Origin of the sequence: Pseudoclavibacter sp. VKM Ac-2867 (assembly GCF_015351275.1) — a bacterium.
Classification (GTDB): Bacteria; Actinomycetota; Actinomycetes; order Actinomycetales; family Microbacteriaceae; genus Pseudoclavibacter.
Genome location: NZ_JADKSL010000001.1, coordinates 226,852 through 272,996, shown reverse-complemented (window position 1 = coordinate 272,996; position 46,145 = coordinate 226,852). Strand labels below are relative to the sequence as shown.

The window sequence follows — 46,145 nt, the reverse complement described above, 5'->3', positions numbered from 1 at the left end:
ACACCATTCTTGCCGCGACGGCTCCGTGCGCCAGTCAGCCGTCGGTGTGCGCTCCGGCGGCGACATCCGGCACCCCTGACCAACTTCAGTGCAAACCTCGCCGCTGACACGGTTCCCGCAGCTGATGTCGCCGTTTCTGCACTGATGCTGGACACCATTCTTGCCGCGACGGCTCCGTGCGCCAGTCAGCCGTCGGTGCGCGCTCCGGCGGCGACATCCGGCACCCCTGACCAACTTCAGTGCTCAAATGGCCGTCTCGTGGCGGTCAGTGCCGAAACCGTCCGAATCATCACTGAAGTTGGTCAGAGGCAGTGGTGGAGGGGCGGCGGAGGTGGCGGAGAGGCACCGGCAAAAGGGGCCCGAGGCGTCACATCGACGCCGCGGGCCCCTGCCGGTTTCCGGTCAGCCGCGGGCGTTCGGCTCGCTGGAGGATTCCCTGCGGTCCAAGGAACCCTCAGCCGGGTCCGCAGCCGGCCCGCCGACCGCGAACGCCGTCTTGCGGTCGATGCTGTCGGATGCCAGCTCAAGGTTGCTCTCACCCTCGGCGCGCGCTTCAGCTTCCTCCTCGCCGTCGAGGCTCATGAGGTGCTCGACGTCGACGTCGTTGGGGTTGTCGAGCACTTCCTGCAGTCGGTCGCGGTCGAGCGCTTTCGTCCAGCGGGCGATGACGAGTGTGCCGATGCCGTTGCCCGTGAGGTTCGTGAGGGCGCGGCCTTCCGACATGAAGCGGTCGATGCCGACGATAAGAGCGAGCCCGACCATGGGGATGATGTGGTCGAACGCTGCGATGGATGCGGCGAGGGTCACGAGTCCCGCGCCGGAGACGCCCGCAGCTCCGTTCGAGGAGATGAGCATGAACGCGAGGAGCGCGATCTGGGTGCCGATGGGCACATCCACCCCGAACGCCTGCGCGATGAAGATGGCGCCCATGGACATGTAGATGGCGGTGCCGTCGAGGTTGAACGAGTAGCCGGTCGGGATGGTGAGGCCGACCACGTGCTTGGGCACGCCGGCCGCTTCGAGCTTCGTCATCATGCGGGGCAGCACCGTCTCGGAAGAGGAGGTGCCGAGCACGATGAGCAGCTCGTCCTTGATGTAGCGGATGTACTTGAAGATGCTGAAGCCCGCCCAGTGGCAGATGGGGCCGAGCACCAGGAACACGAAGATGAGGCAGGTGAGCCAGAACGACCCCATGAAGAAGGCGAGGTTGCCGAGGATCTCGGCGCCGTGCTTGCCGATCGTGAAGGCGATGCCGCCGAAGGCGCCGATGGGGGCGACCCACATGACGATCTTGATGATGCCGAACATGACCTTCGCGAGCGAGTCCATGGCGCGCACGACCTTCTCGCCGCGCTTGCCGAGCATCGCGATCGCGATGGCGGTCAGGATGGCGAGCAGCAGCACCTGGAGGAGCTGGCCGTCGACGAACGCCGACATGAACGAGGTGGGGATGAGGCCGAGGATGAAACCAGGCAGGCCTTCTCCCCCGGCGTCGCCCGCGTCGGCGATGGTCGCGTCGGCTGCCGATCCGTCGAAGCTCGCGACGTCGTAGTTCAGGCCGGCGCCCGGCTGGAACACGTTGATGGCGATGAGGCCGAGGCCGAGGGCGACGACGGTGGTGATGTTGAAGTAGACGGCGGTGCGCAGGGCGAGGCCACCCGCTTTCGCGAGGTTGCCGAGGCCAGCGATGCCCACGACGACGGTCGCGAAGATGGTCGGCGCGATGACGACCTTGACCAGGTTGATGAAGAGCGTCGCGAGCCAGCGCAGCTCGGAGGCGAAGGCCGGGAAGATCAGGCCGACGGCGATGCCGAGCGCGATGCCGACCAGCACCCACACGTAGAGGTGGTGCCAGAACGGCTTCTTCTTCTTGGCGGGAGGGGTCTTGCTGATTGCCCGACCTGGTGAGCTCGGGGTGGTCTTGACCGCTTTGCCCTTGTCGGGGCTCGAGTCGTGTGTCACGGTGTTCTCCTTTGAACTCCAGCGTGTGCGTCATCGGTGACGGCTCGTCGTCCAAGGGTGGGCGCCCAGAGGCCGTGAGCCCAGGGGTGCTGCGCATCCTTAAGGTGTTCTTGACATTCGGTCGCGGATGCCCGCTTGTTAGGCTCGAACCGTGGCGTTTGCACCGTGGATGTCGTCGGTTGAGCCGCCAGCAGGCGGCTTCACGCGGCGAGCCTTCCTCGGAGGTGCGGCGGCAACGATGTCCTCGCTTGCGCTCGCGGCGTGCGCCTCGCCGAAGCCGTCCGGGCAGGTGCTGACGCTCGCGACCGGCCCAGAGGGGGCGGTGTTCCGAGAGATCGGGGCGGCCTACGCCGACGCGGTGAACGCCTCATGGCCGGCCGGCGAGATGCTGGTGCGCGATACCGCGTCATCGCTCGAGAACGCGCAGCTGCTGAGCGCGGGCGAGGTGGATGCGGCACTCATCAACGTCGACGTCGCCGCTGGTTTCGAGGGCGAGATCGTGGCGCTCGCACGTGTCTTCGATTCGGTGCTGCACCTCGTGGTTCCGGAGGACTCGGACATCACGGATCTGCGCGGTCTGCAGGGCAAGACCATCGCGGGAGGACTCGAGCTGTCTGGCACCCGCTTCACGACGTCGGCGATCCTGACTGAATTGGGCGTCGAGGCGAACTACGTGAGCCTCTCGCAGGCCGACTCCGTGGCGGCGCTCGCGGGCGGCGCGGTCGAGGCTGCGGCAAGTCTCACGGGCATGCCGACTCCGGCGATCAGCGAGATCGGTGCTGGGCAGCGGGTGCGCTTCATCGACCTCGGCGCGAACGCGGAGCGCCTCATCGACCGCTTCTCGCTGGTGTACTTCCCGGTCACGATCCCGTCGACGATGTACGAGGGCTTGCAGGCGGCGACGACGCTCGCGGTGCCGACGGTGCTCGCGGTGAGGCCCGGCATGGCGGATTCGATGGCCGATTTCCTCACCGCTTGTCTGTTCGACAACGCGGATGCGCTGTCGCACGTGCGCCCTGAGGCTGGACAGATCAACCCGCGAACGGGGGCGGGGACGACTCCCATCGCGCTACATCCCGGGGCCGCCGGCTGGTTCCGCGCGAACAAGCCGTAGGGGCCACTCGCCAGGAAACAGTGACAACTGTGTACACAACGTCTACTCTTGACACATGGACTCTGTAACGCGTGAGATCAGCACCCGAGAACTTCGCGAGCAGCTCTCCGACGTGCTCGGTCGGGCCATGTATGCCGGTGAACGCGTGGGAGTGACTCGGAACGGCAAGCTCGCCGCAGTCGTCGTCAGCGTCGCGGACCTCGAAGCTCTGGAGTCGTTCGAGATGCATCGCGATGTTGAGTCTTATCGCCATGCGAAAGCGGCAGATGATGGCGACCGGGTTTCCCTCGATGAGCTTCGCGGTGAGCTCGGCGCGTGACCTACCGCGTCGAGTTCACCTCGGCCGCCGCGAAGCAGGTCCGCAAGCTGGCTCGCCCAGTCCAACTGCGCGTGCTGGATGCGATCCAGTCGCTGTCGGAAACACCACGCCCGCAGGGGGCTCGCAAGCTGGTGGGCGAGGAGACCGCGTGGAGAGTTCGCATCGGCGACTACCTCGTCATCTACGACATCTACGACGAGGAACTCGTCATCACGATCGTGCGTGCCGCGCACCGTCGCGAGGTCTATCGCTAGCAGATGCTCCGCTCAGCTAGGACTGGGATTCCGCCAGGGGCATCGCAGCTTCGACGCGGAGGCCGCCGCCGGGTGCATCCGCGAGCATCAGCTCGCCCCCGATGTCGCGGAGCGCTTGCGCGACGATGCTCAGGCCGAGGCCGGTGCCCGGCAGGTTGCTGGTGCGGGGCGAGCGCCAGAAGCGCTGCGTCGCGTGCTCACGGTCGTCGGGTGGGAGCCCGATGCCGTTGTCGTCGACCGTGACCACGTAGCGGCGCGAGGCGATGTCCGGCCGGCCAGCGACGCGCACCTCGGTGCCGCCGGAGAGCTTGATGGCGTTGGTGACGAGTTCGCTCACGACGGCGTCGAGGCCGCCGGCCGGCTCCTGCACTTCCAGCGATTCCCCCTGAAGATGCACGGTCTGCACGCCGATGCCGGCTCGCGATCCGGCTTCTGCCCACCGGAACGCCGCCCCGGCGAGCGCGTCGCCGATCGCCGAGATGCGTGGTGGCCGGCTCTGGAACTGGGTGGCGTCGAGCAGGCCCGCGACGGTGCCGGTCATGCGGTCGATGGTCTCGATGGCTTCGGCGTGCACTTCTCGGGCTTCGGCGTCGTCGCGGAGGTACGGCTCGAGGTTCTCGACCGAGATGCGCGTCGAGGCGAGGGGCGTGCGCAGCTGGTGCGACGCATCCGACACGAACTCCTGCTGCCTCGTGACGGTCGCGGACACGGTGCCGACCATGGAGTTGAAGGTGGAGGCGAGGAGCCGCAGTTCGCTTGGGCCCGCGTCGGTGCCGGCTTTCGCGTCGAGGTCGCCGCGCGCGACGGCGTCGACGGAGCGTTCGAGTTCTTGCACGGGGCGGAGGATCCACCGAGACATGGGCCAGAGCAGCCAGAAGGCGACGGCGCCGGGAACGAGCAGCCCTGCGGCGAGGATGAGCCATTCGGTGAGGATCGTGGTGCGAGCCGTGTCGGTGGGCACGTCGAAGACGAGGGCGCCGACGACCTGCGAGTCGCGGCCGACTGGAGCGACGATCGTGAGCCTCTCTGGCCCCCACGGCCAGACGGTGGTGGTGATGTCGGGCGATTGGCCGGAGAGGGCGGCGTCGACGAGCGCGAGGTCAGCGTCGTCGACCGCGTAGGGCAAACCCGCCGAGTGGATGATCTGCCCGTCGCGGTTGAGCAGCCAGGTGGGGGTGTCGAACAGCTCGGCGTAGTCGTCGAGCTCGGCCTGGAGGCGGACGGGGTCGGTGCCGATGGCCGTGTAGGCGGCGGTCGAGAAGCGGGCGGCATCGTTGAGGCGGTCGTTGGTGAGTTCCGCCGAGTGGCGGTCGGCGATCGTGACGGCGGTGGGCACGGCGATCATGATGAGCAGCAGCACGAGCAGCGGGATGGCGCACAGCACGAGTCGCCGGTGCATCAGGTGGGCCCGTTCGGGTTGGCGGGCACCGTCAGGCTGTAGCCGACGCCGCGGAGGGTGGTGATGGTGACGGTGTCGCCGAGCTTGCTGCGCAGGGTGGCCATGTGGGTGTCGAGCGAGCGCGTTCCGGTCTCGACGCTGCTCTCCCAGACGCGGTCGAGGAGGTCCTCGCGCGTCACGGGCTGCCCTGCCCGCGCCGCGAGGAGACGGAGGATCTCGAACTCCTTCTGCGTGAGCGTCTGGGCGGTTGGGGTGGCACCGCCGTCTGCGGTGATGGTCGCGGTGCGCGTCCCGGTGTCGAGGCGCAGCATCCCGACCTCGATGACGGGAGAGCCGGCGGTGCTCGTGTAGCGGCGCATCTCGCGGGTGCGCCGGGCGAGGCCCTCGATGCGGACGAGCAGCTCGGCGACACTGAAGGGCTTGGTGACGTAGTCGTCGGCGCCGGCGCGGAGCCCCGCGATGCGGTCCCGCTCGCGGCCGTGCGCGCTGACGACGATGATGCCGACGGCCGGATGCTGGCGGAGCTTCGCGATGATCTGCGTGCCGAGCCCGTCGGGGAGGGACATGTCGACGAGCGCCAGCTCGGGCACTTCGTCGCGGATGCAGGCGAGGGCTTCGGCGACGTCGGCGGCCCGCGTGACCCGGTGTCCGGCGTGCTTGAGGGCGCGGCTCAGCCCCCTTGCCAACTGGTCGTCGTCTTCGCAGAGCAGCACGCGCATGGGGTCGAGTTTATTTGACGCGTCCCTCGGCGGGCGGTGGCGCGGTCCGGGCCACTGGCCTCGTGAGCCAGAGCCAGCCCGTGAGGGCGAGCCCCCAGATGAGGAAGAGCGGGTCCCAGAGGAGGGCGTGCCCGATCATGGCATCCCGGTCGTAGCCGCCTTCCGGGACGAGAATGCCGAGCAGCACGGCGCCGCTGGCGACGATGTTGACGAGCCCGTAAAGCACGATGCCGGGGCCGCCCACCCAGCAGATGGCGCGCCAGACTCTCGGCCAGGGCATCCGCTGCGCGTCGAGCGCGACCGGGATGAGCGCGGCGAGCAGCTTGACCAGCGCGACGCCTCCGAGCAGGAGGCCAGACTCCAGGGGTTCCCGCCGCGAGAACTCGACGGCGATCGCCCCGATGGTCGACAGCAACCAGGTTCCGCCGAGCGCCCAGTAGGCGCTGAAGGCGGCGTGCACGACGCCGATCGCGGCCGCAGCCAGCACGAGCATTCGCGCGGCGCTGCGCGAGTGGCGAGTGCGGGTGTCTTCGCGCATCCGCGCCCCTACTCCCCCGGTGTCTGGCCGGCCTGGTCCTCTAGGTAGACGAGCCCGTTGCCGTCCGGGTCTTCGAACGAGAACATGGGCGCAACGCTCTCCCAGCGCAGCACTTCGGCGTTGTGGAGCTCGACGCCGCTGGCCTTGATCCGGTCGTGCGCCTCCTGCGCGTCCGTGGTGCCGAGGCGCACGGCGATGGGAATCTCGCTGTCGTGCGGGAGCAGGACGATGCCGACGCTCGAGCCAGGCGGGAGCACCTCGACGTAGCGGGCGCCTGGCCACGCTTCGACGTCCATGACGAGCTCACAGCCGAGCACGTCCGTGTAGAAGGCGAGCGCCGCATCCACATCGGAGACGGGAACCGAGACGCTGAGCACGCGAGTTGTCTTTGCCATGGGTCAAGTCCACCGCGAGGTGGGCGACGACGCCAGTGGTTGGCGCGGATGCGCAGGAAGTTCGATGGGGCGGACGGGGCCCGCCTCGAGGTCGATCAGCGGCAGACGAAGCCCGCAGGTCACCGCCTCCGGCATCTGGTGGATGCTCCGGGCGAGCGGGCCTGCGGGCCTCGTGTTCTCGACGTCTGCTAGCTGTTCGGCTTCGCGGAGCGCTTGCGCACGACGAGTGCGGTCAGGCCGGTCGCGAGCAGCGCGAATGCGGCGAGGATGCCAGCGCCGACGTTCTCGGCGCCGGTTGTTGCGAGCGCGTCCGAGCCGTTGTCGGCGTTCCCGCCGCCGGCGACCGGTGCGGTCGTCGACGTGGCGGATGCGGTGGCGGAGGCAACGGGCGCGGTCGTCGCCGACGCGGTGGGCGCCGCGGTCGCGGACGCGGTGGGCTCCGTGGTGGCGGTGGGCGCCACCGTCGGGGCTGGGGTCACGGTGGGCTCGGCGGTGCCCGGCGTACTGGGCTCGGGCTGCTCGGCTCCGGCGTCGACGAGGCTGATGGTTCCGTCGGCGTTGACCTCGACCTGAGCCGCCATGGCGGCGGCCAGGTTGAGGCGCTGCCAGCTGCCCTCTGCACCCTCATCGAGCGGGTAGCCGGAGTCGAGCGCGGTGAGCTCGAGCACCTGACGCCGCTGCTCGGGCGTGAGGTCGGGGTGGCTCGTGATGAGCAGCGACTCGGCGTTCGCGGGGATCGTCACGGCTTCCCCGGCGGGTGCGATCTGCGGGAAGGCGTAAGACATGCGCTGCTCGTACAGGGCGAGTGCGTCGCCGTCGGAGAGGTACGGGGTGTCGGCTTCGATGCAGTCGGCGAGGGCGGCGCCGCATCCGGCCTCGAGCACGCCGCGCAGTTCGGCCTCGGCCTCGGCGAAGAGCTCACGGAACGCCGGGTCGCTCATGCGGCGCTCGACGATGTGCTGGCCCATCATGCGCCCGCTCATCACGTCGAGCGGGTAGTGCGCCGCCATGACGATGCGGTTGTTCCCGGCTTCGGAGGTGCGTGCGAGGATCTGCGGGGCGAGCTCTGGCAGCATCATCGAGAGCGACGTGCCCTGCCAGTACGCCTGCGAGGTGTGGCCGCTGGGGTAGGCGCCGCTCGTGGAGTCCCAGGCGTCGCCGCCCTCCTTGTCGCGGTATTGGAGCAGCTCGGGGAAGCGGATGTAAGGGCGGTCGTAGTCGAAGTAGTTCTTCGACGGGTTCGACGAGGAGTAGTACCCGACGAGGCCGCCGCTCTTCGCGAGGAGCGCGTCGATCTTCGGCAGCTCGCCCGCGAGGCGCGCCTCGGTGTAGATCGCGCCGAGGTTCTCGCCGAGGCCGTCGGCCATGGAGACCGACATGTCGTCGTACTGGTCGACGATCGCGCGCTCGACCTGCTCGGGGGTGGCCGAGGTGTTGATGTCGACGGTCTGGCTGTCGTTGAGCGCGATGATGTCGGCGCGGTCGGTGACGAGCCAGGAGAACTGGTCCATGATCGGCACGTAGTCGTACTCGGCGTTCGACGGGTAGTCGTAGGCGAGCTGGTCGTCGGTGAACGGCTCGGCGGCGGATGCTGCCCCCGCGCCGAAGCCGGAGAGGAGCACCCCCAGCCCGGTCGTCACAGCGATGGTGGAAGCGAGGCGTCGTCGAGACGTCGTGATGCGCATGCGGGGTTCGGCCTAACGGTCGGGGGATGAACCCGGCGAGCGTAGAGGCCCCGGGAGATCACCCGATGTCCACTAGGTGACCGGCTAGTGAACGAGGGCGCGGAGGTCGGCGAGAAGCAGAACGGGGACCCGGCGCGTCCTGCGCGGGGTCCCCGTCTCGTGATCGTCTCGGCTCAGTCGGCGATCTGCGCCGCGAAGGACTGCAGCCAAGGGCGGAGCTCGGGGCCAAGCTTCGGGTCCTGGCTCGCGAGCTCGACGGTCGCCTTGATGTACTCGAGCTTGTTGCCGGTGTCGTAGCGGCGTCCGCCGTAGACGACGCCCACGACTCCGCCGAACGCCTCGGGGTCGCCGGCGAGCACCTCGAGGGCGTCGGTGAGCTGGATCTCCCCGCCGCGGCCGGGGGCTGTGCGCTCGAGGACCTCGAAGACCTCGGGACGCAGCAGGTAGCGCCCGATGACGGCGAGGTTCGACGGCGCGTCTTCACGGGCTGGCTTCTCGACGAGCCCGGTCAGCTGGATCGTGTCGGGGCCGACGACGCCCTGTTCGCGCGGGATGCTCGTGTCGTAGGCGGCGACTCCATACGCGGAGATCTGGTCGAGGTCGATCTCCTGGAGCGCGACGACGCTGGCGCCGGTCTGCTCGTGCACCTCGATCATGCGCTTGAGCAGGGATCCGCCGGACGACATGATGTCGTCGCCGAGGAGCACGGCGAACGGCTCGTGGCCGATGTGCTGCTTGGCGCGCAGCACGGCGTGGCCGAGGCCGAGCGGGTCGCCCTGACGGAGGTAGTGCACGTCGGCGAGGTTGGTCGCCGCGTTCACGCGGGCGAGCTTCTCGTGCTCACCGCGAGCCGCGAGGAGCGTCTCGAGTTCGGCCACGCGGTCGAAGTGGTTCTCGAGCGACGCCTTGTGTCTGCCGGTGATCATGAGCACGTCGGAGAGGCCGGCCTCGACAGCCTCCTCCACGACGTACTGGATGGCGGGGCGGTCGACGACGGGGAGCATCTCTTTCGGGATGGCCTTCGTGGCAGGCAGGAAGCGAGTCCCGAGGCCTGCCGCGGGGATGACAGCCTTGGTTATTGGTGCGCGCATGAGTCCAGCGTATTGGACCCGGGTATCCAGGAGGTTTCGCTGGCCGTCATGCGACGTCTCGTGTGGGTCAGCAGACGAGCGGGCCAGCAAACGGAGATCCCATCAACGACCGCGAACGGGTACCTGAAGCCGATCGATCGCACTCCCGGTTGCCGATCGAGCCACAACATTCAGTTGAGACGGCAGCACGCCAGAGGTGTTTACCGTCTGCTCGACGGTCGTGGAGCCAGGCTCGAGAGTCGTGCTCGATTCCTGCACGCCTTCCCCTGTGACATCGATGCTGTGAACGCTCTGGTTCGCTTCTGGATCGATTGTCACTCTGAGCGACACTTGCCCGCTCGCACCTGCGAATGCCTCCGCGCCCAAGAGGGTCGTCTGCTCAGCACTGAGGAACGTGATGTCGACCACGAGCTGGCTCGCGAAGAGGATACCTACGCGGTGGATGACTCCACCCGCTGCTCCCACCTCGGACCGGTTGACGTACGTACTATGCAATTCAGGCCCGAATGAGAAAAGCACCCGCTGATCACCGCGAGTCAGTGTGAGGCTCGACGTGTCCGCCCGCACGGATTTGTCCCCAACGGTGAAGCGACGGCCGTCGGAAAATGTCAGCACATCATCCGATTTCAGGACCAGCGGCATCCGGTGCGTGAAGCTCGACTCGGCTTCGGTCCAGAATCGGTAACGGACACCACGATCCCAGTAGTTCCAGGCCGTTGCGTACTCCAGTACGCCCTGTCCATGCGCACGCTGAGTGATGAGATCCGAAAGTTCGGATACTCGGTCGACGGCGATTTCTCTTGACCGCGCCAGGTCAGTGTGGAAGACGCTTGTGGATGAGGACCTTCTGGTACTGAAGCTTCCGTCCGCGGTCCGAGTCTCCCAACCTTCGCCCCCCTCCCGCACGTTGGTGCCCGTCAGTATGGTCCCCGCGTCCGGGTGCCAGAGTGTTCCGAGCTGCCGGGTCGAGAGCTGTCCGGCTTGATGCTCGCCGAAGACTCCTACGAGGTAGTAATCCGGCCGGCGAATGAAGAGGTATTGGTCATTCAGAGAGCCGCTCTCGAGCTTAGTGAAGCGGTCCGCCTGCAACAACGGCAGACGGCCTTCGATTGCGTCACGCTGCGCTGTAGTCGGACCTTCAGGAGCGATCGGCCCATACATCCAGGTGCGTGGCGAAGTATGCGGCTTTTCCAGGGCTATGAGCGGCTGAGAGTCTCGGACGAAAGCGGTGCGAACGTCATCCTTCTCTCCGCGGGTGGGAAGGAAGAGCGCGATGTCCGGCACCTCGTCCAGGAAGAGTTTTGCCAGCGCCGCGCGGTCGAGAAGGTCCTCTGGCGGTCGCGAGACCGGCCCTGCCGGGTTGCGTGTGTGCAAGGCCGGGACGTGCATGAGTTCCCCGCCGCTCGGTTCAGGGATGACGGCGTAGCGCATGAACTCCATATAGCGCTTCACCAGACCCACGATGCTCGCATTCTGAGTGTGGCGATAGAGCCAAGCTAGATCTGGCATTGTCACCGTGAAGTTGTACTCGAAATCCACCCCATAGAGTTCGTTGAGGAACCCCGCGGGGGCCTGGCCTTGTTCGCAGAGGTAGACGAGGCGCTCATCGATGGCAGCCTGAGAAACCATGGACTCCGGAAGCACCTGAAGCGCCCGCTGCGCGCCGACCAAAGCTCCAGAGAGCTGGTTGAACGCCACAATCGGCGTGGACCAGTGTTCTCCATCGGCATCGAGCACCCAGTTGAGTGCCCGCGTCATACTCGTACTGAGGAGATGCAAGCTCTCCTCCGCGCCACCGGCGCTTTCCAGCAACTCGTATGCCTCCGCTTGGGCCACGAGCCCAAATCCAGTAGCAGCAAGTGACGCCGAATCGTCGTACTCCGGGTAACTACCGTCAGGGCGTTGCAATGAGACGTAGTAACCCACTGCCGCGTTCAAGCGAGCGAGCAGCGGCGCGTCCTTGTAGTGAGGGTTCCAATCCCGCTCGCTCGCGTAGAACCAGCTGAGCGTGGAAACGTGCTCCATGACTCGGGCATTTCTCTCACTTTGGACACGCTCAGGACGCCACCATCCACCGTCCATGTAGCCGTAAAGAGCGTCGTCGTAGTCAACGATGTCGTTGGCCATCTCAGCTACGCTCATGAGGTATCGGGCGTAGACCTGCTCATTTGCCGCGAACAGGGAACGCCTTGGCGCTTCGGTCCGAGCGACCCGGAAGAGGCGAGTGGATGCGTACCCGGGAGTGTCCGCTATCGTCGGGAAAGCTATGTGGGACGCCGCAGCGGCGGCGGCGAAGCCCAGCGAGCTCAAGATCAGAGTGCGGCGAGAAAGGCCGGGATTCGAGTTCTCTGGCGCCCCCGACGCTCTAGGTGCATCTTTCAAACGAACGTCCTCAGATATCCTGCATGCTTCGGTTGGCCCCTTCCGCGGTCGCGCGCGGGCTGTAGCTGCGGCCGGGAGACGACCTGTTGATCGCGGGGGGATGCGCTCGAGTTTACGCCGACGTCAGGGCCAAACTGAACGCCCCGCCACCACCGCAGGGCACGCGGACCCGGCTGCTAGTGGCCTGGGCCACCCTCACCTGGGCATGAGCGCAACGGGGTCGTCCGCGAACGAAATCTTCATTAGGCTCGGGGTATGCGAACTCACGCCCGGCGAATTGCAGTTCTCACCATCGCGCTACTGGCTACCGCACTCCTGTCGGTGTTGCCAACCGCTGGGGTGGACTCCGCCGAGGCCGCCAACTCCGGACAGAATCGTTCGACAAGGCTCGAACAGGATGACCCTCGAATCAAGTACTCGGGCCCCTGGGGAAAGCTGACGAGTGCGAGCGATTCCGGTGGCTCAAGCGTCTACCTGACCTCGGCTGGCTCCCTCTCGTTCACGTTCACTGGAACACGTGTGATCTGGCTGGGCCGTGTCACTCCTTCCGGCGGCACTGCGAGTGTGTCGATCGACGGAGGAACCCCGACATCAGTGTCGAGGTACGCCACCGCCACTCAGTACACGCAGACCGCCTTCGACTCCGGCGAGCTCTCTCAGGGGCAGCACACGATCAAGATCTCCTGGACTTCCACGAAGCCCATGGGGTCTACCGGGACGAGCATCCCTGTGGATGCGTTGGAAGTCTCAGCCCCAGGGGTCGGTCTCCATCAGCAAGATGAGCCCGCGATCAGATATTCGGCGGGCTGGACCAGTGCGGCCCATTCGCAAGATTCCGGCGGTTCAGGCACGTACGCATCGAGACCCCGGACTGGCGAAGTCAGCGCCAGCTTCACGTTCATCGGCAACTCAATAAGTTGGATCGGTCGGAAAACCGCAAGCTCAGGCATCGCGAGCGTCAGGATCAATGGCGTGGCAGTGGGCAAAGTTGATCGCTACTCCCCTCAGAACCTCTACCAGCAAAACCTCTTCACGTGGAATGCGCCGGCGAACTCGGGCGATGGCCTCTACACGATCACCATCTCCACGACCTCGAGCAAGAACGCGGCTTCCTCATCGTTCAACATGTTTCTCGACGCATTCGCCGTGTCCAGCACGCAGGCAGCACTGACGGGGATCTCTGCAACAGCTACCGATGCGACATCGAATCCCCTCACGGACGGGAACGGGGCCCGTGTGAGCTGGACGGACCCACTCGGCCAAACGACAACATCCCGGAAATACCAGATCCTGCGTGCCGAGAGCGCTACTGCGGCTTTCGTCCCAGTGGCGATAGTAGGTTCATCTCCCTACGTGGAGCAGGGCCTCACCGAGGGCAACAACTATCGCTACGCAGTCAAACCCGTGTTCGGCCTAAGCAATGGCTCATCAGCTGCAGCCGGCCCGCGATCCGGACCTTCGACCTTTGTACAGCCTTCTCTGTCGTCGCGGGTGCCGTCCGTTAGCGAGTGCTCATCGAGTGCGGCCGCGGCCGCAACTCCAGTGACGACGAGCCTCGAATTTCAAGCAGCAATGGACGCAGCACAGCCCGGGTCGATCATCGTGCTGTCGCCGACGGGCACTTTCGGCGGCTTTCCTAAGGCGAACGTACCCAGCGAGAACAGGGGTTTCGTGATGACGAAGAGCGGCACAGCGCAAGCGCCGATCACCATCTGCGGAAAAGTCGCCTCGAGCGCCGCCCTGCCCCAGGCCGCGCCCGCGTCTGTCGCCTTAGACGCGGAGTCCGCGACACTCGACATGAACGGACCGACGGTAGCGGGCTACACGCTGAAGTCGCCGTCTGGTCTCATCATCAACGCCTCCCACGTCCGATTGGCGCACCTCAACGTCAGGGATGCATTCAGCGGAATCGAGGTAGGCGGCGGCACGAATGTCCGGATCGACAGCGTTCACGTCGCGAACACAGGGCAGGGCGGTGTGTACCTACGTGCGCAGAGCGGCGTCAAGTCGCAGTCGAGCGACGTTTCGGTCGTTCGCTCCTCGATCACGGAAGCAGGACAACGGGCTGGGAGCGAACCCTACGGCGAGGGCATCTACGTCGGGCATTCCCTCGCAGCCGGCTGCAACAATGCCCCCTCAGCACCGGAAGGCGCGAGCTGCTATCCGGACCGGACCAATAGTTTCGTTCTGGCCTACAACCGCATCACGGAAACCACTGCTCAAGCAATAGAGGCCAAGGAACAGACCAGCAATGGCTTGATCTACAAGAACGAACTCGGCACGCCGAAAGATCAGTCGTCGTACGGAACTCAGATCACTGACAGCACCGTCGCGCTCAAGGGCTCGAACATTCTCATCTACGGCAACACCGCGACAGCCCGTCTCGCCTACGGCTTCCAGACCCTCTACGGCAACCAGTATGCAGATACGGAATCCTCTGGCCAGACCTGGGGCGTCGGTCACGTCTACGCAGCCAACTCGGTCTCGTTCGTTGGAGGAACGGCAGCCAATCAGACGGCCTTCGCCGTGGTGAACACGCCAGCTTCGGCATTCCGATGCTCGAACGCCACGAGCGGCACGCCGGTGAGGACTCTGGTGGTGGGCGTGGTGTGCGCGCCTTGATGTCAGCAGCCAAGGGAGTGGGCACTAACTCCTGTTGTGAGCCTCAGACTAAGCGAATGAGCGTCGAAGCAGCCGACCGGGCTTCGTCCTGAATCTCAGACAACCTCCTCCGTGCGTTGACACGCACCAGCGGAGAAATCGTAGGGTGGCTCGAGCATCTCGACTCCTCGTGCGCTCATCATGCTCGATGTCGAGGCGACGCTTCCCTGATCGAGTCGCGTCGCCCAGCTGACCAGGAGCCCGCACCATGAAGATCGATCTTGGCCCTGGGGCGTCACCGCCAGCAGGCGCATGGCGTGAGCGCAGAATCTGGCATCTGGTGCTTCTGGCGCTCGCAACGTTGCTCATGATTCCGGTCGGGCCAGTGCTCTTTCCACCCCAGCGAGCACCAACCACTGTCGACGCTATCTTCGTCCTCGGTCCTGCATCGCAGACTCGAATTGGCCTCGGACAAGACTTGATCGCGGCCGGTTTCAGCAACACTCTGGTCGTCTCGACCACCCCCGGAATGGGCACGTATGGCGCTGACAAGCTTTGGATATGCACCCATGAACAGGCCTATGACGTTCACTGCGTGCAGCCCCAACCTTCTACGACTCAGGGTGAGGTCGCTCTCTTGCAGCGAATGGCGGACGAGCAAGGCTGGGACTCTGTGATGGTCATCACCTTCGCACCGCACGTGCTCAGAACTGAGTTGTACCTCGACCGATGCTTCACGGGAGAATCGACGGTGGTTCAGGACGGAACCTACCTGGGCCCCAAGCGCAACGCCCTCGAATACCTCTACCAGCTGCTGGCCTTCGGCAAAGCGTTCACACTCTCGACTGGATGCGCTTGATCTTGCATCTCAAGCAACCTACGAAGGCCGTGCGGACGGGACCGGTGTTCTCTGGGTGCTCCCTCCGTCGTAGCAAAAGCGCATCGATCCCCAGGAACGGGAACCAGCTGCGCAAGGTCTCGCTCCTTCGCGAGTCGCTCCCTGCTTACCTCGCTCCCGGCTCCCGAAGTTACGGCCGCGACAATCGAGCCGGGCGATCGATCAATGAACACACCTGAATCGAGGGCGACTTCACGGTTGATCACGGTTCCAAGAGCGCCAGTCCGAGCACCAAGAGCCACGACTCGCACGGGGGCCTGGGCTCGAACCTGCCGGGCGACGCGGAGCTCTAGAGCTTCCGGAGTTGAGGCGGCCCGGCATCGGGCTGAGAGGGAAAGGCTCGCAGGGCTCGCCGTTTCAGCGTTCCTGTCGTCGACGCGCCAGCAGTGCGCCGAGACCAAGCGCGATGACCGAAACGCTGGCTATGGCGAGCGTCGCCATGGAAGCGTCTCGTCCGGTGCTGGCCAGTACTGGGTTCTGCTGACTCGACGGTGTGTTGGTCGCAGATCCTGCACCAAACGCGGAAGGTGACTCAGTTGCTTCCGACGGGGCGACCGTTGCTGTAGGGAGAACGGGCAACGAGGGCTCCGATGGCGCGGCCGTCGCCGGCGCGCTGTAATCCGGGCCGGATGATTGCGTCGGCTGAGGGGAAGCAGAAGACGATGGCGAGGGCGCAGCCGTAGGAGAAGCAGTTTCCTCACCAGTAGGGGTGGGGGAAGGGAGAGGCCCCTTATCCACGAAGAATCCTCCTTCTGGGAAAAGCGAATCCCCCGCGCGAATCGAGATCTGGTTCCCCGTTGTGTCGATAACGGAGACGGACCTCAACTCGTACCTGCCCGAGGTCCATCGGAACGGGTCGTCGACAACACTAGAGGTCGTCCCTGTGTGCACTCCATCGACCACGGACGTGATGGTGACATCTCCGAGAAAGTGGCTGTGGCAAGGCTCGAGGACCTCGCATGGAACTGCCGGCCGGACAGAGCGGTACGAAAAACCCACACTCCTGATTCCTCTGTCGTCGAAGGCAGTCCAATCAAAGGAGACACTATCTCCGGGCCGAACGACCTCAGGCGAAGTCATGACGACTGAAATCAACACCGGATCTGTCACATCCAGGTTCGTAGGTCCAACTTCAAACCTAAGCTCTGGGTACCCCGACTCCCCTGATTTCATGGTTGTGAGATTGCCCAATTCGTCTCCAATAGCGAATTCCGTGAGCGAGTAGGCACCCGAGGGCCACTCCTCTCCGTCCACAGCAATGCTCGCGGTCCCCCTCTGAACACCGTCCTCGCCAAGTTCCGAGCTCTCGATGTAGAACCAGAAAGATCTCCCGGAGGGTGAAGTTACGATGAGGCGAAGCACGTTGATTCGGTGCTCGTCCTCAGCCGCCCAGTCGACGATGATGCGGTCATCTGGGGCGAACGGCCCGGGCGTTCGGAGGGAAAACTGTACGTTCTCTGGCCCTTGAAAATCAATCCCAGAATCAGCAACTTCGAAGCCCAGGGGAACAAAGCGGCCGTCTCCCTGCCGCAACGACGTGTGGTTTACAGCCTTATCCCCCAGATTTATGACATCAAGAGTGTACGTACCGGGACGCACCTTCGAACTGTCAACCACGGCGCTGGTGGTCCCGGTTACAAACCCGCCTACGTCAGACGTGATCTCCGTCTCACCGAGCCAGAACGTGCTGCCGCTTGGATGCTTGAAGGTGAGGTGCAAGTGAGCAATCGAGCTCACTTCGGCCACGGTCCAGCGAGCAACGATCTTATCCCCGTCTCCAAACGAATCAACATGTTCGATGCTGAGCGACCGCAGTTCAGGGGGTAATTGATCAAGCGGGGAGGCAATCGCTGCGGGTGCGGAAAAACCTGCGCCGGCGACAACCGCCAAGATCAGAGCGAGACCTGCTGAGAACTTCTTCATTTTTCTCCCGACGCGTTCAAAGCTGCTCGCAGACTCGACGGCCGCCCGAAACAAGAATAGTGGAGAACTCCCAATCCGACCAAGTAAAGAGCAAACCTTTTCGCGACTACGCATCAAAACCAGGCACTGTCTAGCCTCGCTTCATCGCCCGGTTGATCTGTCGACGCCCTAACGCCCTACTCCCCTGATGGTGGTGCTAGCTCCTGTCCCGCGAAGCAATCAGTTTCTCCAAGCCTTCTTCGTAACCTCGGCAGACGGAATCCCAGGAGTAGTGCTCGCCGGCACGAGTCCGAGCGTCTCGGGCGAGGCGTTCACGGATGTCTTCGCTCTCCATCACCGACGTGACGGCCGCGACGATGGACGCGGGCGACGGGTCCGTGAATACCCCGGAATCACCAAGTACTTCGCGGTTGTAGACCGTCTCGCGCGCGACAGTCGGAGCACCGAGCGACATCGCCTGAACCAGAGCAGGGTTCGTCCCCCCGACACTGTGCCCGTGGAAATAGGCCCCCGCATTCGACCACAGCGAGTGCAGGCGTCCATCGTCGTTAATGTGGCCGAACCACTTCACATTCGGGTTGGCGTCGCTCAGCTTCTGGGCTCGATCGTCGAGTTCTCCGCCGTATCCAGTGGATCCCACGAGCACCACTGGCCATCTTTCGGCGAGCTTCTCGGCGGCTTCCAGAAATTCTCCGACAGTGTTCTCAGGCACGAATCTCGCAACGAGTAGAACGTAGCCACCAGGCTTCAGCCCGGGCTCTAGAGGCTGGGTCTCCGAGGCATCACCACCGTATGGGATGAAAAGACCAGAACGACCAAACTCCTCACGCCAGCGTCGCCCGATCTCGTGGGAGTCGTAGACAAGAAGATCGGCGTATCGCTTGGTCGCGAGAGCGCCACTGTAGAACACCTTCTTTGCGAGGTTGCCCCACTTGGCTCGTTCCCATTCCATGCCATCCACGTTGACCATGGTGGGTACGCCGCGCGCACGCAGGAATGGGAGCCAGAAACCGTTCGCAACATTCATGACGATGGCGGCATCCGGCTTCTTGATTGCAGCATCGATGGCGGCTGTAAAGCCGTAGCTGAGTGTGCTGAGCGACTTCGTCTCGAGCCCCCACGTGGTCCTCTGGATCACGCGCTCGTCACGTGCTGGGTCATCGGCTTCAAGTGCGGCCGGACGACCATATGCAGTTACCTCCCACCCTCGCTCACTCAAGTAGGGTGCGAGCTTGCGCACGGCGGTCTCGAAGCCCCCGTAGTAGCTGGGGTAGCCACGGGTGCCGATGATTGCGACTTTTCTAGTCATTTCTGAACCTCTAGTGATGTCCGTCCACCGCTCGTAGCGGTGAACGACTCATGCTCGTATTCAAGACGGGGGGTGGGGATGAAACGAAGGCGGATCTGGCTGCTGGCCACACCGGGTGGTGGTGTGGGCTCCGTGCCGTGGAGGGCTATGACCGGCTCTACGAGGACAAAATACGGTTGGTCAACTGTTGCATCTCGTCCTTCAACAAGCCTCGCAGCTCGCGGACGCTCTGGTTCTGGATCGCCAGTTGCGCCGCAGATCCGCTCAGGAGACGTTCCACGAGGTCGGTGAGCGCTGGAGACTCGATGCGATCAACGCGAACGCACCATTCGTCGGCCCGCACTGAGGCCATGAAGTCCCTGCACTTCGGACGATATTCGAGTGCGACGGTGGGGACGCCCACGGCGACAGCGAGGACGCAGGTGTGCAGTCTCGTGCCGATCACCAGTCGCGCATCTTTCAGGATTGAGACGAGATCCGCGGTCGTGGAAGGCTTGTGGTGCGTGTGCGTACCGCCCAGGGCGCGCGCAGCCTGGTCATTCCAAGCGTAGTCCTCGGGCTCCATGGACACGAAGTCGATTTGCCGTCCTTGTCTCTGCAGGTCCCGGAGGCTCTCCACGACCGATGGAACCCAGTTCAGGTCCGTGCCACCCCACTGATCTTCCCCATGCGTGAGGTTCACGAGGATTGGGCCGCTCTCGTTGAGGTTCTCGTCCAGATTCTGCTCGCCCAGCAGGAGAGCGGGGTCACCCACGATTGAAACCGGGATGCCAACAGAAGCCAGAATCTCCTGAGATCTGGGGCCGCGCACGGTGACATTGCCAAAGTCAGCGACGATACCCTCCCACAGCTTCAACTCCTCCAGTGAGGTGTAGCTCTTGTCACCGACGAACTCCGGGTCCTCTACTCCAGCGCCAAGCAACATGGCAAACTTGGGATTCAGGAGCTTGTTCGTCCGAGCGATGTGATGACGCCAGATCGTCCGCCCCAGAACGGTTCCCCCACCCAACAAGAGCGGCGCCCCTCGCCTGGGCAAGAATTCGCCCTTGAGGACCGACTTCGCGACATCTTTCTTCCGCACCGGGACCGGCCAGAGTTCCCAATCAGGCCACTGCTCTCGATAGACCTCGAGAATCGCATCGTCACCGAGGTTCCCGTGGCCGGCGAAGCCCAGGTAGTTCAAAGTCTGTCGCTTCAACGTCATTCGCTTTCGTTTCGGGGGTGAGGGCGCTGCACGCCAAGCCAGGAGATGAGGTCCGTCCACCCGTCGCGCGCTTCACGGAAATATCTGAGTGCTGAATCAGACGTCTTGGCATCACTGTCTCCGAGGACGGCAACGATAGCCAGTGTCCATTCATCGAGGTCATTGATGTCCGCGACCAACCCAGGATTGTCAGTGCCCAGGAGTTCGTCGAGGAATCCCCCAGCCGCGCCGACCACGGGCACAGAATGCTCCGCGGCCCGGATGGCCAGACCCGACTGCCAGTACTTCGTATACGGCACAAGAACTGCGCCGGCGCTCGCCACGAGTCGGTCAAGTTCTTCCTCGGAGACAAACTCGGATCTGACCGTCCAGTTAGGAATCTGCGGCCATCCTCGTCCGACGATCTCCCCGAGGACTCCGTGCTCTGCGAGCCGCGCACCGAGCCTCCCGAGGAGATCCAGATCGCGTGTGGGCTTGTACTGGCCAAGGACGCGCACAACCCGGCGGCCCTCGGGCTGTCCCACTCGAGGAACCGGCCTGAGCATCGGATGCGGAACGAAGAGCACCTTCTCGTACCCGATCTCGCGAAGACGCGCCTCGGCAGCTCTCGAGTGCGCCACGGCGAAGTGACCCGTTCTGCGGCTCGCGCCCACGCCGAGGCGCATAGATCGTAGGCCGTAGCCCATCGACTGACGGATCGGATCAGGGTCGTGGATCACCACCGCTCCTGGCGCCTTGCGGCTCGCAACGGCGAACTCGAGGTGGCCGAGTGTCGGCCAGACGGAAATGAATGGTGCGCGCTGGTTCCCCATGAACCGTGCATGCTTCGCGGCGCGGAGGAGCTTCTGAGCTTTCCCCGATGAACCCATCTCGGCGGAAGGCGTCGGGACTGCGACCAGGCGCTCGGCCTCAGGGCCAAGCGTAGCCAGAATCTCGTTCTCATAGTGCCGCAGCGCTTTTGGCAGCGTATTGAGCAGATTTACTCTGCGAGCTTGTGAGTTGGATGCAGCAGGTGCCGTTGAGCGAGTCAAGATCAGGCCTTCCGTTGCTTGATGAGAGCTAGGGCGTCACTCAGCGTCGGGCGAAGCACCAACGCGAACAGCGCAGCCGAGAGTCCAAGCACGACGAGGGTCGTCACGACGGTGAAGACGATCGGCATGCCCGAGAGGTCCCAGACCACGGCGAAGAGAGCCCAGCCTGCTGCGGCTGCCAAGCAACACAGCACGAATGGTTTGAGCCATAGTCCGAGGTACTTCTTCCAATCGATCCCGACACCCGAAACCAATGCCGCCAGGCGAACGGGCCACCAGATCAATTGACGCGCCGAAACCGCGATCGCGACTGCGACCACTCCGAACGGCAACGCCACGGCCACGAGGCCGATACCGACTATCGCTTGACCCAGCGTGAGGAGGAATGCGGTTCGGTTGCGTCCGACCGCGAGTAACGCACTCCGATCGAAAACGGCCACCGCGTTGATCGCGCCGAGTACGCACAATATCTGGACCAGAGGCCCGCTCTCTCGCCACTGTTCTCCGAAAACCAGCGGAACAGCTTCCGGTGCGACAGCAGCCAGAACCGCGAAGGCCGGCATCGCGAGGCAGCAACTGATGGAGGTCAACCGGTACAGCCACGCCCGCATCTGCTCGCGATCGTGTTGGAGGCGCGAGAATGTGGTGAGACTGATTGAAGAAAGCACCGCGGAGAAGAGCTCGACCATGATCGAGATGATGCGCATCGCGAAGAAGTAGTAGCCGAGCGCAGTGGCATCCAGGAAGGCTCCGACAAGGAGTTTGTCCGCCTGTGAGTTCGCGAAGCCGACGAGCTCGATCCCCACCACACTGAACCCGACCGGCCACAGCTCACGGAACGCCTTCCAGCTGAAGGTGAAGCTAGGGCGCCAGTCGGCCGTGCTCCAGAGCACAATGACTCCGACGCCTGCCGTGACGAGCGTCTGAACCACGAGGGCCCAAGCTCCCAAACCGAAAGACGCGGCCACGATGGCGCTGATACCACCAAGTAGCGTGCCGAGAACGCGACGTCCTGCGAGCGCCCTGAACTTGAAATCGCGCTCGAGGAGCGCCTGAGGGACTGAGCTCAATGCATAGAGCACAAGCCCGAGCGACATGACCTGGATGATCGGGGCCAAGCCAGGTTCGTCAAAGATCGAGGCCAGCGCCGGAGCGAGCAAAATCAGGAGCCCCGCCAGAGCGACGGAACTGGTTAGCCCGAACCAGAATGCCGTCGAAGCATGCTTCTCGCCGAGGACCTTGCGCTGAACGAGAGCTCGTCCGAACCCCTGATCGACGAATACGTTGAGGAACGTCATGAAGACTGTCCCGAGCGCAACGAGGCCGAAATCAGCCGGGGTCAGCAGCCGACCGAGGACAAGCAGCACAAGCAGCGACACGAGCCGACTCGACCACTTCTCTACCGCGGCCCATCCCATCCCGGTTACGGCCTTCGCAGCGATGTTCATCGCACTTCTCCGGTTCGCGTAAGAGCGCGGCGAGGCTGGCTGGCATTTTTCTTGGCAACAGGCTCGGCAACGCCTCTGGGCTCTGACTGCTCGTGGTCTGGCACCCAGATGAGCATGAGGCCTACACCCAGGATGAGGAAGATGGACGAGTTCGACTCGAGACCGTTGAAACCGAAGATCGCGGTTGAGAAGGCAACCAGCACGCTAAGCCCCGCGTACCTCTGCATGCGGATCGCCTGCACGCAGCTGATACCGAGAATCGTGAGGAATAGCACCAGCGCAGGCAAACCTGCGCTAATAAGGAGCTGCAGGTACCCGTTCTCGACAAGAATTTGGTAGCTGTTGAGGGCTCGAACCGTGTCCGCCGACGTGGCGGGTCCGGAGCCAAGCCAATAAGTGTTGTTCGCCGATTGGTACGCCAGCTCGAAGATCCAGGTCCGAGCGTCCGCCGATGATCCTGCCTCGCTCGAGCTGGACCTCTCGCTGAAGGCATCCGACTGCAGCGCCACAAGCATGCCCACAGCAGTTGCAGCGACTGTGAGGAACTTGACAATCCCCGAAACGCGATCGGATCGGAAAACGACGAGGAGGATGACGACGACTGCCGATGCCGCGACGGCGGCAAGTCCACCTCGAGACACTGTCGTGACCACGCCGATACCTGCGATTGCGGCAACAGCAAAGGGCCAGAAGCGCGGTCGTTCAAGTGCCGTTCCCAAGGCGAGCGCGAAGCCTGCGGCGAGGAAGAAGCTCGCGTAGAGCGGATGACCGAACGTCGAGTGTGCCCGATACACCGACCAGTTCTGCACCTCGGGCTGGCCGAGGAGGGCGTAGATCGGATCGTAGATCGGATTAGCGCTCAGAAGGTACTCCACCAAGGCGTAAATACCCGTAATCGCAACGAGCACGAGCATGGTCGTACGCACAGCGCTGGTCGCACGGGCGTCGGCGAAAAGCGCAGGAAGCAACGCGAGGGTCGCGAACGCGATGACCCAGGAGAGACTGTCACCCCACTTCTGACCGATGACCGTGGAAACGAGGAACCAGACCAGCGCAAGAACGAAGACCGTCGCGAGCGCTGTCTTGGCTGGCAAGCGGGGGCGACTCATCTTCTTTTTCGTGAGCGCTTCACGGAGTCCCCAGACCAGCATCACTACGCATACCGGAAAGACCAATGCCAACGGACCAACGTCCTCGAAGAGGCGCCGAGGGACGAGAACCCACAGAATGAGCGCCAAGGAAGGTAGGAGGTGCTTCGGGACGAGCAAGAGCGCGGTGAGCGCAAGTAGGGCCCCAATTCCGAGGTAAGCGGCATCACCGAGGCCGAGTACGCCAAAGGTCAGTCCGACAGTGATGACCACCGCGATCGGAACCAGCACCCATTTCGAGTTCATGCTGTCAGTTCTGCGGTGCCACGAGCTCGGGGTAACGCTCCCCAGCAGCCTTGACCTCGGCGGCGAGCTTGGTCACGAATGATGCACTTCGCTGCGCCGGCTGAGGCGTGGCCTTGCGGAGGCCGATCCGCGCGAGGCGGTACTTGAGGTTGGCCGACAGGCTCCGCCGATAGGTGTCCCGGAGAGGACCGGTGTAGTGGCGAATGTTGTCCTTGAGGTTCACATCGCTGGTGTTGTTCCACTTGAGATCCAAGGTTTCCACACCGCCAAGGAGTTTCGTGACATAGATGAGGTTGCCGTTCTCGTATTTGAGGTTCTGACGATCCTCTGAAGGAATCTCTTCTTCGAGGCTCGCCATGATGCGTTCGAAGTAAGCGAGGGAAGCCTGATCGCGCTTGGTGAAAATGACGCCGGAGTTCACACGGCCACTCCGCCCGAGGGCCATGCCTACAGACTCCGTCTGGAGTGTCTCGGTCCGGAAATCGGGCGCGTTCTCAGCAACTCGAGCATCCGCGTCAATGAACGCCACGTAGTCGTACCCCGCTCGCAGGGCTCCGAGAATCAGTGGCACCTTAAGCCAGGCACTGAGCGCGATCTCTGCGACCTGCTTGGGCTCCGTGACGGCGGCGTAGTTTGCGCCGAGGCGCGCCGCGTATCGCCGCTGGGAGTCGATGCAGTCCTGGTAGGCCACACCGTAGCCATTCTGGGCGATAGTGAAGATTAGTGTCGACATGATTGACCTCAGAGTCTCGGGGATGCGGTTTCGTGGCGGTCTTCTTTCCAAAGCTCGCCGGGGAAAGCGTTCAGCAATTTTTCTGCAGCCCAGTCCATCGTGGGTGGTTCGAGCTTTGCAGCGAGCTGGAGACCTGCGTCAAGGTTCTCGGCCAGCACGAGGGAATCCGCGGGGCGTCCTGTACCGGAATGGTAGTCGCGGTACTTGAAGTCCGGTTCAACCCGAGAGGCAATCGCTACAGCCGGAATACCGAGTGATTCCGCCACGATAACCCCGTGCAACGATGAGCCGACGACATACTCACTGCTTGCGATGAACTCGATGACAGACGCGAGGGGACCAAGCGGGTCCACTACGTTCTGCACATGTTTGTACGTATCCCATTCATTGAAGTTCGGGACCACGGCATACTTGCGCTTCTTGTTTTGCGCCCACTGCACGGTTTCGGGGTAGAGGTTCGGTAGCAACAGCGCTGGGTCTCCGAACACCTCGGGTACAGCCTGGCCCCGCTCCTCAAGAAAACGTCGGGTCAGAGGACCACGAACGGCTCGAATGTCGAGTCGTTCGAACGCGTGCTGCTCCGGAGTCTTCTTGCCGTTGCGGCCACTTCCCCAGATGACGTCACCATCGTTGGCTTCATGAAGGACCGAGCCAACCGAGAGCAGCTGCTGGCTGCTGAATGCAGGTGCGGGCCGCCCAAGCCCCCGTTGCCATAGCACTGCTTGCACGATCTTCCCGCCGAGAAGGTCACCAAAGTTATTGACTCGACGGCCAAAGCGCGAGTATTTGGAAAGCCTACCGGGGAGGAGTGGCTTGCGTGGGTTCCATGAGTAGACGTGTGGCATATCAACTCACCTGAGTTTCTGAGCGCAGCTTGAGCACTTTGCTATAAATTTCTGTGTAGGCACGACCGATTCTCGTCCATTCGCGCCTCTCTCCGAGATGCTCAGGGATTGAATCGTCAGAGACGATGGTTCCCGACAGGGCGGACGCGACTACAGAACCCGTCAGCTTTCCCTGGAATAGGTGAACGCGATCTCCGCCGAATTCTTGTTGCAACTCACGAGCCGTTGGTGAATCAGGCACCAAGACAGGTCGTCCGAGAGTGAGGGCCATGAAGAGCGCACCAGAATTGTACAGATCCGGGTAGGGCAGAGCAATCAACTGAGCTTCCCGGATTCGAATCGCAAGTTCACGGTCCTGAAGCTCACGAGCTTCGAGCGTGACGCGTTGATCTGCGGAAACCAGGGTCGCCAGACGTTGCAGGAACCCAGGGTCCTGCGCCCTCCCACAGATCTGCAACGAGAGGTTGCTATCGTCGATCTCACTGAACGAATCGATGAGCATCGAGATGCCCTTATTAGCTCGCAAGCCCCCAAAAAGGAGCACACGTCCCGGCGTGGCCGCAATCGCTGATACTTCTGAGCGGAAGGGGGCGATGACACGGCCGTAGTCACCGTGCGGTATGACGACGTCACCCTCCCGGTAGGCTGCGTTGCTCAAGTCAAACTCGTTGAGGAAAACCCGGAGATCCGCTGCTTCCCTGAATTTCGTCGTAAGCCGTTCTTGCGCTCGACCCACCCCGGAATGAGCCTGAAGGTTGTGCACAGTGACCACGATGGGTTTTCCCCGAAGAGTCAGAACTGGCCGTATAAACGAAAAAGCAAAAAGTCTAAGAAATCGTGAAACTCGTGAGTTCGCTTGCAGTAGGTACTCAGGCCAGTGAGCGTGAAAGACGTCGTACTTACCCGTGAAGGCTGTCTTCCAGGTGAATGGCACCGTTGAGATGTGCGGGTTCAGGTTGTCGACGAGAAGACCCACGAACGGATTTCCGCCTTGACGAGAAGAATTCGGTAGCATCATCACGCGTATGGGTGGTGTTTCTTTGATCATGCTACTCCTTTCGTTCAAACCGGCCTTGCTGAGCATTGGGACTATCGCTCCGAGCGGTCCCAGTCCTAGCCCTTAGTCCTAGCGGCGCCCCATACCGACGAATGCCCACCCAGCTGCGCGCCACTCAGCCGGGTTCAGAACGTTCCGGCCATCAATTATCGACCGGCTGGCAACAAGATCTCCGCTGCGTGCGGGATCGAGGTTGCGGTACTCCGCCCACTCGGTGACGAGCACCGTGACCTGGGCGTCGCGAAGCGCATCGTCAGTCGATTCGACATACTCGAGCTGCGGGTGGCGCCGACGGGCGTTCTCGATGCCCTGCGGATCCGTCGCAACGACGTTCGCGCCGAGCCCCTTGAGCTGCACGGCGACGTCAAGGGCAGGCGAATCACGCACGTCGTCGGACTCCGGCTTGAAGGTCACGCCGAGCACGGCGATCTTCTTACCGTTCACGGATCCGTCGAGCGCGTCCACAGCCAGATCGATGACGCGCTGGCGACGCCGCAGGTTGATCGCATCCACCTGCTTCAAGAAGGCGACCGACTCGCCACGTCCGAGCTCCTCGGCGCGGGCCGTGAACGCACGGATGTCCTTCGGGAGGCAGCCGCCGCCGAACCCGACACCCGCGTTCAAGAACTTGCGACCGATGCGCACATCGTGTCCGATCGCATCCGCGAGCTCCTTGACATCGGCACCGACGACCTCGGAGATCTCGGCCATGGCGTTGATGAAGCTGATCTTCGTGGCAAGGAACGCGTTCGCCGCGACCTTGACGAGCTCTGCCGTGGCGTAGTCGGTGATGATGCGCGGGGTACCGGTGGACAGGGCCTGCGCGTAGACCTCATCGAGGACGTCGGCCGCGGTCTGGTCAGCGACGCCGTAGACGAGGCGGTCGGGCTCGAGCGTGTCCTTGACCGCGAAGCCCTCACGGAGGAACTCCGGGTTCCAGGCGAGCGTGGCGCCGCTTCCGTGCTCGGCGACGATGGCGGCGAGACGCTCCGCAGTCCCCACGGGGACCGTGGACTTGCCGACGATGAGGTCCCCGGCCTTGAGGTGCGGGAGGAGCCCGTGGAGCGCCGCATCCACATAGGTGAGGTCAGCTGAAGCGCTGTCCTTGGCCTGCGGGGTGCCCACCGCTATGAAGTGCACCGTGGCTGAGGCCGCCGCCGCGATATCAGTGCTGAACTCGAGGTTTCCACTCGCCGTGGCCGAGGTCAGGATTTCGGGAAGGCCGGGCTCGAAGAACGGTGGCTGACCGGCGGCCAGGGCCTCGATCTTCCGCTCGTCGACGTCGATACCGATGACCTCGTGCCCCAGCTCGGCCATCGCCGAGGCGTGGACTGCTCCCAGGTACCCGCATCCGATGACTGAAACTCTCATCTGCTTCTTCTCCATGAATCGCACCCGACTGACTAAGGACCGGGCTGGGGGATGGCTTCTTGAGGAACGTTCACGCTGACGGGTGCACGGAAGAGTCCGTCACCAGACAACGCATTCGAGGATTAGTTGTTACGACGGGACTTGGCGGTGATGATCGGCATCTGCCCCGTGCCGATCTTGCGGTACTCAGTAGTCGGGTTGCCGGCCTCATCCGTCCCGTAGTAAGCACCGTAGGCGCCGTACGAACCGTAGGCGTAGGAGTCAGGGCCCTTGGTCGGAACCTTCGTGACGACGATTCCCGAGACCTCGGAGCCAATGCCCTCAAGCTGGGCGACCGCGCCGGCGAGCGCCGAACGTGGGGTCTGACCGCTCGCGACGACGAGGAGCGTGCCGTGGGCGAGCTCGCTCAGCACCGCACCATCGGTGACGAGGAGCAGCGGCGGCGCGTCGATGATGACGTAGTCGTGCTCTGCGAGCAGCTGGTCGTGGACCTGCTGCATCGTGTGCGAACCGAGCAGCTCGCTTGGGTTCGGGGGGATGCGACCAGCAGGAAGCACGTAGAGGCGACCGCGGCCCCAGCGCTGCAGGACGTCCTTCGGCTCGGCTCGTCCGCTCAGGAGGTCGGTCAGACCGACCGAGCCGTCGACACCCATGGTCGTTGCGACCTTCGGCTTGCGGAGGTCACCGTCGACCAGGACAACCTTGGCGCCCTGCTCGGCAAGCGCGATCGCGATGTTCGCGGACGTCGTGCTCTTGCCCTCGGAGGGGAGCGAACTCGTCACGACGAAGCTGTGGCGAGTGTTCTCGATGTCCATGAAGCGCAGGTTCGTGCGCAGGGCACGGTAGGACTCGGCCTTGGGGCTCTTCGGCTCCTCGTGCACGATGAGCGGGCGCTTGCCTGCATCCGGGTCGAACGTGATCGTGCCGATGATCGGACGGTCCGTGATCTGCGCGATGTCGTGCGTGCTCCGGACCTTCGTGTCCACGACCTGGCGCAACACAGCCACTGCGATACCGACAAGCAATCCGATGACGGCCCCGATAGCGATGTTAAGTGGAACCCGTGGGCTGATAGGCGTCGCTGCCGGAGTCGCGGACTGGACCGGCTCGATCTTCACCAGGCTGGGCGACGCACCATCTGGCTTCTCCAGCTCGTCAACGATGACCTCAATGAAGTTGCTCGCAACGGAGTTGGCGAGTGTTGCAGCCATCGCAGGGTCTCCGTCTTCGACAGAGATCTCGATAACCACGGTTCCAGTCTGATTGACGGCGGTGATCTTGGACGCGAGCTGCGATGGTGAAAGGTCGAGACCGAGCTCTTCGATTACACGGGAGGTGACAATCTCCTTGTCGACGACGCTCGTGTACGACTGAACGGCTTGACGCGCGAAGGTAGTTCCCTGGTTGAGCTCCTGAGCGACCGCCCCGTCGGAGGAACGCACCGAAACATAGAGTTCAGCGGTCGAAGAGTAGCGCGGGGAGACGAGCAGCGAAGCTCCAGCGCCCGCCGCGACCCCCGCAAGCGTGCAGATCAAGATGATGATCCAGTTTTTGTGCAGGATTCGCAGGTAGTCGCGCAGTTCCATAAAGGTCCGTCCGTGTGTCTCTTGCGCTCGTGCCGCTGCCGCTTTCGCGGCTGGCACGAAACGGGTGGCTCGCGGTGCGGAGCGCAGGGGGTATCTCAGGCAAGCTGGGGCGAGCCCGGCCTCATACTACTGGTGTGATGTTATTGGGCTGTAAATTCGTGAAATGTGATCAATCAGTCGCAGAGTGACCACACTCTGGCGCAGAGCGCGGATCAGCCGCCGATTTCCACGGGCAGGCCCGCGTCGACCGCGTTCGCGATCAGCTGGTGCCCCGCGTCGTCCGGGTGCAGGCCGTCGAGCTCGAAGTACTGGAACTCGTCCTCGAAGAGGTGACCGACGTCGAGGTACTGGCCGCCGACGGAAGTGACGTCAGCCTCGATGAGCTCGCTCGTGAGCGTCAGCTGCGCGGGGTAGGCGGTGCTGACCCAGAACGGCGAGACCGCGAGGATGCGAGCATCCGGTAGACCGGCGCGGAGGTCGGTGAAGACCGACTCGACGCCGAGCTCCTGGTCGAGCTCCGACATGTTCAGGCCACCGGAGACGATGACCACGTCGGGCTGGGCCGCGATCGCCTCTTCGACCTGGAGCGCGTAGGAGTTCCACTCCTCGAGGCCCTGGCCGTAGCTCGCGCCGCTCACACCGAGGTTCAGCTCTTCCCAACCGTTGGCCGCAGCCAGCAGGGTCGTCCAACGCAGCGACGGGTCGCTCGCGCCGACACCCTCGGTGTAGGAATCGCCGATGAACGCGACGGTCAGGCCGGTGCCCGCAGGGGTCGCCGAGGGTGCCGAAGCGGATGGACCACCAGCGGAGCTCGTCACCGAACCGGTGTCTTCTGAGCTGGAGATCGTAAGAATAGGTTCTGCGCCAGCCCCCGCGGGGGCCTCACGTGGCATGAACGCCAAAGCCACCAACGCGACCGCAGCGAGAGCCACGACCACGAGCAGTGTCAGCTGGGGCCAACGACGCGCACTCTGGTTGCGTGTTTTCATTTCCATGTGATCGTACCGGCCCAGCGGCCAAGCTGATACTCCCCTGGGAACTTGCAATCTCCTCGACACGCTGAAATCCGCGGGATTTAGCCCCGAAAATGGTCCGAACTTTGTCTCGATTCGCCATGTTCCTGCCCAAAAAACCCGGAAGTGTAGCGTCGAGACACGGCGAGACGGGGAACTCATGGCAACACATGACGCGGCGAGACGGCCCGCGGCGACCCTCCCCCGACGCCGCGAACGCTGGATCGACATCATCCGCGGCGCCGCCATCCTGCTCGTCATCGCGAACCACGCCATCGACGTGCCCTTGCACATCGCCGACGTCGCACCCGGCACCATCATCGACGACCTCACCCTGTACTTCGCGCCCTTCCGCATGACCTCGCTCATGCTGCTGTCTGGGCTCCTCCTCCCCCTCGCCCTCGCCAAACCGCGCGGCCGCTACTACGCCAGCAAGCTCCGCACCCTCGCCTGGCCCTACGTGCTGTGGCTCGTCATCTTCTGGGTCGCCACCGAGAACGCGACCGAGTGGATGCGCCCGGACGGCTGGATCACCCGCAGCTGGCTCTGGTTCATCCTCTGCCTGTTCCTCGCCTACCTCGCCGCACCGTTGCTCACCCGGATCCCGACCCCGTGGTTCGTCGCCGTGCCGGTGACCCTCTGGCTGCTGAGCATCGCCGCCCCGGACGGCACCCTCTTCGACCTCGCCTACTACGGCGGCTTCTTCTTCGCCGGCTACCTCGTCGCCGAGAACCGGCACCTGCTGCGCCGCTTCGACACGACGCCCACGATGCTCGCGCTCCTCGGCGGCAGCTCGCTCTTCGCGGCCATCCTCGTGCTGCAGGAGCACGGCCTGGCCCTCGGCGGCGCAGAGACACCAGCCACCGACGACCACGGCGCCATCGAGCGCTTCGACCTCATCTGGGTTCCCGTCGTGCTCGCCGGAATCGCGGGCACCATGCTGCTCGCGAGACGCGTCCGCGGAGCACTCGACGACGCTCGACAGTCCGCGCTCTCCCGCGCGCTGCAGTACGTCGGCCGCAACTCGATCGTCTTCTACCTCATCCACTATCCGCTGCAGATCGTGGTCGTGAAACTGCTCGACTCCTGGGGCGTCACCGCGCAGCCCGTGATGATGACCGCGTGCATCCTGGCCGCACTTGCCGTATCGTTCGGCGCTGTCGCACTCCGCCGCCGCAGCCGCGTCGTGGATGCGCTCTTCGTCTTCCCGAGACGAGAGCAGCTGCGCCCGGCACGAGCACGGTGACCCCCAACCGCGCCCCGTCTGAAAGCCCGATGACCACACCAGCCCACACCCTCGCGCCCGCCGAGCGGCCGTCGCCTCGAGGCCCATCGCGCCAGGCGACCCCGCCCGCCTCTGGCCGCGAGCACTGGATGGACCTCGTGCGCGGTGCCGCGATCCTGCTCGTCGTCACCTTCCACGCCAGCGCGATCCCCATCTTCCTCACCGACGTCGCGCCGACGAGCTTCATCAACGACCTCAACACGTTCTTCGCCCCCTACCGCATGAGCACGCTGCTGCTCCTGTCGGGCATGCTGCTCGGCCGCTCCCTCGCGAAGATCGGCGCCACCTACTACGTGGGCAAGCTGCGCACGCTGCTCTGGCCCTACCTGGTCTGGGGCACGATCTACTGGCTCGTCACCATGCAGGATGGCTGGACGCAGCCCAGCAACTGGATCGCCCTCAGCTGGCTGTGGTTCATCTTCTATCTGGCGATCTACTACCTCGCCGCTCCCCTGCTGACGCGCATCCGAGGCCCCTGGTTCGTCGTCGTCCCGCTCGGGCTCTGGGCGTTCAGCGCGATCCTCTCCACCCGCGGAATCGGCCCACTCGTCCCCCTCGGAGACCTGGCCTACTACGGCGGCTTCTTCTTCGCCGGCCATCTCATCGCGCAGTACCGAGGCCAGCTCGCGCGCATCGAGAAGCTGCCGGTGCTCGTCGCCTGCACGCTGACAGCCGCCGGCTTCGGGGCGCTGCTCATCGGCCAGACCCACGGCACCTACTTCGGCCTCGACGGAGCACTCCGTCTGGTCTCCGACTCCAGCTCGACCGCACCAAGTGACGGATCCCTCACCGCAGCGACCCGCCTCATCGACCGGTACGAGCTCGTGTGGATCCCCGTCGTGCTCGCCGGCGTCGCAGCCATCATCATGATCACGCGGCGCCTCACCGGCGCGACGCGCGGCCGCGACGGCGACAGTGCTCGCTGGCTGCAGTACATCGGCAGGAACTCGGTGGTCTTCTACGTGGTCCACTACCCCGCGCAGATCATGATCACCTCATGGGTCGGCGACTGGGGAATGCTCGACCCCACCTGGATGCTCATCATCAACACGGCCGTCGCCATGGGCCTCAGCTACCTGTTCTGCTGGCTCCGGCAGTGGCCGGCAGGTGACGCCGCGTTCGTGTTCCCCAAGCTCCGCGCGAGCGGGCGACCCACTACGCCTTGAGCGGGGCGCCGTTGCGCTCGAAGCCCGACCAGGCGGACGTCACCATGTCATCGAGCGTGTACTGCGCGGTCCAGCCGAGCTCGTCCTTGATCCGGGACGCATCGGCCACCAGCAGTGCGGGGTCGCCGGGGCGGCGCGGAGCCACCTCCGGCGCGAACGACAGGCCGCTCGCGCGGCGCACCGCATCCACCACCTCGAACACCGAGTAGCCCTCACCGCGGCCCACGTTGTACTCGGCAGAGACCGGCGTGCCCGCAGCGATGGCATCGAGCACCGCCAGGTGCGCATCCGCCAGGTCGACGACGTGCACGTAGTCGCGCACGCACGTGCCATCCGGAGTCGGGTAGTCGTCGCCGAACACCAGCGGCGCCTTGTCCTCCGCGAGCTTCTCGAAGATCATCGGCACGAGGTTCAGGGCGAAGCGGTCGGCCAGCTCGTCGCTTCCGGCACCGGCGACGTTGAAGTAGCGCAGCGAGACGGCGCTGATGCCCGCGGCCTTCGCCGCGGCCTGCACAAGCCATTCGCCGGCGAGCTTCGTCTGCCCGTACGGGTTGATGGGGTTCTTCACGTCCGACTCACGGATCGGCTCGTCCGAGCCCGTGCCGAGTCCGTAGACCGCCGCCGACGACGAGAAGACGAGGCTCTTGACGTTCGCCCGCTGCATCGCCTCGAGCACGTTCGCGAGGCCGCCCATGTTCTGCTGGTAGTACCATGCGGGCTTCGCGACCGACTCGCCCACCTGCTTCTTCGCGGCGAAGTGGACGACGCTCGTCACCTCGAGCGCCTGCATGATGTCGGCCAGCGCGTCCGCCGCACCCGTCGTCGAGATGTCGAAGTCGAAGTGCGGCGTCGCGCCGACCTTCTCCGCCGTCCCCGTCGTGAGGTCGTCGATGACAACCACCTTGTCGCCGCGAGCCTCGAGGGCCGCGAGCACGTGAGCGCCGATGTAGCCGGCGCCGCCGGTGATGAGCACAGTCATGGAGAATCCCCTCAGAGGTGCGCCAACGACCCGCTCCTGCGCGCCGTTGCCGATGTCGTCGAGCCCGCCGAAGCACGCCCTCCGACATTGTGGCAGTTCTCGGAGCCGCCCGGGCCGACCGCGGCCAACTTGCCTGACCGAGCACCCAAACGAAGCGAAACGATCACCGGCAGCGACTCAGCCCTGCCGGGCCTTCATGCGCGGGTTCTTCTTGTTGATGACAAAGACGCGGCCACGACGACGCACGATCTGCGCACCAGGGACCTTCTTCAGCGCCTTGAGCGAGTTGCGAACTTTCACGAGAGCCTTCCTTCTTGAGAATGTTTCTCATTAGACTAGCCCCATGACCTCCGATCGACCAAGCGCCCAGACCGTCACCAGCTCACTCGGCCTGACACTCGTCAGCGGGCTCGAGACCTCGGGCCGGCAGCTCGTCACCGCACTCATGTGCGGGGAGCCGAGCGGACCGACGCCCGTCACGGAGTTCGGCGACGAGCAGACGAACGCCCTGGAGCTCGGCGTCGACATCGCCGACGACCTCCTCCGGCAGGCCGCGGACGGGCGCAGGGGCAACATCATCGTCGAGCTCTCCTCCGACGCCGAGACGCAGGGCGTCGGTCTGGCGATGGACCACGTCATCGCCGAGGCACGCAGCAACCCCTCCGCGCCGGATACCGACGACGTCACCGTCGGCGCCAGAGAGTTCATCACCGTCGCGAGCGTCGCCGACATCCGCCGGCTCCTCTTCCAAGAGGGCACGCCGTTGCCAGAAGACGCCGACACCTCCGCCACGCTCGCCGCACAGCTCGAGTTCGCCACCATCGTCGTGCTCACCGGAGCCGACGCTCACCCCTCAGGCCTCGTCAGCGAGACCTGCACGCTCATCCAGCAGCTGAACCCCACCGCGGTCATCACGACCCCGGCCGCAGCCCGCGACCTCGGCAGGCACCTCAGACCGATCCGACCGGGACTCGCCCATCAGCTCGCCTCGACCGCCGGTTGGATGCTGCGCCTCGACGACCGAACGCACTTCCCGCCAGCACGCGGCCACATCGACTGCACCGTCTTCACCGAGCCGCGCCCCTTCCACCCGGAACGCCTCGCCGCCGGACTCGCGAACCTCACCCCCGACCAGGTCGGGCTCATCACCCGATCACGCGGACACTTCCGGCTCGCCAACAGGACAGATCACGTCGGCGACTGGTCGAGCACGGGAGGCAACATCCAGCTCGGAGCATCCGGCGTCACGAGCGCTGACCCCGACGCGCCCCTCGGCACCTCGATCGCCGTCTTCGGTCGACAGCTCCGCACCGACGCCATCGCCAGCCTGCTTCACGACTGCGCCCTCACCGACGAGGAGCTCATCGCGGGGCCCCGAGCCTGGCGGGACTACGCCGACCCGTTTCCCGGATGGGAATGACCACCCGACCAGACGAAGCGGCCGTCTGCGCAGGACCGACGCGCAGAACCCGTCAGCGTCCCGAGAGTGGGAGGTGGAGCTCGAAGGTCGTGCCACTGCCCACCGTGCTCGACGCCTCGAGACGCCCACCGTGCGCCTTCACGATCGCGAGCGTGATGTTCAGGCCGAGCCCCACGCCAGGGACCGCCTGCTTCGTGGCCGTCGTCGCGCGGAAGAACTTCGTGAAGAGGCGGTGCATCTCCTCCTCGGGAATGCCCATGCCGGTGTCCGACACGTAGACCACGACCTCGTTCCCGTCCTGCCGTACCCCCACACGGACGGAGCCGCCCTCTGGGGTGAACTTGACGGCGTTCGAGATCAGGTTGTCGATCGCCTGCCCGAGCCGCATCGCATCCCCGGAGAGGACGACGTCCTCGCCGCCGGCATCGCCGACCAACTCGACCGACGCCTGCGCAGCAGTCGGCAGGGCCGTCTCCAGGGAGAGCCGCACGACCTCCCCCAGACGCACCGGCGAGAACTCCATCGGCACCTTCCCGGCGTCGACCTGGGCGACGAAGAGCAAGTCGCCGACCAGCGACAGCAGGCGGTTCGCATTGCGCTCCGCGACGTCCAGATAGTGGCGCTGCTCGTCGTTCAGCGGGCCGCTCTCCTCATCGCGGGCGAGCTCGAGGTAGCCGAGGATCGAGCTCAGCGGCGTGCGCAGCTCGTGCGAGATGGTGCCCACGAACTCGTCCTTGAGCCGAGACGCCTCGTTGACCGGCGTCATGTCGTAGGCGATGAAGATGTGGCCGACCGTCTCGCCGTCTGGCGTCTTGCGAGGAGCACACGTCATGAGCGCCGGCATGGGTTCGTCCTCCGTGCGCACCAGCTCGACCAGCGTGCCTGCCTGCTCGTTGCATCCGGCGATCTCGACCAGACGCCGCAGGAGACGGCTCCCGTCCTCGTCGTCATCGCCCTCGCCGCGGATCGCGGACGCGGAGACCTCGGAGAGGAAGTCCGTCACCTTGCGTTTGCCGACGACCTCAGCCGAAGAGGGCCCGAGGAGGTTGCGCGCCCCTGGACCCCACGCCACGATCGTGCCGTCGAGCTCCGTCACGATGGCGATCTCGTGCACCGCCGCGTTCCAGACGCTCCGGTTGAACGCCTCCGAGGCGCGCAGCTCCCGAGTGGCCACCTCTCGGGCCTTCTCGCTCGCCTGCACCTCCAGCAGGCGGCGCTCACGCTCGTCGGCATAGAGCCTGGCGCTCTCCACCTGCACCCTGGCACGGTGTGACATCTCGTTGATGACGCTCGCGATGACCGCGAACACCAGCGGAGTGAAGACGATCCGCAGGATCTGCGGGTCATTCCAGGGCGCCGTCCCGATGAGGTACGGAATCGCGAGCGTCACCAGCAGCGTGCCGATGGCGCACCAGATCGCTCGACGCCCGGGCTCCGTCGCGATGAAGATGAGCGGCAGGAGGATGAGGGATGTGAACATCGACAGTGCCCCACCGGTTCCCGCGCGGAACAGGCCAAGCGCCAGCATCGAAGCCATGGGGAGGAGCAGCCGCGTGCACGGCGGCGCCGTGTCCCACGGAACCAGGAACGCGGCCCCCGCGAGTGCGACCACGATCACCACACCCGTCCACGCCGGAACGGGCTCCGTGATCATGGCGCCCGGAACGAGGAGGATGGCACCGAGGGCTATCAGCAGGCCGAGCACCGAAGCGAGCTGACGGATGGCAGGAGACGTCGTGTCGACCGTGAACTGGCCGAACGGACTCTTCACCGAGACGCTCATGACTGGACCTCCCTGAGCTTCGCGACGAGACTCGCCAGCGAGAAGGGCTTCGTCAGATAGTCATCTGCGCCCGCCGCCTCACCAGCCTCCTGCGCCACGACATTGGCATTGGCCGAGACGATGATCGCGTGCGCCCGAACGTCGCCCTCCTGGGCGCGCACGCGCGCGAGCACCTCGAGCCCCGACAGTCCGGGCATGGAGACATCCAGGAGCAGCAGCTCGGGCGCCGACTCCACGGCTGCCCGCAGCGCGTTCACCCCATCGCCGTACGAGCCGACGATCTCGAAGCCGGCCCGCCTCGCGGCGGTCTCGAGCAGGAAGCGGATGTCATCGTCGTCATCCGCGATCACCACCCTCGCCGCCATCAGGCGCGCCTTGCACGTAGACGCGCGACGAGTCCCTTGACCTGCTTGCCCGTGAACGGCTTCGGGAGCACATCGTCCGAGCTCGGGTAGTCGGACTCGTCGAGCACCGAGGAGATGACGATCGCCACCTCGGGAACCAGCTCGCAGATTCGCTCGCGCACCTCCCAGCCACTCCCGACCCCCAACAGCAGGTCGATCACCGCGACATCCGGTACCTCGACGCGGATGCTGGCAAGGGCCTCGTCGAGCGTCGCCGCCGACTTCGCGACGCACCCCGCCTTGCGGAACTGCGTGCGCAGCAGCTCGCGCTGGTCGGCGTTGTCGTCGACGATCAGCACCCGCAACTGGTCAGCGCTCACAGGAAGAACACCTCTCTCACGAGAACCAGCACTGCGACGCCCACCAACGCCAGCGTCGCCTGCAGGTACAGGCGGTTCTCCGCTCTGGCGTCGCGCTTGATCTCCTCGGTCAGACGGCGTTCACCCAACTCGCTCATGCCAGCACGGCTCCGCTCTTCTCCGTCTTGTCCCAGGTCATCGCGGCGCCGCGCGCCTCCTTGATGTAGGAGTCGAACGTCACCGCGCAGAGAATCGGCCCGTAGCCGATGAGGTAGACGAGGATGGGATTCACCACCCGGCCGAACTTCGTCGAGTCGATCAGCTTCATGCCCCACGCCGCGACCATGCACAGCGAGATCCAAGCGAAGATCGCCAGATTCCACGCGTCGTATCCGCCCTCGGTGAGCGTCAGACCGAACATCGCCGGGATGCGCTGCTCGAACAGGCCGGGGAAGAACGCCGCCAGCAGCACGACCATCGAGATCAGCCCGGGGAAGAGCAAGACCTCACGCCACGCCACCCTGCCCACCTTCGGATCGAGCTGTGCGGCGAACAGCATGATGTACACGTATGCACAGCCCACCACGATCCAGAGCGCGCGGAACACGAGCATGGCAAGCGGCGAATCCATCAGGTACAAGCCGATGAGGCCCACCGACGAGAGCAGCATCAGCACCGGCAGCAGGAACACGCTGAACCAGAAGAGGCCGAACGAGATCGTGCCGAGCTTGTGCTCCTTCGACGGGCGGAACCAGAGGTGGCTGTACCGCTTCGTCAGCTGCACGTTGCCCCTGGCCCAGCGAAGCCGCTGCTTCCAGAGATCCCCGACGTGACGCGGCTCCTCAGCCAGCACGACAGCGTGCGGCTCGAACACCACCTTGCGCCCCGAAAGCTGCGTCTCGAACGTCGTGACCGTGTCCTCCGCCAGCGAGCTCGTGTCGATCTGCCCGCCGATGGCAAGCAGGTTCTCGCGCGAATGCAGCTGCGCACCGCCAGCAAGGCAGGCCAGCGCCCCGAGCACATTCTGCGCACGACGGCTGCCGACCTGCGACAGGACGTACTCGAACGCGATGAACCGCGTCAGGTAGTTCTTCCGGAGGCTCCCCTCGCTGATGTACGCCGTGACCGACCCCACCTCGGGGTCCGCAAGATGCCTCGTCATCTTCCGCATCGAATCCGGAAGGTAGATGACGTCGGCGTCCATGATGAGCAGCGCCTGCATCCAGTCCTCGCTGAGCACGCGGCGGAGCCCGTGGTTCAAGGTGTGCGCCTTGCCCTCCCCGCCCTTCTCGCGACGAAGGTGGAAGACCCGGCCCGGGTAGCGAGCGGCACGCTCGAGGACGACGTCAGGGGTGTCGTCCGTCGACGCGTCGTCGACGACGTACACCCTGAGCCGCTCCGGCGGGTACTCCAGAGCCATGAGCCGGTCGATGGACCCGCCGATCACCGCCCCCTCGTTCCACGCCGGGACGACGACGGCCACGTTCGGCAGGTACGGCGCAGCCTTCTCGTAGTGGTTGAAGCGAGCGTGCAGCGGCACGATGAGGAACTGGTAGGCCATCGTGAAGGCCGGAACAGCGCCGATCGCGACGAACACGACGAAGATCGTCGCCAGCACCGCACCGCCGATATCGAGCCAGGCGTCGGCGCTCACGCGAGCCCCCCGGCGTCCGACGAACCGAACGCGGGCACCTCCGCCAGCAGCTCGCGAACGCGGGCATAGACGCCGACGTCGGCTGCACGGTGGCTATCCGTCGAGGCGACCAGCGTCGCACCCTCCGCGAGAGCCGCCTCGATCGCCCGCGCACTCGGGCACACCCACTTCTCGTTCACCTCGATGGAGGTCCCCGTCTCGCGCGCGGCAGACGCCCATGCCGAGAGCTGCTCCGCAGAGAGCTGAGACTCGTCGATGCCCACCTTGGGAAGGATCGAGAACGGATGCGCCAGCTGCGCACCGCCACCAGCTGCCCGCATCGCGGCGATCGTCGCCCCGATCAGCAGATCGAGCGCATCCTCGACCGCAAGACCAGCCGCCAGACGCTCCCGCGTCTCACGCGGCGACCACGGGCCATCCGGACCAGGGAACTGATGATCGGCGATGACGATGCCATCCACCCCGCCAGTCCCCACCCGCAGGTCGCTCGGCACGTCGAGCGTGCCCCGCGCATCCATGATCTTCGCCTCGACGCCGATCACCAGCTCGACCCCGGTGGTGCGCCTCGCCGCGACGACCGCAGCCACGAAGTCCGGCACCCAGGCCGTATCGCCGCGCACGTGATCGGTCGCCCGCATCGTCACCAAGCCGCGCTGCTCAGCGGCACGGACGTTCGCCGAGATGGGACTCTCCGCGTCATCCGAGAAATCGGAATGGACATGCCAGTCGCCGAGCAGCAGCGCTTCGAGACCGGGACCCGCCTGCGTGTCAGTCACGAGCGAGAACTTCGTCAAAGGGCAAGAACACATCCTCGAGGAAGCGGACATTCGCGACCTCACGGAACTCGACGCGCGACGGAACCGGCCGTTCGAGCGCGATATCCACCGCGAGCGACGGCATATCGACGCCGGCCGCGATCGTCAACGGCATGGCGCCCGAGAACCTCGGGTTGATCTCGAGCAGCGCGGGGCGACCGTCGGTGCTGTACCGCAGCTGCACGTTCGCCACCCCCACGAGCTCGGCCGCACGGGCGCACGCGGCAGCCGTCTCCTCGAGCTCAGCGCGGTGCACCGTGCGACCCGCAACCGCCACGCCGGAATCGACGCGAGCACGCAGACGAGGAACCGCCGCGATCGCCTGACCGTCGGCCCCCATCACGACGTCGACGGAGAACTCGTCGCCCGGGAGGTTCTCCTGGATGAGCAGGGCAGCATCGCGCGTCTTCGCCTCGAGCTCCTCCCGCGAATGCACGAGGTGCACGCCGCGAGAGCCCGCACCGCTTCGGGGCTTCACGATGACCGGGAACACCCAGTCGCGAGCGATGCCGTCGTCGTCGAGCAGAGCCGTGGCCGGCACCAGTGCGTGCGGCTCGCACGCCTGCACCAGCAGCCACTTGTCGAGGCACGTCGCGAGCGCCTCCGCAGAGGGCGCGGCAAGCACCGCGCCGAGCTCCGCGCGTCGCGCCGCGAGCGGCGGGAGCTCCACGTCGACGGTCGACACGAGCACATCGATGCCGTCGGCGGCGACCATGTCGATCAGCGCATCGCAGAAGCCCTCGGAGAGGCCAGGAGGGACGAGCCGCCGGTGCGCCTCATCCACGAGGTACAGGCCACTCGCCCAGCCGTCCATATCGGCGGCGAACACCTCGAGGTCATCTCGACCGAGGAGAGAGCGGATGACCGCCACCCCAGCCGGCCCGCCGGCACCCGTGACCAGGACTCGAAATCTCATGCGCGGTTCTTCTTCTCAGTCTCAGTCGTGCCCAGATTATGCACCGTCGCGAACTCACCGTCGCCGCGCTCCGCAGTGATGCTACTCGCATCCCGGATCACCTCGAGCGGCTCGCTGTACGTGCCAGTACCGAACCGCGACCAGTACCGCGCAGCGGAGAGCACGAAGTCCGGCGCCAGGTAGTCGCGAATGTCGGCCTGCGACGCGAATTGCGCAAGCAGACCGAGCTTCATATCCGTGAATCCGTCGACCGTCACGAACCGCGTCGGACGGAAGTCGATCGTCGACGACGGGCTCTGATAACAGGCCACACTCGCCACCCTTCGACTCGCGACGAGCGTCGCCTCGTGCACGGCACGGTGGTCTTGATGCCGATCATTTCGAGAATGCGTGTAGACGATCGTCGGATCGGTCTCCGCGATCACCCGCTCGATGATGCCGACCGTCGGGTCATTGTTCGGAATCGCGGTATCCGTGAGGTCCTCGAGGAAGAGACGAGCACCGAGCGACTCCGCAGAGGCAAGGGACTCGTGCTGCCGATCCGCAGCGTCACCGCCCCGCCCGCCGCGAGACAAGGTCAGGATCACGATCGAATCACCAGCAGCCGCGTGCGCCGCCAACGTCCCGCCGACGCCGATCTCCACGTCGTCCGGATGCGCACCGATCGCGAGGACCCGACGGCGCGGGCTGCGCGCCCGCTTGGCCCGCGCCGCCTCGACAAGGCGCTGCACCGTGCTCACCAGCAGCGCACCAGGGATGGGCTTCTGCAGGAACTCGTCGGCGCGATCGCGCAGGGCGCGCACCGCGTATTCGACCGAGGCGTGTGCCGTCATGACGACAACGGGCAGATCGGGCTTGATCTCGCGCAGACTTCCGAGGACCTCGAGCCCATTCGCGCCCGGCAGCTCGACGTCGGTGAGCACCAGATCGGGATCGAAGTCGTTCACGTTCATGAGCACGGCAACCGCGTCCCGAAGCACGCGAACCTCGCATCCGAGGCGCCTCCGAAGCACCGTCTCCAGGAACTCGGCGACGTCACCATCGTCTTCGATGATGAGAATGCGGTACGAAGCCTCTGGCATAGTCGCCAACAGTAATCGGAAAAGCAATCAGCGGCACCTGCTTCCGGCGATTCTCGAATGCGAGCGAAATACCCGGAGAATACGAAAAAAGAATGCCTATGAACTTGCCGCCATCCTGACCGGGCGAGAGCTCAGCGGCTGCCGTTATGCGGCGACCGCATCCTGCGAAGCCGAGGGCTCCTCGCCTCCCGGAGGAATGCGACACCACGACTCCGCGACAAGGCCGACAACAAGCAGCACCACCGCGCCGACGAGCGAGAGCACCGCATGCCAGATGGGCTCCTCAGGCGGCACCGTGCGAGTCAGCGCGAACACCAGGACGCCGAGTGCAACACCCGCCAGCAGCGAGGACGCGAGGCTCGCGGCGCGCGCGAACGCCAGCACCCGGAACGCGTACTGCGGGTCGACACGCTTCCCCTTGATCTCACGTTCTGGCCCACTTGCACCATGTTCTTGACGCACGCCGCTGTGCGGTGACCTGTCGCGCTCGAGCCCCGAGGCACGCCGCCGAGACTCGGCATCGCGACGCTCACGCCATAGACGGCGCGTGTACGCGCGGATCGGCCACGCGAGCCACAGCAGCAGCCCCGCGAGCACCACAAGCGTCAATGGCATCGTCAGCGGGGGCGCCACGACGGCGCGCCCGGAGGTCACGAGCCACGTCTCCACACACCAGGCCAGCACACCGCCGATGACCCCGAGCCCGACGAGCAGGCCCGGCCTCGTTCTGCTCGCCAAGTTCACTGAGCGATCCGCTCGACGCGATCCTCCGCCGCCGCCCGCAGCTCAGCCACGCTGCCATGAGGGGCGAGCTGCGCGCGCGGATCGACCTCCAACCACGGAGCCAGCACAAACGCGCGCTCGTGCGCCCGCGGATGAGGAAGCACCAGCTCGCCGCTGCTGACCTCACCAGCCACCTGGATGAGGTCGAGATCCAGCGTCCGACTCCCCCAGCGCGTCTCGCGAGTGCGCCCATGCGCATCCTCGATCGCATGCAGCGCCTGCAGGAGCTCGGCAGCTGGCAGCTCCGTGTCGACGAGCACCACCGCGTTTCGGTACGCGGGCGCCTCATCGCTGACCCCCTCGAGTGTGAGCGCCGGAGTCTCGTACAGGCTCGAGGCCGCGACGAGCTTCGTGCCAGGCAGCTCGGTGATGCGCTGTAGCGCCGACCTCAGCGTCGCCTCCCGGTCGCCGAGGTTCGCGCCGAGTGCGATCACGGCCTGACGGACCCGCTGCGTCGGCACAGCGGGCGCGACGTTCGGAGCGCCCCCGGAGCCGATCACGATCGCCGCGTCGGATGCCGTTCGCGCCGCCGTCGCTGCCGCCGCCTCACGGGCGTGGAAGTCGTCCTCCGCGCTCGCCGACACCGCGTGGGCCGCCGACAACTCGAGGTGATCGCCCCGCAGCGTCGGCCGGTGCCGGAGGATGCTCACCGCCACGTCCTCGAAGTCCAGCGCGACCGGCGCCTGCGGCTTGTGCACCGTGATGCGCACGGCCACGGCATCGTCGAAGCCGAACGTGGCCGACGCGAGCCGCTCCGCCAGCGTCTCGATGAGATCGACCGGCTCTCCCGTCACGATCGCGTGCAGCGCGTGCATCCACTCGCCGTAGTGCAAGGTGTCGCCGATGTGGTCGCTCGACGAAGCCGCCGCCGCATCGACCCACGCCTCCGCGTCGACATAGAAGTCCTGACCATCCCGGCGCTCGTGATCGAAGACACCGTGATGCCCGCGCGCGTGCATGCGCGTGATGAGGATGCGGTCGAGCTCAGGCTCCGGGGCGCCGGGGAGACGAGCCGCCGCCGAGGGTGCTGCCGCAGTCGGGGTCGGAGCGCCGGGAGCGCCCGACCCCGCACGCGCCGTCCCACCAGACGCCAGATCGACACCGCTGCCGCTCGCATCCGCGACCCGTTCGCGCGTGAACGCGTGCTCGTGCGCCTGCCCGCCGGCCGCGACTGCACGCGCTGCCCGCACCTCCGCACCGCGCCGCCGATCGAGGTCCGGCTCGTGCCCGCTCATATGGTCAGTCATCCTGTGCTCCTTCACGCCAGGAGGCGACGACATCCAACGCCACCCGGTTCGCCTCGACATTGTGGACACGCACGCCCCAGATGCCCGCCTTCGCCGCCAGCGCCGTGATGACCGCCGTCGGCAGGTCACGCTCCGTCACCTGCGCGTCAGACCGCAGCATCTCACCCGTGAAGCGCTTCCGGGAGGCGCCCACGAGCAGCGGATGCCCGAGGGCAACGAACTGCTCCAGCTCGCGCAGCACCGCCCAGTTGTCGTCCCTGCGCTTCGCGAACCCGAGGCCCGGATCCAGGACGATCTGAGACTCGTCGAGGCCCGCCGCGACTGCGCGGTCTCGCGCACCGGCCAGCTCGGCCAGGATCTCCGCCGCCGGGTCGCGGTAGTCGGCGAGCTCGTTCATGCGCACCGAATGGCCACGCCAGTGGCTCAGGATGAACGGGCTCCGACTCTCGGCGACCACCTCGAGCATCGCCGGGTCGGCCAGACCACCGGACACGTCGTTGACGTACTCAGCGCCAAGCGCGAGCGCAGCCGCCGCCGTCTTCGCGTACATCGTGTCGATGCTCACCAGCACGCCGAGCGCCGCCAGCTCCTTGACGACCGGCAGCACACGGGCGGCCTCCTCCTCCTGAGGCACCCGCACCGCGCCCGGCCGCGTCGACTCGCCGCCGACGTCGATGATGTCCGCCCCCTGGTCGACGAGCTCCCGAGCGCGGCGCATGGCCCGCTTCGTGCGGCGCTTCTCGCTGAACAGGTCCTCGAACCTGCCACCGTCGCTGAACGAATCCGGCGTGATGTTCAGGATGCCGAGGATGCGCGGGCGCTTAGGGATAGCCGGCTGCAGCAGGTTCGTGAAGCGCTGCGGCAGGGCGAAGGGCCTCGTGTTCGTCGTCACCGGACCAGTGTCGTCGGCCTCCTCCGCGTCGCCCGGTGTCGGATCGAAGCGGGCACGAGGCTGCGCCGTCGGGGCTGCGCCAGCGGACGGCACGGAGCTGGCGACCGCGTCTGCGACAGCGGCCGCGTCGTCGGCTTCGGGCGACGCACCGGCAACCGGAACATCCGCACCCGCCTGCGCCTCCGCTGCCGAGGCCTCGAACGCCAGCGACTGTTCGGGTCCCGAGGCATCCTGCCCGACGAGGAGCGGCACGTCGTCCTCGCCCGCCGTCGAGAACGAGCCGCGCACCGGATCGAACCGGGCCCCACGCAGCACATGCCCCTGCACCACAACCGGCTGATCTGATCCGGCAGCCCCCGCCGGCACCTCCGAGGCCACGATGACCGGCACCTGCGAGTGCGAGCCGATCAACGACATGATCTCCGCCCGAGCCACCGGCTCCGACAGTTCCCCGCGCGCCGAAACCGTCACCACGGTGCCAGCCTGCTGGCGGGAGCCGCGAAGCCCCGCACACGCGTGACTCGCCTCGATCACCGCAAGGGCACCACGCGCATCCAGCGCCGACATCATGACGTCGACAAGCTCGTCGCCGAGGCGCTCCTGCAGCGTCGGGCGCGCGGAGAGCGTCTCGAGCATGCGGTGCAGACGACCGAACCCCACGATCGACGCAGACGGCACGTACGCGAGATGCACACGCCCCGAGAACGGCAGCAGGTGATGCTCGCACACTGACCGGAACGCGAGATCGCGCAGCACAACAGGCTGCGACACTCCCCCGGGCCCAGCCACGCCCGCATCCTCCTCGAAGGGCGACTCGATCTCCGCGACCGGGAACCTCGCACTCGCGAGCGGCGCACTCGCGTCGACGCCGACACCGCCGAACAGCTCGAGCGCCGCCTCAGCCACACGGACCGGCGTGCGCTCGAGCCCAGGGCGATCGGGGTCTTCACCGATCGCCGACAGGAACTCACGGACAGCCGCCTGAGCACGCACCAGGTCGATGCGCCCCACCGACCCCGAATCGATGTCGTTCATCTGCAAGTCCTCACTCCGCGTGGCCCGCGGCGCGGGTCTGGTTCCATCCTCCCGCTAAATGAACCCCACGCGCACCCCCGGCCTCGCCGCGCGCGTCACACTCAACCCGGCTGA

Annotated in this window: 41 protein-coding genes; 8 read left to right on the top strand and 33 right to left on the bottom strand. The window is 65.3% G+C overall.

The window, feature by feature from the left end; genetic code table 11:
* Positions 1-402: 402 nt before the first annotated feature.
* The gene (dctA, locus tag ITJ67_RS01205; RefSeq protein WP_323741349.1) at positions 403-1,962 is read right to left on the bottom strand and encodes a C4-dicarboxylate transporter DctA; all 1,560 of its coding nucleotides are present in this window, start codon (positions 1,960-1,962) and stop codon (positions 403-405) included.
* Positions 1,963-2,113: 151 nt separating this feature from the next.
* Between dctA and ITJ67_RS01200 the strand changes: the two genes are divergently transcribed.
* From ITJ67_RS01200 to ITJ67_RS01190, 3 genes are read left to right on the top strand one after another with little or no spacing between them, the layout of a single operon-like run.
* Positions 2,114-3,076 carry a TAXI family TRAP transporter solute-binding subunit gene (locus tag ITJ67_RS01200; RefSeq protein WP_194676485.1) on the top strand — a complete coding sequence of 321 codons (963 nt, stop codon included), beginning with the start codon at positions 2,114-2,116 and terminating at the stop codon, positions 3,074-3,076.
* A gap of 55 nt (positions 3,077-3,131) precedes the next feature.
* On the top strand, positions 3,132-3,395 hold the full coding sequence (locus tag ITJ67_RS01195) for a type II toxin-antitoxin system Phd/YefM family antitoxin (protein ID WP_160071073.1): 264 nt from the start codon (positions 3,132-3,134) through the stop codon (positions 3,393-3,395).
* Positions 3,392-3,649: a type II toxin-antitoxin system RelE family toxin gene (locus tag ITJ67_RS01190; RefSeq protein ID WP_194676484.1), complete on the top strand. Its 258-nt coding sequence runs from the start codon at positions 3,392-3,394 to the stop codon at positions 3,647-3,649. Before ITJ67_RS01195 ends, ITJ67_RS01190 begins: the two co-directional genes overlap by 4 nt.
* A 16-nt stretch (positions 3,650-3,665) precedes the next feature.
* Here the strand turns inward: ITJ67_RS01190 and ITJ67_RS01185 are convergent, their stop codons facing one another.
* The 7 genes from ITJ67_RS01185 to ITJ67_RS01155 all read right to left on the bottom strand — a co-directional run bounded on the left by ITJ67_RS01185 (position 3,666) and on the right by ITJ67_RS01155 (position 11,603).
* A complete protein-coding gene (locus ITJ67_RS01185; protein ID WP_194676483.1) occupies positions 3,666-5,048 on the bottom strand; it encodes a sensor histidine kinase in 1,383 nt (460 codons plus the stop codon).
* Positions 5,048-5,767, bottom strand: a complete 720-nt coding sequence (locus tag ITJ67_RS01180) for a response regulator transcription factor (protein WP_194676482.1) — start codon at positions 5,765-5,767, stop codon at positions 5,048-5,050. The genes ITJ67_RS01185 and ITJ67_RS01180 overlap by 1 nt, the downstream gene beginning before the upstream one ends.
* A gap of 10 nt (positions 5,768-5,777) precedes the next feature.
* The gene (locus tag ITJ67_RS01175) at positions 5,778-6,305 is read right to left on the bottom strand and encodes a DUF3995 domain-containing protein (RefSeq protein ID WP_228502155.1); all 528 of its coding nucleotides are present in this window, start codon (positions 6,303-6,305) and stop codon (positions 5,778-5,780) included.
* An 8-nt stretch (positions 6,306-6,313) separates the two neighbouring features.
* A complete protein-coding gene (locus ITJ67_RS01170) occupies positions 6,314-6,700 on the bottom strand; it encodes a VOC family protein (RefSeq protein ID WP_194676481.1) in 387 nt (128 codons plus the stop codon).
* A 188-nt stretch (positions 6,701-6,888) separates the two neighbouring features.
* Positions 6,889-8,385, bottom strand: coding sequence for an acid phosphatase (locus ITJ67_RS01165; protein WP_228502154.1), 1,497 nt, complete (start codon positions 8,383-8,385; stop codon positions 6,889-6,891).
* 173 nt (positions 8,386-8,558) lie between these two features.
* Positions 8,559-9,476, bottom strand: a complete 918-nt coding sequence (locus tag ITJ67_RS01160; RefSeq protein ID WP_104240298.1) for a UTP--glucose-1-phosphate uridylyltransferase — start codon at positions 9,474-9,476, stop codon at positions 8,559-8,561.
* A gap of 102 nt (positions 9,477-9,578) precedes the next feature.
* A complete protein-coding gene (locus ITJ67_RS01155) occupies positions 9,579-11,603 on the bottom strand; it encodes a hypothetical protein (protein ID WP_194676480.1) in 2,025 nt (674 codons plus the stop codon).
* Positions 11,604-12,113: 510 nt separating this feature from the next.
* Here ITJ67_RS01155 and ITJ67_RS01150 point away from each other — a divergent pair.
* Both ITJ67_RS01150 and ITJ67_RS01145 read left to right on the top strand, forming a co-directional pair.
* Positions 12,114-14,480, top strand: a complete 2,367-nt coding sequence (locus ITJ67_RS01150) for a hypothetical protein (protein ID WP_194676479.1) — start codon at positions 12,114-12,116, stop codon at positions 14,478-14,480.
* Between the two features lie 247 nt (positions 14,481-14,727).
* The gene (locus tag ITJ67_RS01145; protein WP_194676478.1) at positions 14,728-15,318 is read left to right on the top strand and encodes an ElyC/SanA/YdcF family protein; all 591 of its coding nucleotides are present in this window, start codon (positions 14,728-14,730) and stop codon (positions 15,316-15,318) included.
* Positions 15,319-15,714: 396 nt separating this feature from the next.
* Here the strand turns inward: ITJ67_RS01145 and ITJ67_RS01140 are convergent, their stop codons facing one another.
* From ITJ67_RS01140 to ITJ67_RS01085, 12 genes are all read right to left on the bottom strand, one after another.
* Positions 15,715-17,280: an LPXTG cell wall anchor domain-containing protein gene (locus tag ITJ67_RS01140; protein WP_194676477.1), complete on the bottom strand. Its 1,566-nt coding sequence runs from the start codon at positions 17,278-17,280 to the stop codon at positions 15,715-15,717.
* 196 nt (positions 17,281-17,476) lie between these two features.
* Positions 17,477-18,589: a glycosyltransferase gene (locus tag ITJ67_RS01135; protein WP_194676476.1), complete on the bottom strand. Its 1,113-nt coding sequence runs from the start codon at positions 18,587-18,589 to the stop codon at positions 17,477-17,479.
* Positions 18,590-18,746: 157 nt separating this feature from the next.
* A complete protein-coding gene (locus tag ITJ67_RS01130) occupies positions 18,747-19,793 on the bottom strand; it encodes a polysaccharide pyruvyl transferase family protein (protein ID WP_194676475.1) in 1,047 nt (348 codons plus the stop codon).
* Complete coding sequence (locus tag ITJ67_RS01125; protein WP_194676474.1) at positions 19,790-20,605, bottom strand: glycosyltransferase; 816 nt, start codon at positions 20,603-20,605, stop codon at positions 19,790-19,792. Before ITJ67_RS01125 ends, ITJ67_RS01130 begins: the two co-directional genes overlap by 4 nt.
* A gap of 221 nt (positions 20,606-20,826) precedes the next feature.
* Entirely contained in the window at positions 20,827-22,272 is a 1,446-nt protein-coding gene (locus ITJ67_RS01120; protein WP_194676473.1) for a lipopolysaccharide biosynthesis protein, read from the bottom strand.
* Positions 22,269-23,666, bottom strand: coding sequence for an O-antigen ligase family protein (locus ITJ67_RS01115; protein WP_194676472.1), 1,398 nt, complete (start codon positions 23,664-23,666; stop codon positions 22,269-22,271). Before ITJ67_RS01115 ends, ITJ67_RS01120 begins: the two co-directional genes overlap by 4 nt.
* 4 nt (positions 23,667-23,670) lie before the next feature.
* Entirely contained in the window at positions 23,671-24,399 is a 729-nt protein-coding gene (locus ITJ67_RS01110; protein ID WP_194676471.1) for a hypothetical protein, read from the bottom strand.
* An 8-nt stretch (positions 24,400-24,407) separates the two neighbouring features.
* Positions 24,408-25,244: a polysaccharide pyruvyl transferase family protein gene (locus tag ITJ67_RS01105; protein ID WP_194676470.1), complete on the bottom strand. Its 837-nt coding sequence runs from the start codon at positions 25,242-25,244 to the stop codon at positions 24,408-24,410.
* 1 nt (position 25,245) lies between these two features.
* Positions 25,246-26,292, bottom strand: a complete 1,047-nt coding sequence (locus tag ITJ67_RS01100) for a hypothetical protein (protein ID WP_194676469.1) — start codon at positions 26,290-26,292, stop codon at positions 25,246-25,248.
* 78 nt (positions 26,293-26,370) lie between these two features.
* Positions 26,371-27,672, bottom strand: coding sequence for a UDP-glucose dehydrogenase family protein (locus ITJ67_RS01095; RefSeq protein ID WP_194676468.1), 1,302 nt, complete (start codon positions 27,670-27,672; stop codon positions 26,371-26,373).
* A 122-nt stretch (positions 27,673-27,794) separates the two neighbouring features.
* Positions 27,795-29,258, bottom strand: a complete 1,464-nt coding sequence (locus ITJ67_RS01090) for a polysaccharide biosynthesis tyrosine autokinase (protein ID WP_194676467.1) — start codon at positions 29,256-29,258, stop codon at positions 27,795-27,797.
* Positions 29,259-29,470: 212 nt separating this feature from the next.
* Positions 29,471-30,076: an SGNH/GDSL hydrolase family protein gene (locus ITJ67_RS01085; protein ID WP_194676466.1), complete on the bottom strand. Its 606-nt coding sequence runs from the start codon at positions 30,074-30,076 to the stop codon at positions 29,471-29,473.
* Positions 30,077-30,431: 355 nt separating this feature from the next.
* Between ITJ67_RS01085 and ITJ67_RS01080 the strand changes: the two genes are divergently transcribed.
* Together ITJ67_RS01080 and ITJ67_RS01075 are read left to right on the top strand one after the other, a co-directional pair.
* Positions 30,432-31,517, top strand: a complete 1,086-nt coding sequence (locus tag ITJ67_RS01080; RefSeq protein WP_194676465.1) for an acyltransferase family protein — start codon at positions 30,432-30,434, stop codon at positions 31,515-31,517.
* Positions 31,518-31,546: 29 nt separating this feature from the next.
* A complete protein-coding gene (locus tag ITJ67_RS01075) occupies positions 31,547-32,722 on the top strand; it encodes an acyltransferase (protein ID WP_194676464.1) in 1,176 nt (391 codons plus the stop codon).
* On the opposite strand, the gene galE is transcribed toward ITJ67_RS01075, so the two are convergent.
* Positions 32,712-33,701 (bottom strand): UDP-glucose 4-epimerase GalE, encoded by a 990-nt coding sequence (galE, locus tag ITJ67_RS01070; RefSeq protein WP_194676463.1) that lies wholly within the window; start codon positions 33,699-33,701, stop codon positions 32,712-32,714. The genes ITJ67_RS01075 and galE overlap by 11 nt on opposite strands.
* Before the next feature lie 177 nt (positions 33,702-33,878).
* Positions 33,879-34,001 (bottom strand): type B 50S ribosomal protein L36, encoded by a 123-nt coding sequence (gene ykgO, locus ITJ67_RS01065; protein ID WP_104240281.1) that lies wholly within the window; start codon positions 33,999-34,001, stop codon positions 33,879-33,881.
* A gap of 43 nt (positions 34,002-34,044) precedes the next feature.
* Here ykgO and ITJ67_RS01060 point away from each other — a divergent pair, with 43 nt between their 5' ends.
* Positions 34,045-35,121 (top strand): GTP-binding protein, encoded by a 1,077-nt coding sequence (locus ITJ67_RS01060; RefSeq protein WP_194676462.1) that lies wholly within the window; start codon positions 34,045-34,047, stop codon positions 35,119-35,121.
* Between the two features lie 52 nt (positions 35,122-35,173).
* Here ITJ67_RS01060 and ITJ67_RS01055 read toward each other — a convergent pair whose 3' ends face one another.
* From ITJ67_RS01055 to folP, 11 genes are all read right to left on the bottom strand, one after another.
* Positions 35,174-36,904, bottom strand: a complete 1,731-nt coding sequence (locus tag ITJ67_RS01055) for a sensor histidine kinase (RefSeq protein WP_194676461.1) — start codon at positions 36,902-36,904, stop codon at positions 35,174-35,176.
* Positions 36,901-37,269, bottom strand: coding sequence for a response regulator transcription factor (locus ITJ67_RS01050; RefSeq protein WP_194676460.1), 369 nt, complete (start codon positions 37,267-37,269; stop codon positions 36,901-36,903). Before ITJ67_RS01050 ends, ITJ67_RS01055 begins: the two co-directional genes overlap by 4 nt.
* Positions 37,269-37,628, bottom strand: a complete 360-nt coding sequence (locus ITJ67_RS01045; RefSeq protein WP_160071100.1) for a response regulator — start codon at positions 37,626-37,628, stop codon at positions 37,269-37,271. Before ITJ67_RS01045 ends, ITJ67_RS01050 begins: the two co-directional genes overlap by 1 nt.
* Complete coding sequence (locus ITJ67_RS01040; RefSeq protein WP_194676459.1) at positions 37,625-37,765, bottom strand: hypothetical protein; 141 nt, start codon at positions 37,763-37,765, stop codon at positions 37,625-37,627. Before ITJ67_RS01040 ends, ITJ67_RS01045 begins: the two co-directional genes overlap by 4 nt.
* Positions 37,762-39,261 (bottom strand): glycosyltransferase, encoded by a 1,500-nt coding sequence (locus ITJ67_RS01035; RefSeq protein ID WP_236558313.1) that lies wholly within the window; start codon positions 39,259-39,261, stop codon positions 37,762-37,764. The genes ITJ67_RS01040 and ITJ67_RS01035 overlap by 4 nt, the downstream gene beginning before the upstream one ends.
* Positions 39,258-40,037 (bottom strand): PHP domain-containing protein, encoded by a 780-nt coding sequence (locus tag ITJ67_RS01030; RefSeq protein ID WP_160071102.1) that lies wholly within the window; start codon positions 40,035-40,037, stop codon positions 39,258-39,260. The genes ITJ67_RS01035 and ITJ67_RS01030 overlap by 4 nt, the downstream gene beginning before the upstream one ends.
* Positions 40,030-40,992: an ATP-grasp domain-containing protein gene (locus ITJ67_RS01025; RefSeq protein ID WP_194676457.1), complete on the bottom strand. Its 963-nt coding sequence runs from the start codon at positions 40,990-40,992 to the stop codon at positions 40,030-40,032. Before ITJ67_RS01025 ends, ITJ67_RS01030 begins: the two co-directional genes overlap by 8 nt.
* A complete protein-coding gene (locus tag ITJ67_RS01020) occupies positions 40,989-42,074 on the bottom strand; it encodes a response regulator (protein ID WP_194676456.1) in 1,086 nt (361 codons plus the stop codon). The genes ITJ67_RS01025 and ITJ67_RS01020 overlap by 4 nt, the downstream gene beginning before the upstream one ends.
* A gap of 144 nt (positions 42,075-42,218) precedes the next feature.
* Positions 42,219-42,818 carry a DUF3180 family protein gene (locus ITJ67_RS01015; RefSeq protein WP_160071105.1) on the bottom strand — a complete coding sequence of 200 codons (600 nt, stop codon included), beginning with the start codon at positions 42,816-42,818 and terminating at the stop codon, positions 42,219-42,221.
* Positions 42,815-44,104 carry a 2-amino-4-hydroxy-6-hydroxymethyldihydropteridine diphosphokinase gene (gene folK / locus ITJ67_RS01010; RefSeq protein ID WP_194676455.1) on the bottom strand — a complete coding sequence of 430 codons (1,290 nt, stop codon included), beginning with the start codon at positions 44,102-44,104 and terminating at the stop codon, positions 42,815-42,817. The genes ITJ67_RS01015 and folK overlap by 4 nt, the downstream gene beginning before the upstream one ends.
* Positions 44,097-46,031, bottom strand: a complete 1,935-nt coding sequence (folP, locus tag ITJ67_RS01005; protein ID WP_194676454.1) for a dihydropteroate synthase — start codon at positions 46,029-46,031, stop codon at positions 44,097-44,099. The genes folK and folP overlap by 8 nt, the downstream gene beginning before the upstream one ends.
* Positions 46,032-46,145: the final 114 nt, after the last annotated feature.

Coding starts and splice junctions, on each gene's coding strand:
- ITJ67_RS01020 (WP_194676456.1), bottom strand. CDS start 42,074: ATGCCAGAGGCTTCGTACCGCATTCTCATCATCGAAGACGATGGTGAC.
- ITJ67_RS01140 (WP_194676477.1), bottom strand. CDS start 17,280: ATGAAGAAGTTCTCAGCAGGTCTCGCTCTGATCTTGGCGGTTGTCGCC.
- ITJ67_RS01170 (WP_194676481.1), bottom strand. CDS start 6,700: ATGGCAAAGACAACTCGCGTGCTCAGCGTCTCGGTTCCCGTCTCCGAT.
- ITJ67_RS01115 (WP_194676472.1), bottom strand. CDS start 23,666: ATGAACTCGAAATGGGTGCTGGTTCCGATCGCGGTGGTCATCACTGTC.
- ITJ67_RS01155 (WP_194676480.1), bottom strand. CDS start 11,603: ATGGCCAACGACATCGTTGACTACGACGACGCTCTTTACGGCTACATG.
- ITJ67_RS01050 (WP_194676460.1), bottom strand. CDS start 37,269: ATGGCGGCGAGGGTGGTGATCGCGGATGACGACGATGACATCCGCTTC.
- ITJ67_RS01025 (WP_194676457.1), bottom strand. CDS start 40,992: ATGAGATTTCGAGTCCTGGTCACGGGTGCCGGCGGGCCGGCTGGGGTG.
- ITJ67_RS01110 (WP_194676471.1), bottom strand. CDS start 24,399: ATGTCGACACTAATCTTCACTATCGCCCAGAATGGCTACGGTGTGGCC.
- ITJ67_RS01195 (WP_160071073.1), top strand. CDS start 3,132: ATGGACTCTGTAACGCGTGAGATCAGCACCCGAGAACTTCGCGAGCAG.
- ITJ67_RS01175 (WP_228502155.1), bottom strand. CDS start 6,305: ATGCGCGAAGACACCCGCACTCGCCACTCGCGCAGCGCCGCGCGAATG.
- ITJ67_RS01185 (WP_194676483.1), bottom strand. CDS start 5,048: ATGCACCGGCGACTCGTGCTGTGCGCCATCCCGCTGCTCGTGCTGCTG.
- ITJ67_RS01075 (WP_194676464.1), top strand. CDS start 31,547: ATGACCACACCAGCCCACACCCTCGCGCCCGCCGAGCGGCCGTCGCCT.
- ITJ67_RS01060 (WP_194676462.1), top strand. CDS start 34,045: ATGACCTCCGATCGACCAAGCGCCCAGACCGTCACCAGCTCACTCGGC.
- ITJ67_RS01130 (WP_194676475.1), bottom strand. CDS start 19,793: ATGACGTTGAAGCGACAGACTTTGAACTACCTGGGCTTCGCCGGCCAC.
- ITJ67_RS01080 (WP_194676465.1), top strand. CDS start 30,432: ATGGCAACACATGACGCGGCGAGACGGCCCGCGGCGACCCTCCCCCGA.
- ITJ67_RS01160 (WP_104240298.1), bottom strand. CDS start 9,476: ATGCGCGCACCAATAACCAAGGCTGTCATCCCCGCGGCAGGCCTCGGG.
- ITJ67_RS01105 (WP_194676470.1), bottom strand. CDS start 25,244: ATGCCACACGTCTACTCATGGAACCCACGCAAGCCACTCCTCCCCGGT.
- folK (WP_194676455.1), bottom strand. CDS start 44,104: ATGACTGACCATATGAGCGGGCACGAGCCGGACCTCGATCGGCGGCGC.
- ITJ67_RS01125 (WP_194676474.1), bottom strand. CDS start 20,605: ATGGGGAACCAGCGCGCACCATTCATTTCCGTCTGGCCGACACTCGGC.
- ITJ67_RS01180 (WP_194676482.1), bottom strand. CDS start 5,767: ATGCGCGTGCTGCTCTGCGAAGACGACGACCAGTTGGCAAGGGGGCTG.
- ITJ67_RS01040 (WP_194676459.1), bottom strand. CDS start 37,765: ATGAGCGAGTTGGGTGAACGCCGTCTGACCGAGGAGATCAAGCGCGAC.
- galE (WP_194676463.1), bottom strand. CDS start 33,701: ATGACTGTGCTCATCACCGGCGGCGCCGGCTACATCGGCGCTCACGTG.
- ITJ67_RS01095 (WP_194676468.1), bottom strand. CDS start 27,672: ATGAGAGTTTCAGTCATCGGATGCGGGTACCTGGGAGCAGTCCACGCC.
- ITJ67_RS01165 (WP_228502154.1), bottom strand. CDS start 8,385: ATGCGCATCACGACGTCTCGACGACGCCTCGCTTCCACCATCGCTGTG.
- ITJ67_RS01150 (WP_194676479.1), top strand. CDS start 12,114: ATGCGAACTCACGCCCGGCGAATTGCAGTTCTCACCATCGCGCTACTG.
- ITJ67_RS01135 (WP_194676476.1), bottom strand. CDS start 18,589: ATGACTAGAAAAGTCGCAATCATCGGCACCCGTGGCTACCCCAGCTAC.
- ITJ67_RS01145 (WP_194676478.1), top strand. CDS start 14,728: ATGAAGATCGATCTTGGCCCTGGGGCGTCACCGCCAGCAGGCGCATGG.
- ITJ67_RS01120 (WP_194676473.1), bottom strand. CDS start 22,272: ATGAACATCGCTGCGAAGGCCGTAACCGGGATGGGATGGGCCGCGGTA.
- ITJ67_RS01090 (WP_194676467.1), bottom strand. CDS start 29,258: ATGGAACTGCGCGACTACCTGCGAATCCTGCACAAAAACTGGATCATC.
- ITJ67_RS01100 (WP_194676469.1), bottom strand. CDS start 26,292: ATGATCAAAGAAACACCACCCATACGCGTGATGATGCTACCGAATTCT.
- ITJ67_RS01055 (WP_194676461.1), bottom strand. CDS start 36,904: ATGAGCGTCTCGGTGAAGAGTCCGTTCGGCCAGTTCACGGTCGACACG.
- folP (WP_194676454.1), bottom strand. CDS start 46,031: ATGAACGACATCGATTCGGGGTCGGTGGGGCGCATCGACCTGGTGCGT.